Source organism: Frankia sp. Hr75.2, assembly GCF_949319125.1.
Lineage (GTDB): Bacteria > Actinomycetota > Actinomycetes > Frankiales > Frankiaceae > Parafrankia > Parafrankia soli.
Genome location: NZ_CASGGV010000222.1, coordinates 1 through 57,671, shown reverse-complemented (window position 1 = coordinate 57,671; position 57,671 = coordinate 1). Strand labels below are relative to the sequence as shown.

The window sequence follows — 57,671 nt, the reverse complement described above, 5'->3', positions numbered from 1 at the left end:
AGCGATCATCGATGCCGTCGCCACCCGATTCGAAGGCCCGACCGTTCTCGTGAGCGAGACGGGAACGGTCCGCGCGTCCGGCAGCGGCACCGGCCCCGTGACCGCCGGGGAGCAAGTCGGCGGTATGGACGACGCCGGGGTCGGCGGTGGGGCCGAGTTCGTCGGCGAGGCGGCCACAGCCGGCACCGCGGGGATAGTTCCCGACGAGGGTGGAAAAGACCGGGTGCTCCTGTCAGTGCCCGCCGGGTTCGCACGGGCGACGCGCGAGGCGGCGGTGACACTGATCGGGCCGGTCGGAGCGGGATCCGCCGCAGAAGGCAGCCACCGGAGCCGGTCACCCCATTCCCGCAGCCAGCTCAGCACCCGCTCTCCGACGAGCGGGCGGGAGACGAAGTATCCCTGGACCTCGTCGCACTGCCAGGCCGCGAGCGACGCCCACGAACGCGACGTCTCGACCCCCTCCGCGACGATCCGAAGCCGGAGGGCGTGCGCGAGCGCGACCGTGGACCGGACGATCTCCGCCGCCGAGGAGTCACGATCGATGTCACGCAGGAACCGCTGGTCGAGCTTCACCTCGTCCGCAGGAAGCTCCCGCAGGTAGGCGAGTGAGCACAGGCCTGTGCCGTAGTCGTCGAGGCTGACCCGCACTCCGTGGTCACGCAGACCGCAGAGAGTCCGCTGTGCCTGCTCCAGGACCGTGATGAGCCCGTCCTCGGTGATCTCGACCACCAGCGCCGACGCCGGCAGGCCGTGGCGCGCCAGCACACCGCGCACCAGCTTCACGAATCCGTGGTCGACGATGACCGAGGCGGGCACGTTCACCGACACGGCCAGGGCGGCCCCGGCCGCGTGCCAGCGGGCGCAGTCGGCGAGGGCGATGTCGAGGACCCGCTGGGTCAGGCGCCCCATCAGGCCGGCGCGTTCCATCTCGGGCAGGAACATGTTCGGCGGGCGGAGCCCGCCGGTGGGATGGCGCCATCGCACGAGAGCCTCGACACCGCTGATCCGGCCGCTGCGCATATCGGCCTTGGGCTGGTAGCGGAGTTCGATCTGGCCTTCGTCCAGCGCCTCCCGCAGATCGGCCCGCAACCCCAGCTGGGCACGGTTGCCGAGCTGGCAGGCGGGGTCGTAGACACGCTGGCCGGTGTGGGCCCCCTTGGCCGCGTACATCGCCTCCTCCGCCCGCCGCATGAGCTCCAGGATGCCGCGCCCGTGCTCGGGGGCGTGGGCGATGCCGACGCTGGCGTCCGCCTGGACGCGCAGGTCGTCCAGGCTGACGGGGACCCTCAGCGCATCCCGGATCCGCCGGGCCACGGCCTCGGCGCCGGCGAGGTCGACGTCCCGCAGCAGCGCCGCGAACTCGTCGCCGTCGACCCGCGCGAGCAGGTCGGTGGGGCGCAGCACGGAACGCAGCCGGGCGCTGACGGTGGCCAGCATGCGGTCACCGTGTTCGTGGCCGAGGGTTCCGTTGATGTCCCGGAGGCGGTCGAGATCGATCAGTATGAGCGCCGCCGACACCGAGCCCCGGGCTCGGTGACCGCCCCCGAGCCAGCGGGATGCGGTCTCGACGAAATGGCGACGACCGGGCAGACCGGTCAGCTCGTCCGAGCTGTGCCAGCGGCGACGGATCGGCGCGACCATCCGGTTACCCATCCCGAACAGGGGCAGGCACGCCACCGCGGCCATCGCCACCGATGCGGTGATCGCTCCGGAGGGGGCCAGCATCTTGATCGCCGCCCACCAGGACACGACCGCCACGAGAAGGACCACGGCCGCGGACGCGACGACGCCGGCCCAGGGCGCCAGTCCCAGGACCATCGGAGAGGGTCCGGCGGTCGGCGACTGCGCCATGGCGGGAACGACCGTCGGATCATCCAGCGGCTCCTCTCCGCCGCCCGCTGCAACATCGCCGCGCACACCCGGACCGTTACACGCCGCAGAACCGTTGTAGGCGGCCAAATCGGGCGATATCTGGCACCGCCGGGCCATCGGCATGGCGAGATGCCGGACGGCCCGACTCACATGCAATGACGTCACCATCGGCCCGCACCCACCGAACCGATCAAAGAACAAACTAGCCTGACCATACGATTTTGCCCCCGAAGTCGAACCTGCTCCGTCGTGGAACGGACGCCCCCGCGCTTTGCCCACCACCAGGGCGGGCCCCTTGCGCCCGGTTCGTTCGTCCCTGCGGTGTGCGAGCGTAACGCGCACGAGTTGGCAGGTTATCCGACGCCCGGGGATTTCCGGACCGGCGGGAGCCGAACCTACCCCGCATGCTTCTCCGGTGGAACGCGCTACCGAACGATTTCCCGATTAGCGGCGATCGTTGGACGGACGAACAGCGTGACAATGGCACGACGTGGTCTGCATGTGGTCCGTCGGAGGCGAAGGACTGTCGGACGAGTCGCCATGCCACAAGAGGCAACGCTCGCGCCACTCGCCACGCCTAGTCGCTGACCGTTACTCTCGTAGCGGGCAGATGTGGCTCGACCGCCGGAAACACCACCAGCAACAGGAAGGTGACGGCCAACAGCACGAGGAGCACCGCGAGCGGGATCCGCACCCGTGCCGGCCCCGGCAGGTGCCGGTAGATCCAGCTGTACATTCTCGTTTCCTTCTACTTGTCAGCAAGCGCACGAGGCGGTCCGTCGGACTTGTCTGTGGTCTCGTCGAGCTGGGTGAAGACGATGAGTCGACTCCGCGCCGAGAACCGTGGATGGCAGGTGGTGAGTGTCATCAATGCGCTGGTGGGCGCGACTCCGGCATGTTCTGGAACCGGGTAGGTCACGTCCAGCCGATGGGGATCCACGACCTCCGAGCCGGTGACCCGGTAGGTGAAATACCGGTCCGCCACCTCCACCACGAGCGGATCGCCCGCTCTCAGCTCGTCCAACCGGCTGAACGGCTTTCCGTACGTGGTGCGGTGGCCGGAGACGACGAAGTTCCCCACGTCGCCCGGCATGGCAGTACCCGGGAAATGTCCAGGTCCGCGGCGTAGCGCCGCCGCCGACACACCTTCCACGATGACGGGTGCGTAGTCGGCTCCGAAGCGGGGGATCCGCAGTACCGCGACTCCCTCACCCAGTTCGACGGGCGGCACGACCGGTCGCGGTTTCGTCTCTTCGCCGGGCGCGGGAGGATGCGGTTGTCGAGACCACGCCGTGGTCAGGTCGCTTCGGAGCCGGTCCTGCGTCCTGGCCGCGAATATGTCGGTGATCCACAGCTGGTAGGCGAGGAAGAGCACCACCACCAGACCCACTGTGATCATGACTTCGCCAAGGCCCCGGGAGACCCGACCGCCAACCGGCCGATCCGCCAGCCCCGCCACCGGGTTACGCCGGCGTCTCCGGCCGTCCGCTCGATCGGGCTGGACCCGCCGTGACCAGGGGGTGTGGCGGACCAGCCCGGGCCGCCGAGCGCCCCGGCTCCGGCCAGGCCCTCCGGGCGCCGCCCGTGCCCCCCGATGCGCCGGCTCCCCCAGGTGCGGATCCGCGGTCGGCGACGGCGGAGCCGGAGGACGTTCGGCTCCGGGCTGGACAGGCAGATCCGTCAGCGAATCAGCCAGGTGCCGGCGATCCGTCGCCGGCTCCGACACCGGAAGTTCGGTCGCCGCGTCGGCAGGCGGCAACTCCGTAGGCGCGTCGGCAGGCGGCAGGTCCGTGGGCGGGTCCGGCACCGGCAGGAGGGTCCGTGGACCGTCTTCATCTTCTGAAGCCCTCGACGCACCATCCATACCGTCACTCTAAGGCACGCTGCAACCACTTCCAGTTATGGTTCGGCGAGGCTCGAAGCCGAACGGCAACTCGAGACGATGGGCGGCCATCAGCTCCGCGTCGCAGAGCAGGGCCTGCGTCGAGCCGTCCGCGGCGATCACTCCACCGTCCAGGATGACCGAACGTGGGCAGAGCTGCAGCGCATAGGGAAGATCGTGCGTCACCATGACCAGGGTGAGGTCCAGGCCGGTGAGGACCTCGGCGAGTTCCCGCCGCCCCGCCGGATCGAGATTCGCGGACGGTTCGTCGAGGACGAGGACGTCGGGCCGCATGGCGAGCACCGTGGCCACCGCCGCCCGGCGCCGTTCGCCCAGGCTGAGATGGTGGGGTGCCCGGTCCGCGTGGTCGCGCAGACCGACCGCCGACAACGCCTCGCCGACCCGCCCGGCGAGTTCCGCCCCGCGCAGGCCGAGGTTCGCCGGGCCGAAGGCGACGTCCTGGCCGACCGTGGGCATGAAGAGCTGGTCGTCGGGATCCTGGAACACCAGGCCGACACGCCGGCGGATCTCCCGCATGTTTCCGCCGGCCACCGGCGCGCCGTCGATGCGCACCGTCCCGGACCCGGCGGTCAGGATTCCGTTGAGATGCAGCATCAGCGTCGTCTTGCCCGCGCCGTTCGGCCCCAGTACGGCGATCCGCTCGCCGCGAGCGATCATGAGGTCGACGCCGAAGAGTACCTGGCGGCCGTCCGGATACGCGAAGGCCAGCCCCTCGATCTCGACGACCGGTCCGCCCGGTGTCGCGGGGATCTCGGAAACGATCACGAATACACGCCCAAATCGACGCTCCAGCCTGCCACCGCGATCGCGGCACCCACGGCGATCACGCCGAACGCGACCGCCCACTCGACCCACCGCGGAGCCGACCCGGGGAGAGTACCGGGCAGCACGCCGGTGTAGCCGCGCGCCAGCATCGCCAGGTGGACCCGCTCCCCCCGCTCGTACGAGCGGATGAACAGGGTACCGAGGGACGCGGCCAGCGCCCGGGTCGCGAGCAGCGAGCGAGGCTCGTACCCGCGCGAACGGCGAGCCACGCCCATCCGGTGCATCTGGTCGATCACCACGCCGGCGTACCGGATCATGAAGGAGGCGACGGCAATGATCACCGGGGGCAGCCGCAGCCGCTCCAGGCCGACGAGCAGCTCCCGGACGGGTGTGGTGGCGGCGAGCACGATGACCGTCATCAGACCGAGCGTAGCCCTCGCAAGCAGGCCGAATGCCTGCTCCAGGCCTGGTCGGGAGAGCGCGACGCCCACGACGTCGATCCGCTCTCCCGGCACGACGAAGGGCAGCGCGACCGCGAACGCCACGAACGGCAGCTCGACGGCGAGCCTGCGCAGGACGAGCAGCGGTGGGAGGCGGGCGACCGCGCACAGCCCGACCACGACGAACAGGTGCGCCGCGAACGCCCAGCCGGCCGCGATCGGCGTGATCACTATGCAGACTACATAGCCGAACGCGGCCACGATCTTGCACTGAGCAGGCAGTCGGTGCGGGATCGTGTGGCCCGGCCGGTACGGGTCGAGGATGTGCGCACCGCCCATGACGCGGTTACCTCTCGGCGGCGGTCAGGCGGCCGGGGCGGTTCCGGCTCCGCCACCGGTCCCCTGCCCGTCCGCGAGCGGCGGCCGTCGCTCGGAGGCACGCGGCCGCAGCCGCACGACGCCGAGGACGAGGACGCCACCGACGACGAAGGCGATCGACACTCCGATGATCCCGGCGACACCGCCGGCGAGACGCTCGTTGTCGATCCCGGACACGGCGTAGTCCGCGAGCGGCCAGTCGGCGAACGAGTGGTGCTCCGCCTGGTCCAGGAATCCCTTCTCCTCGGCGACCTTCTCCAGCCCGTCCGGGCTGGAGCTGGCGTAGCCGGACACGAACCCGGCGAGCACGAAGGCAACGAACAGGCCCACAACCAGGAAGATCCTGCTCCGACTGCGGGTGGCAGCCGGGGGCGGCGCCGCCTGCACCTGACCGGCTTCGTCCAACGAGTTCACGCTCGCTCCCCTCGTCCCCAGCCGCCCGCGGCGGGCGCCGCCGCGGCTTCGGTCATGGCCGTTTCGGTCGTCGCGGCCGCCGGGGTGCTCCTCGGCGCCGCGAGCACCGGCCGCCGGATCTCCAGCCGCCGCGTTCCGCGCAGATCTCGCGCCCCGTACACCAGGTCGGGCCGAGTACTCATGACCAGACTCACGGTCGCCGCGGTGATCACGGCTTCGCCGATCCCGATCAGCAGGTGAACTCCGAGCACTGCGCCAGCCACGCCGCTCAGCGGCAGGTCGACCGTCCCGCCGATGGCGAACTCGATCACGAACGCTCCCGCGGCGAGGGGCACGGTGAGGAACGCGGCCACCGCGGACGCGGCCACCACCGACGGCGCGTGCGGCGGAAGGAGTCGTCGCACCAGCCAGAAGAGGACGTAGCCGCCGAGCGCGCCCACCACCGCCATGTTCGTGATGTTGAATCCGAGCGCCGTCAGGCCTCCGTCGGCGAACAGCGACTGGACGCCGAGCACCACGGCCAGGGCGATCGCGCCCAGCCACGGCCCGACCAGAACGGCCGCCAGCGCACCACCGAGCAGATGGCCGCTGGTCCCCATGGCGACGGGGAAGTTGAGCATCTGAGCCGCGAAGACGAAGGCGGAGCACAGTCCCGCGAGCGGCACCACCTGGTCCGAGCTCTCCTCGCCTGCGCGCTTCACGGCGTAACCGACGCCCGCGATCGCGACCACGCCGAACGCCACCGACGTCGGCGCGTCCATGAATCCGTCCGGGATATGCATGATCCCCCCTCCGTCAAGGCGTCCGGGCAGGCGGCGATGCCCGACCGGCCCACAGCTGCTAAGGATACGCAGCTGCGAATCACTTGCAGGAGAAACAGCTGTTCCCGGAAAATTCGACGCCCCAAAGGTGAATTCTTAAACACTTTAAGTAACGTAGCTCCATAGATTATCACTACATGCATCCATGCTATCACCATAAGTAATATCTGGTCGATCGATGCCATACGGCACACCAATCGAGCCCGACAGACCTCAATCCCAACCCCATCGCGCGCCACCGAAATACAGGTGCGATTCCACACAGACCATCACTCACCCATGACACTCGACGCCACACGACCATGACTTAGCACTTTCAGTTATTCTCTTGCTACCCTGTGCGTCCGGCCGCGAGTGGTCGGGACTCGACAACCAGGAGTTCGCGGACGCGCCCAGGCCTCCGCGACCCGCCAGCCCACCGCACGCCTGCGCCAGGTCCGCACGAGGTGAGTCCATGAAGACTGTCGCGGTGATCATCCACTGGGGCCCGCCCGACCCGACCATCGAGCTCGCGACCCGACTGGACGGCTCCGTCCACGTCGACCAGGTCACCGTCGTGGCCAATGACCGGTCCGAGCAACCAGGTGGGCTCGCTCCGGGGGTGAGCTGGCTCGTTCCCTCGCGCGACCTCGGCTTTGGCGGTGGGTTCCGCCACGCGGCCGAGGCATTTCCCTCGGCCTCCGCCTATCTGTTGGTCGACAACGACGTGTGGATCGACGACACAGCGATCGCGGCCTGTCTGGACCTGCTGGCCGGCACCAACATCGGCGTCGTCGCGCCGACCCTCGTCGGCAACACCGGGGTGCGGTCCGCGGCGGCACGGCGGACCCGATTCCTCGTCGCGCCGACGGTACTGGGCCACGCCCCCGTCGACCGACCGAGCGAGGCCCACTGGGTAGCCGGCGCCGTGATGTTCATCAAGGCCGCATGTCACCGGCGGGTCCCGATGGACGGCCGCTACTTCCTCGGCTTCGAGGATGTCGACTTCTGCCACCGCGCCCGCAACGCCGGCTGGAGCGTGGTGATCAGCCCCGCGTTGGCGTGGCATGGCGGCCGCGACACCGTCCCTCCGGCCCGGTACGGCTACTACGAGATCCGCAACCGCCTGTGGTTCACCCGAGTCCGCCACTGGCCCGTGCGCACAACCCTCGTGGCGCTGTGGACCGCCGTGATAACACTGCCACGCACCGTCGTCCTCGATCTGTTCCGGCGCAGAGGCACGGCCGTCTCCACCCTCGTCCTGCACGGGCTGGTCGACGGACTCGGTTCGCTCCCGCCGAGCGGCGACCCGCGTCCGGACGAACCGCGGGTCACCCGCTGGACGGCAGAGGGCTGGATGACAGAGGGAATGAGCGGCGCCTCACGAGTATCCGGTCTCCCCCGCAGTCGGACCGGCGAACAGGGACCCCGCCCACGCGCAGGCAAGGCCCGCCGGTTGGACTGACGCCGGGTGGGCCGGACCTCGTCTCGACCGTCTAGGAGGATGCGGCGGCGGTCTCGTCGTTCGCGGGCGTGGGTGACGGGATCGCGCCCGCTGACCTCGTCCGCGCATCCGTCACAAGGAACACCGACTGCCAGGCGAAGAGGTTCGGTCGAGTCTCCAGCGCCCAGCGGTCCGCCCGTGCGGCCAGTGAGTCCGGTAGCCACTGCCGGCTGCGCCACAGGGGCAGGCCGCCGCTGGCTCCGACCGCGAGGACAGTGAGCCCGTTGTCCTCCAGCAGTCGCCGAGCGGTCACGACAGTGAAGAAGCGGACGTGGGTGGAGTCCATGACGCCGGTCTCGGTGTAGTCGAACCGGCCTACGAGGTGCTGGGCACGCTGGCGGAAGTGCGCGACGTTCGGCAGAGCGACGGCGATCCGCCCGCCGGGTGCAAGGACGCGCCGCGCTTCGGCGAGCAGCGGTGCCGGATCGACGAGGTGTTCCAGGATGTGCGAGAGCAGGACGAGGTCGAACGACCCGTCCGCGGCGAACGGCAGGCCATTGGCCAGGTCGGCAAGCTTGATGGTCTCGCATTCCGCCGCGGCGGCAGCCAGCTCCGCCGGATCGAGGGTCACCCCGGTCACCCGCCAGCCCCGCTCGCGCAGCCGCCGCGCGTTGTCGCCCGCGCCGCAGCCACAGTCGAGGGCACGGCCAGGTGGAATGTCGACAAGATCGAGCAGGGCCGGGTTTCCGGCATTGCGGTATCTGAGATCCGTGGTCATCGGCGACTCCTTGTGGCTCCCACTCGAACACAAACTGTCCGGCTACACGAAGAGATTGTTCAAACACAAAGGGTAATGGACGTCACGCCACACCGAGGCCCGCCGGCGCGAACCGCGACACGACGCGGACAGGTCGGCCGGGTTGACGACGACTCCAGCCCGGAACCTCTCCGACTGACACGCCCACGCATCACCACAACTACGGAGAGACTAACTAGTATCACTTTCCGTGCCCATGACTCTCAGATCTCCCGCCACGACCGAACCGAGCGCGACCGATCCACGAGTGCTCCTGTTGAGCCCGGCACAGCCGCATCCGGAAGCGGCGCGTCACCTCACCGCTGTCACAGCGGGTCTGCACTCGGGCGGCGCCGAAGTCTCGCGGATCGAACCGAACGAATGGGGCGAGTGGGCCGGCCGCATGGGCACGGAGTTCACCGCCCGGTGCCGGTCGCTGTGGAGCACCGTCGCCCGGACGCGGCGGCTGGGAACGGTCGAGAGCATCGTGGTGGGGCGGGTCGATCTCGTCCCGGCGGGGATCGTCGCCGCCCGCATCACCGGCGCCCGCCGCGTCCCCGTGCTCTTCCACGGCACCGACATGTGGACGATGCGTCCGCACCTGCGGTTCCTCCTGCGCCGTGACCCGCTGCTGTATCCGGTGACGACCAGCTCGTTCGGCGCGGGCGCGCTGTCGACCGTGCGGATGGGCGCGATCCTCCCGCCCGGACTGGACCATCACTGGCGGGAGACGCTGCTCGCCGAGGCCGCCCGCCGCCGGCCGCTGCCGCCGATACCCACCGTTCTCAGCGTCTTCCCGCTCGACGAGTGGGACGTCAAGGGCCTGCCGGCCCTCCTCGAGGCCGTGAAGACCGCGAGCCGCACGCTGGGACCGGTGCGGCTGGTGATTGCCGGCCCCGGCCCGGCGCCAGGAGCCCTCCACGCCCACGTCGCCGCACGGGAACACACCGAGTTGCACGAGGATCCCGGCGACGAGGCCCTGGCCAGGCTGTACGCCACGGCGGACCTGTTCGCCCTCTGCACGCGGACGCGCACGACCGCGCCCGCCAGCGGCGAGGCCCACGGGACGGCGCTCATCGAGGCGCAGCTCGCGGGCTGTGCGGTGATCGGCCCGGCGCAGGGCGGATCCCGCGACGCCTATCAACGAGGCATGACCGGATGGACTCCAGCCGACGAATCCGCGCCGGCTCTGGCACACATCCTGCAGGACCTGCTCGCCGACCGGGCGCGCCTGGCCCGTGCCGGCCGGCAGGCCTCCGAGTGGGCGCGGGCCATCACCGACCCCGGCGACCACACCCGGGCCGTGTTCGCCGCGCTGCTGGGACGCGAGCCGGACGTCTCCCCTGTCGGCGGAGCACCCGCGCAGAGCATCACCTGACCACGCCGGAGGCGGGCCTCAGGCGGTCGCTCGGCGTTCCTCGAGGTCCACCAGGACCGCCGCCACGCCATCCGGCCCGGTCCGCGCGTCCGAACCAACCCCGACGCGCATGCCTACCTGGCTGTCCGGGCGGGCCTGAGCGAACTCGAGTGCGGTCCGGAGTGCGACCGGATCGTGCGGGCGGGTGGCGACCAGCAGATGCCGGGCCGCAAGCCCGTCGTCGAGGTCGGTCAGCGTGCCCAGGGCGTGGAGCTCGACGTCGCTGAACCCGGCCCGTTCGACCAGCCCCACGAGGTGGTCCCGGGTGCGCGGGTGGATCCGGAGGGCGTATCGACCCCACAGGCCAGGTGCCGGACCGGCGGACGGCGGCACGCCCTCGCCGGAGGTGTCGGAGTCCGCCACGGCCACGCGAAGGAGAAGGCGGCCGCCCGGTCGGAGTGTGGGCCGTACCGAGGACAGCATCGCCGACAGCTCACCGTCGCCGAGGTGCTCGGCGACCGCGAGGGACACGGCGATGTCCACCCGACGCCGGGATCCGAAGAACTCCCGGGGAGTCCGATAATCGATGTTGACTGCCGAGTTGAGGACCCGCGCGCAGGCCAGGACGCCCCGCGAGACGTCGACCGCCGTGACGGACCAGACCCGCCCGGCCACCGCCCTCGCCAGGTACCCGGGGCCGCAGCCGATGTCGAGCAGGTCCTGCTCGGGTGCCAGGAACGGTGCGAGCACATCCCGGACGAACAGCTCTCGTGACACACGGTTGCGATGGGCTTCGCCGCCCCGGTCGCGGCCCCGGAAGTAATGCGGGGCCAGCCCGAGCAGCCACAGCGCGAGACCTGGTTGCCGGGCGGGCGGGGTCAGCGCCAGCAGAGCGCGGACCCACCTCGCGCCGAGAAACGTCCGTCCCCCTGTCACTGCCACCGCCAGGGAGCGGACACGCGAGATGCGCGCGGGTGCTGAAGCCCTACCGTCAGAGAGTCCGGGAGCCGCAGATCCTTCCGGACTGCCTGACCGCTGCGTCACAAGGTCCGACCCTGACAGGCCGAACACGTTAAGTCAACGAATGACTACTACGAGTTCGACTACTCCAGGTAGTCGCGCAGCTTCTGGGATCGGGACGGGTGGCGCAGCTTCGACAGCGTCTTCGACTCGATCTGCCGGATACGCTCCCGGGTGACCCCGAACTCGCGGCCGACCTCCTCCAGCGTGCGCGGATGGCCGTCGGTGAGGCCGAAGCGCAGCTGGATCACCTTCTTCTCGCGGTCGGACAGCGTGTGCAGCACGGAGTCGAGCTGCTCCTGCAGGAGGATGAAGCTGGCGGCGTCCACCGGGACGACCGCGTCGCAGTCCTCGATGAAGTCGCCGAGGTGGGAGTCCTCCTCCTCACCGATCGGCGTCTCCAGGGAGACCGGCTCCTGCGACACCTTGAGGATCTCCCGCACCTTGTCGGGCGTGAGGTCCATCTCCTTGGCGATCTCCTCCGGGCTCGGCTCCCGGCCGAGGTCCTGCAGGAGCTGGCGCTGGATGCGGATCAGCTTGTTGATCGTCTCGACCATGTGCACCGGGATGCGGATCGTCCGGGCCTGGTCCGCGATGGCGCGGGTGATGGCCTGCCGGATCCACCAGGTGGCGTAGGTGGAGAACTTGTAGCCCTTGGTGTAGTCGAACTTCTCGACCGCGCGGATGAGGCCGAGGTTGCCCTCCTGAATGAGGTCCAGGAAGAGCATCCCGCGCCCCACGTAGCGCTTGGCGATCGAGACGACGAGCCGCAGGTTCGCCTCGACGAGCTTCCGCTTGGCGATCTGACCGTCCCGCTCGATGGCCTCGAGATCCCGCCGCATCTGCGGGGAGGTCTTCTTCGTCGCCACCGCGAGCTTCTCGGAGGCGAACAGGCCCGCCTCGATCCGCTTGGCGAGGTCGACCTCCTCCTCCGCGGTGAGCAGCGGTACCTTGCCGATCTCCTTGAGGTACATCCGCACCGGGTCGGAGGTCGGCGCCTTGAGCGCGAGCTCCTCCTCCTCGCGGCGGCGACGGGCCAGCAGATCCGCCTCGTCGGCGTTCTCCCCCCCGGCCTCGAGGACCTCGATGCCCTCGTCGTTGAGCACCTGCAGGACGGTCTCGGCCTGCTCGGGGGGCAGCTCGGCCGCCTGGATCGCGACCGTGACGTCCTCGGTGGTGAGGAAACCGATCTCCTTGCCACGGGTGATGAGGTCCTTGACCTCGTCCACCTGGGCCTCACGGGGTAGGACGGTAGGACTCATGGGCGGAATCTCGTCACTTCCTTCTCGGGATCGACCCAGGTTACGCGGCACCTACGCCCCGCTCCCGGAGTTGGCGACTGCGCTCTTCCAAGGCAATCAGCTCACCGAACGCACGGTTGTAGGCCTCCGTGTCGGATGCCGGGTTCAGCCGCTGCACCCGCGACTTGACCTCCCGGACCAGACGCGTCACGTGCAGCTCCTGCAGACGCGACATCTGTTTGTCGACGTAGCGGTCGTCCACATCGTGGTCCCATAGCACTCCCTCGACAGCGAGCGCGAGGACGAACCGCCGGAGCTCCTCGTCCGGCGTCGCGTCCACCACCGCCGCAACCCAGCCGGACGGGTCACCGGCCGCGTACAGCCCCGCGCACACCCCGCCCGCCGTGGCGATCGCCTCCCGGACGGCGCGGTACGCGGGAACAGTGAACAGCTCCGTGGACAGCGTGTCGAACATCGGTCCGGCCAGCCCCGGATGTTGCAGGGCGAGCTTGAGGGTCTCCCGTTCGACGATGGCGGTCGCATCGTCCGGCGCCGGGTCCAGCCGCCGGCGCGCGCCGACGCCCTCGGCCGCCCCGGCCTGCGGCCGGTGCTGCCCCACCCGCTCGACCACGAACCGCTCGTCGAGGAAGCCGAGCCAGCGGTCGAGGTTCACCGCGTACCGGTGCCGCATGCCGGCGTCCTTGAGCCGGTTCACCAGCGGGGCTGCCGCGTCCAGCGCGGCGATGCGGCCCTCGGTGGTGTTGAGGTCGTAGCGGTCGATCACGCCGCGGATGGCGAACTCGAACAGCGGCTGGCGACTGGCCACCAGGTCGCGCACGGCCGCGTCACCGTGCTGCGTCCACAGGTCGCAGGGGTCGAGGCCGTCCGGCTGCACCGCGACGAAGGTCTGGGTGACGAAGCGGTCCTCGTACTCGAAGGCCCGCAGGGCGGCGGCCTGGCCCGCCTTGTCTCCGTCGAAGGTGAAGATGACCTCGCCGGTGCGGGCGTCGGAGTCCATCAGCAGCCGGCGGACGATCGCGACGTGGTCGGCACCGAAGGAGGTTCCGCAGCTCGCGACCGCCGTCGGCACCCCGGCCAGGTGGCACGCCATGACGTCGGTGTAGCCCTCGACGACGACAACCTGGTAGCGGCGCGCGATCTCGCGGCGGGCCAGGTCGGCGCCGTAGAGGAGCTTCGCCTTCTTGAACAGCGGCGTCTCGGCGGTGTTGAGGTACTTGGGACCGGCATCGGGGCCCTCGGCGAGGCGCCGGCCGCCGAAACCGACGACCTCGCCGCCGAGGTCGCGGATCGGCCACAGCAGGCGGTGGTGGAACCGGTCGATGAGGCCGCCGCGGCCGCCCCGCTTCGCCAGCCCGCCCAGCTCCAGCTCCTCGGCGGTGAACCGGCGGGCGAGCAGGTGCCTGGTCAGCGCGTCCCAGGACGACGGCGCGTAGCCGAGACCGAACTGTTCCGCCGCCGCCCGGTCGAAGCCGCGCGAGGCCAGGAACTCCCAGCCGGCCCGGGCGTCCGGGGAGGAGTGGAGCTGTTCGACGTAGAACTCGGCGGCCAGCCGGTGGGCGTCCAGCAGCCGCTGACGCTGGCTCGTCACCGCGCGGCTGGTGGTGCCCCCGCCCTCGTAGGTCAGCGTGATGCCGGCCCGCCGGGCGAGCCGCTCGACGGCCTCCGGGAAGGTCAACCCGTCGATCTTGCGGATGAAGGCGTAGACGTCCCCGCCCTCGTTGCAGCCAAAGCAGTGGAAGAACCCGACCGAGGGCCGCACGTTGAACGACGGTGACTTCTCGTCGTGGAACGGGCACAGGCCGACCAGGCTGCCACCGCCGACCGGACGGAGCTGCACGTGGTCACCGATGACGTCCGCGATGGGTGAGCGCTCCCGTACGAGAGCGATGTCAGCGTCGCGGATGCGTCCGGCCACCGATACCCTCCCTGCTCACGTCCGGCGGACCCACCAGCGGCGGGCTCCGAGGTCACTGGTCCGAGTCACTGGATAGACGGCGCGCCCCGGTCGGGGGTTGCGCGTCGCGGGTTACTTGTGTCCGGTCACCTGATACGACGCTGCCGGTGGTACGGCCGACCGCCGGGGCTACTATGCCGCCGGCCGGACGGTGCCACCGATGACGCCGGTGTCAACGGTCCTTTAGCGTGATGGTACTTGTCATCCGGCCGACAGTGCCGATCTTGCCGGCAGGAACTCCGTGGGCGACCGATCGGCGACCCCACGGACCGCCACGGCGACGTCACCGCACGCGCACGCTCGACCACACCGAGCGGCGCGCTCCGGCCGAACCATGATGCGCCACGAACCACAACGGACGCGCCCGACGGACCACCCGGATCACTCCAGCATCGCGCCACGGTCACATCCCATCCCAAACGCTGTCGGCAGCGATCACAGCGTACGTCGTTTTTCGCTGGTCACAGCGCCCTCGGCAGCGGGCGGCCCGTCAGTGCCGCGTGCCGGCGCCCGGCGCTGGCGTCGGTGAGCCGGGCGACCTGGTCGATGACCACCCGCAGCCGGGCCGCGTCGTCGGCCGCGTGCCGGTAGGAGTCGGCCAGCGGCGCGTCCAGCGACGCCGGGGCGCTGGCCGCGAGCAGGTCGACCAGCTCGGCGATCAGCTCGCGCTGCCGGGCCCGCCGCTCGGCGGCGCCGGGCCGGCCCATCACGTACCACGCGGTGACGCCCTTGAGCGCCGCGCACTCGGCGAGCGTCTCCACCGGCACGACCAGGTCGGCCCGGTAGCGGCGCAGCGGCTCATCTCCGTGCCGCTCGCGGGTGGCCCGCACCGCGGCCATCGAGAACCGGGCGACGAGTTCGCTGGTCATCGCGCGCAGCGCGGCCAGGCCGGCGACGGACCCGACCTCCTCCCGGATCCACCACGGCTGGGCGCGCAGCCGGTCGAGCCCGGCCGCCGCGGCGGGCGCGTCGACGTCCGGGTACCAGGCCGCCGTCCGGGCGGCCAGCTCGGCACGCAGCTCGGGGTCACGCAGCGCGGCGAGGTCGATGTGCCCGGCGACGACGCCGTCCTCCAGGTCGTGCACGGAGTAGGCCACGTCGTCCGCCCAGTCCATGAGCTGGGCCTCGAAGCTGCGCCGCGCGCCGGGGGCGTCGCGGCGCACCCAGGAGAGGATGCCGGCGTCGTCGGCGTAGGCCCCGAACTTCGGCGTGCCGGCGCGGCGCAGCCACGGGTACTTCACGGCGGCGTCCAGGGTCGCCCGGGTCAGGTTCAGCCCCACGCCGCCGCCGGCCGCGCCACCGCCGGTCTCCCCGGCGGGCGCGACGATCTTCACCTCGAGCCGGGTCAGCTCGCGCAGGCTCTGGGCGTTGCCCTCGAACCCGCCGCAGGTGTGCGCCGCCTGGTCGAGCGCCGCCTCTCCGTTGTGACCGAACGGGGGATGCCCGATGTCGTGGGCGAGGCAGGCGGCGTCCACCAGGTCGGGATCGGCGCCCAGCGAGCGGGCCAGACCGCGCCCGATCTGCGCCGTCTCGAGCGAGTGGGTCAGCCGGGTGCGCGGGAAGTCGTCGTCGAGCGGGCCCACGACCTGGGTTTTTCCGGCAAGTCGCCGCAAGGCGCTCGAATGGAGCACCCGGGCACGATCCCGCTCGAACGGGGTGCGTTCGCCCGGTGTAGCCTTGTCCTGCTCTGTGACCCGTCGCGCCAGGTCGGCAGGGTCATACCACTCACTGACCACATAGCCGAGCGTATCGGCGCGATTCACGTACCTACGTCGATCGCAACGGCGATACTTTGGGCGCACCCCGTTCCCCCAACTCGGCCCGGAGGCCCGCCGTGGACAAGATCGTCAAGTACGGTGCGATCGCATTCCTTATCTTCTTCGTCGTCACCGCACCGGACAGCGCCGCGAGCATCATCGACCGGGTGTTCGGCTGGCTCGAGGACATCGGGAACGGAGTGTCGGAGTTCGTGACAGACACGGCCCTGTGATGCGGTCCCGGCGGGGCCTCATGTCTGCGACACTTCGTCCGTGGTGAGACTCCAGCTTCCCGACCCTGCGCTGCGGGACACCAAGTACCTGGCCTCCCAGGAACGCCTGGTGATGATGGTCCGGCTGCACTGGGCCATCATGCTGCCGGTCCTTCTGCAGACGCTGGGTGCCGTCATGCTCGCGCTCGTCGTGAACATCCTCTTCGCGGCACAGGGCATCGACACCGGGCCGATCACCACTGTGCTGTGGTACTTCGCCCTGTTCATGATCCTCCGGATGCTCTGGAAGATCGCGGACTGGCACTTCGACCACCTGATGATCACCGACAAGCGGTTGCTGAAGGTGTCCGGCATCGTCTTCCGGAAGGTTCAGACGATGCCACTGTCGAAGATCACGGATCTCACCTACAACCGGGACCCGCTCGGGCGGCTCCTCGGCTACGGCGAGTTCGTGGTCGAGTCCGCGGGGCAGGACCAGGCCCTCTCGAAGATCAATTTTTTGCCACGGCCGGACCGCCTCTACCTCACCCTGGTCGACATGACCTTCGGTGGCGGTCCGTCCCCGGCCGGCGACGACTGATCCCCCTCGACTCACCCCGAGGGGACGTCCCACCCTCACCACGCGGCTGCCCATACCCGCCGGCGTCTCCCGTCACACTGCCGCCTCGCCACATCGCGCCGTTCACCCTGCCTGCCGAACGAAGGACCCGGTTCTGGCGTTCCAGGGAAAGGTGAGCTTAAGCTAAGCGCCTTCCACCTGGGTGGATGACGTGGGCATGTATGGGGACTGGCCCTGACACGGGCCCATCTCCAGTCCGCCGTCATCCACCCGGTGTCGTCGTCTGCGTTGTGCGAGGGTCGGGGCCTGCCAGAGATGCGTGCCAGCGTTGGCGTCCCGTTCGCGCGCGGACTACGCGTCTTCGGTGACCGGCTCGCCACCGTCGGCGCCGACGGATCAACGCTCACCTACCGCCAGCTCGCGGACCGGGTGGACCAGGCCGTCACGAGGTTGGGCCCGACGCGGCGGCTGGTGATGATCCTGGGAGCCGCCGAGCTGTCTGACGACCCCGAGCCGCTCGTGGTCTACCTCGCCGCGCTCGCCGCCGGGCATCCCGTGCTGCTCGTCGGCCCCGACGACGAGCAGGCTCGGGAACTCACCGCGGTGTACCGCCCGGACGTCGTCCTGGCGCGCGCACCGGAGGGCTGGCGGATGCGCGAGCACCACACCGGGCCGACCCGGGACCTGCACCCCGACCTTGCCCTGCTGCTGTCGACCTCGGGCTCGACCGGATCCGCGAAACTCGTCCGGCTCTCGGCCGACGGCGTCCAGGCGAACGCCGAGGCGATCGCGTCGTACCTGGATATCCGGGACAGCGACCGCGCACCGGTCCAGCTGCCGATCCACTACTGCTACGGCCTTTCGGTCGTGAACAGCAACCTCGCGCGCGGCGCCGGGCTGCTGCTCCCCGAGGGCTCGGTCACCGCCGAGCGGTTCTGGACGATGTTCCGCGAGTGGGGCGCGACCAGCCTGCACGGGGTGCCGTACACGTTCGACCTGCTGCGGCGGATCGGCTTCGAGGACATGGATCTGCCGCTCCTGCGGTATGTCACCCAGGCCGGCGGTGCCCTGGCGCCACAGCGGATCCGTGAACTCGCACGGCTCGGCCGGTGCCGCGGCTGGCGGTTCTTCGCGATGTACGGCCAGACCGAGGCGACCGCGAGGATGGCGTACCTGCCGCCGGACCTCGCCATGACCCGCCCGGAGTCGATCGGACGACCGATCCCCGGCGGATCGTTCGAGATCGTCCCCGACCCCGACCAGCCCTCGCAGGGCGAGCTGGTCTACCGGGGACCGAACGTGATGATGGGATACGCCGAGAACGCGGCGGACCTCGCGGCGGGCCGCACGGTGGAGGCTCTGACGACCGGTGACATCGCGCGCCGCGCACCGGACGGGCTGTACGAGATCGTCGGACGGGCCTCGCGCTTCGTCAAGCTGTTCGGTCTGCGCATAGACCTCGACCGCACCGAGCGCATCCTCGCCGAGCGCGGCCTGAGCGCGGCGTGCGTCGGAACGGACGAACAGCTGACCGTGTTGGTGACGGCACCCGGGACCGATCAGGCGGCCGCCGTCCTGGCCACCCGGCTGCGCCTGCCACCGGCCCATGTCCGGGTACTGGCCGTCGAGGCGATCCCCCGCCGACCCAACGGCAAGATCGACTATCCGGCCGTCCGCGCATGGGCCGACGCGCACCCCTCCGGGGCCGAGACGTCCGGCGCGCACCCGTCCGGCCCGCCTGCAGCCCTGTCTCCCGCGGCGACGTCGGTCGTTCGCGCGCGGTTCGCCCGGATCCTGGGCCACGCCGACGTACCGGATGACGCCACCTTCGTCGGGCTCGGCGGCGACTCCCTGACCTATGTGCGGATGTCGTTGGAGATCGAGCGCGTGCTCGGTCATCTCCCGACCGCCTGGCCCACGATGCCCGTGGCCGAACTCGAACGCCTCGCCGCCCAGCGCGACGGGTACACGCGACGACCCGGACGGCGGCGCGCACGCGGCCGGGACGGCGGCGGCACCCTCCCGGCCCGCACGACCGGAACCGGAACCGGTCTCATCCGGACCGTCGAGGTCAACGTCGTGCTGCGGGCGGTGGCCGTGGTGCTCATCGTCGCCAACCATGTCGGGCTGTTCCATCTGCTCGGCGGGGCGCATCTCCTCCTCGTCGTCGCCGGGTGGAGTTTCGCGCGGTTCTGCCTGACGCCCGGCGGCCCCGGCGGCACCGGGCGGCGGGCGGCGACGAGCCGCCGGATCCTGCGCGCCGCCGGGCGCATCGCGGTCCCGTCCATGCTCTGGCTGGCCTGGCGGGCGGCCAGGGCCTCGGACGTGGGCCTGTCCAACGTGGCACTGATCGACAACTACCTGCGCCGCGGGGTGCCCGGGTACTGGTTCGTCGAGGTCCTCGTCCAGGTGCTGGTCCTGCTGGCCGCGCTGTTCGCGATCCCCTCGGTCCGGCGCTGGGAACAACGGAACGGATTCGTCTTCGCCCTCGTGCTGCTGGGGCTCGCGCTGCTGGTCAACATCCCGACGGACGGCGTCGGGACCTTCCCCAGCGCGTTCTACGTCACGCATGGCGCGGCGTGGTTCTTCATGCTCGGCTGGCTCGCCTGCCGGGCGACGGGCACCGCCGGGCGTCTCACGGTGCTGGGGATCGCGGCCGCGACGGTACCGGGCTATTTCGGCAATCCGACACGGGAGACGGTGGTGCTGGTGGGCCTGGCCGCGCTCATGTTCGTCCCACGGGTGCCGCTTCCCGGGGCTGTCGTCGCGCTCGCCGGGGGGATCGCGGGCGCGTCCCTGTACACCTATCTCACGCACTACGCGGTGTACGAGATCGCGCTTCCCTCGCTGGGGCCGCTGCCGGTGCTCCTGCTCTGCCTGGCGATCGGGACAGGCACGGCGGCCGCTGCCGAACGGGCGCGACTGAGCCGACCGCGCGCGGAGCACCTCGCGGCCGCGCTCTGGCGGGGCGCGGTCCGGGTGGGCGAGCGGACGGCGCGGGGCCGGCGGTGGGCTGTGGCCCCGCCGTTGCGGGCCGCCTCGGTCGGGTCGCTGGCGGGGCCCATCCTGCTCGGGCAGCCACTGACCCACGCGTTCGGCCGCCTGAACCGACCCGGCTGAGACCGCCCGGACCGTGCCGACCCACTCGTAAGGTGGGCCTATGAGCCCCGACGAGGCGATGCCGTCCGGCGAGCGGCGCGGCCCCGACGGTGCCTCGGCCGAGAACACCGAGAACACCGAGAACACCGAGAACGGCGGGCCCGCCGGCGCGGACGCCGAGCGGGTCGACTCGACGGGTCGGTCCGCGACGGGTCGCCGGGCACGGGGTTCCCTCGAAACGGAGATCGTCGACATCCTGGCCCAGTCCGGCGGCGCACTGTCGCCCGCCCAGGTACGCGCGCGGCTTCCCGGGTCGATCCCGCTCTCCTACAGCACCGTTGTCACGATCCTGACCAGGTTGCACGCCAAAGGCCTGGTCACGCGACACCGCGACGGCCGTGCGTACCGCTACGCCGCGGGCGACCCGGCCGCCGCCGCCGCCCGGCGGATGACACGGCTGCTGGACGACCAGGCCGATCACCGGGTGGCCCTGGCTCACTTCCTCGCCGCCCTCTCCCCCGGCGACGAGGCGTTGCTGCGATCCCTGATCACCGAGTCCGATGAGTGATCATCTCCTCGGGTCGGTGCTCGTCGCCCCCCTGCTGACAATGCTGGTCATCCGCGCGCTGGTGGATCTGCTGTGGCCGCGGACGGCGGTCGTCGCCTGCACCGTCGCGGCGGTGCTGGTCGCCGCGGCCAGCATGATCAGTCTCGCGGCGCTCGCGGCTCCGGCCGCGGTCGAGCTCTGGGCCCTGGTGGTCGGCACCGGGCCGGTGACCGACGCCTGGCGGACCGCCGTCACTCCCCGGTGGCTGTCCTGGGCGTCGCTCGTCGCGTTCTGCGCGCAGGTCGGCGCGGTCGGGGCGACGGTACGCCGGCAACGGCTCGGGCTTCGGTCGGCACGCGCGCAGGCCGCGGCGCTGCCCGGTGCCGCCGAGGTCGTCGTGGTGCCCGACGACCGGGTGGACGCGTTCGCCCTACCCGGATCACCGGGTCGGATCGTCGTGACCAGCGGCATGATGTCGGCGCTCACCGCCGAGCAACGAGAGATCGTCATCGCGCACGAACGCGCCCACCTGGCAGCCCGCCATCACCGTTTCAGCTTCGCCGCGCGGCTCGCCGCCGCCGCGCATCCGGGCCTGCGCGCGGTCGCGCCGACCCTCGAGTACGCCGTCGAACGCTGGGCGGACGAGGACGCCGCCCGGGTGATCCGGGACCGCCGCGTCGTGGCCCGCGCGATCAGCACAGCCGCGTTGCTGACGACCTCACCCCACGCCGTGTGCGGCACGACCACCCTGCACATCGGCAGTTTCCGCCGCGATCCCGGCCGCCGCCGCCGAGTCGTCGGCGGCCGGTACGGGGCACCGGTCAGCGCCCGACGACGACGGCTGCCGTCCGGGTCCGGCCCGGTCCCGCGCCGCGTGGCCGCGCTGCTGGTGCCGCCGCCCGGGAACCGGCTCAACCGGATTGCGCTGTCCGCGCTCCCGGCGGCGCTCGCCGCCGCGTCCTGCGGTCTGGCGATCGAGGCGCTGGTCGACCTTCCCCTCCCGTTCGCCTTCACGAACAGGGACTGCTGACCCTCACCCACCCCGGGCCGCGGCCGGTTGCCGCCCGTGAACGCGCTGGTCAGCGGGGCCCAGGCGAGCCTTTGCGTGGCATATGTGAACCGCGCCACAGTCATCAGGTTTAAGGTAAGGCTCCGCTAAGTTCTACAAACATCGTAGAAGTTGCGGCGGGCCCGGTCGCGCTGCCAGCACGTCTCACAGAGAGGGACTTCCGCCGTGCCTGATGTCCGCGCGAGCACCCCCGACGACGCGCCGCACGCCCACCGGCACCCGCGGCGGCGCGCACGCCACGCACGCCACGCACGCCACGCACGCCGCAGAGCGCAGTCCGGGTTCGCACTGGCGGCGCTCGTCACCGCCCTCACCGTCCTCACCGCCTGCGGCGACGACGGCGGCTCCGCGGCCGAGGGCTCCCTCACCCTGTACAGCGGCCGGAACGAGGATCTGATCGCGCCGCTGCTCGAGCGGTTCACCGCCGACACCGGCATCGACGTCGAGGCCCGGTACGGCAACACCGCGCAGATGGCGGCCCAGCTCCTGGAGGAGGGCGACCGGTCACCAGCCGACGTCTTCCTCGCCCAGGATGCCGGCGCGCTCGGCGCGGTGGCCAAGGAGGGCCTGTTCACGCGGCTGCCCGCGGCAAGCCTGGACTCGGTGCCGGCGGGCTTCCGATCCGCGGGCGGCGAATGGGTGGGGGTGACCGCGCGATCCCGGGTCCTCGTCTACAACGCGGACGCGGTGGCCGAGACGGAACTGCCGGCGTCGGTGTTCGAACTCACCGAGCCCCGGTGGAGCGGACGGGTCGGGGTGGTGCCGACCAACGCCTCGTTCCAGGCTTTCGTCACCGCGATGACCGTTGTGCACGGCGAGGAGCGCACCCGCGAGTTCCTCGCCGGGCTCGCGGACAACGAGCCGCAGATCCGCGACAGCAACCTCGCGGTTCTCGAGGAGGTCGACGCCGGCACGCTCGACATCGGCCTGATCAACCACTACTACGTGGGCGAGCTGGCGGCCGAGCGCGGCGTCGCGCCGGACAGGCTCGACGCCCGGCTGCACTTCTTCCCCGGCGGTGACATCGGCGCGCTGGTCAACGTCGCCGGGGTCGGGGTCCTCACCACCGCCGCCGACGACCCCGAGGCGCAGGCGTTCGTCGACTACCTGCTCGGCCCGGACGCCCAGACGTACTTCGCCGAGCAGACCTTCGAGTACCCCGTGGTCGACGGGGTGGCCGGCCCGGCCGGGCTGCCCGCGCTGGCCGAGCTGACCACGCCGGACGTCGACCTCAACGACCTCGATGGTCTCGAGGGCACGATCGCCCTCATCCAGGCGTCGGGGTTGACACCCTGAGCGCCGTGTCGCGGGCCCTCCCGCTGTCCCGGTTGTCGCCGCCCCGTCGTCCGCTGCTGTCGCTGGCGGCCCTCGGCGCCGCGGCGGTCACCGCCATACCGCTCTGCTACCTGCTGGTCCGGGCGCTCACGCCGGGCTGGGCGGGGTGGGCCGAGACGGTGCTGACCACACGCGTCGCGGAGCTGACCGCACGCAGCCTGGCACTGGCCGCGGTGGTCACCGCCGCCTGCGTGGTACTCGGGGTCGGCTCGGGCTTCGCCGTCACGCGCACGGACCTCCCCGCCAGGCGGGCGTTCGCCGTCCTGGCGGCGCTCCCGCTCGCGGTGCCGACCTACATCGCCGCCTTCACCTGGGTGTCGACGTTCCGGGGGATGGAGGGTTTCTGGCCGGCGGCGCTCGTGCTGACACTCTGCTGTTACCCGTATGTGTTCCTGCCGGTGACCGCGGCGCTGGTCGGGGCGGACCCGGCGCAGGAGGAGGTGTCGGCGTCGCTCGGACGCGGACCGCTGCGCACCGGTGTCGCGGTGACACTCGGGCAGATCCGCCCGGCGATCGGCGCCGGCGCGCTGCTGGTGGCACTGTATGTGCTCTCCGACTTCGGGGCCGTGTCCATCCTGCGGACCGACACGTTCACCCGCGCGGTGTTCGTGACGTTCGACCTCGGCTTCGACCGGACCGGCGCCGTGCTGCTCTCCACGGCCCTCGTCCTGCTGACCGTGGTCGTCCTGTCGGCGGAGAGCGTGACGCGCACGAGGCACGCCCGCTACACCCGGCTCGGGTCGGGGGCCCGGCGGCCGCACCCGCGGCTGCGCCTGGGACGGGCCCGGCTCCCGGTCGCCGCCGCGATGGCCGGGCTCTGCGCGCTCTCGCTGGGTCTGCCGGCGGTGAATCTCGCCCGGCGCCTGGCGGCCGGCGTGTCGGAGCCGGGCACGCTCGGTGAGGTCGCCCGCGCGACGGGGGCGACGCTGTGGCTGGCCGGCACGGGCGCCGCGCTGACCACCGTTCTCGCGCTGCCGGTCGGTCTCCTCGCGGTCCGCTCACCCGGGCGGCTGGCGGCCCTGCTCGAACGGCTGACCTACCTCTCGCACGCGCTGCCCGGCGTCGTGATCGGCCTCTCCCTGGTCTTCTTCGGGATCAACGTCGCCTACCCGCTGTACCAGAGCACGTGGCTGCTCGCCCTCGGCTATGCGGCCCTGTTCATGCCGCTCGCCGTCGCGGGGATCGCCGCCGCGGCCGCGCAGGCCCCGGCGGTCCTCGAGGAGGTCGCCTCCTCACTGGGCAGACGCCCGCTCGGCGTCCTACGGACGGTGACGCTGCCCCTGATGATCCCCGGGGTGGCGTCGGGCGCCGCCCTGGTGTTCATCGCCTGCGTCAAGGAGCTGCCGGCGACGCTGCTCCTGCGGCCGACCGGCATGGACACCCTGGCCACCGAGCTGTGGACGCAGACAAGCGTCGCCGCCTACGCCGCGGCGACCCCGTACGCGGCGTTGCTGCTGGTGGTCTCCGCCGGTCCGGCATGGCTGCTCGCCCGCCGCACCGGAGTGCTGGCCGAGTCCGGCGCACAGGTGTCCCGGTGAGCCGCGCGGGGACGGGCGGGGACCCGCCCGCGCTGCTGGTGCGGGGCGCGGTGCGCAGCTTCGGATCGGTCCGCGCACTCGACGGCCTCGATCTCGTCGTGCCGGCGGGCTCGCTGCTCGCGGTACTCGGCCCGTCCGGCTGCGGGAAGACGACGCTGCTGAGGGCCGTCGCCGGCTTCGAACGCCTCGACGCGGGCGAGATCAGCGTGCGGGGCCGGACCGTCGCCGGACCCGGCGTCCACGAGCCGCCACACCACCGGCGCGCCGCCGTCGTGCCCCAGGAGGGAGCCCTGTTCCCGCACCTCGACGTGGCGCGGAACGTGGGATACGGCCTGGACCACGCCACCCGCCGGTCCGGACGGGTCGCCGAGGTGCTGGCGCTGGTGGGGCTCGAGGGCTACGGCCACCGCATGCCGCACCAGCTCTCCGGCGGGCAGCAGCAGCGGGTCGCGATCGCCCGCGCCCTCGCCCCCCGGCCGGCGCTGATCCTGCTGGACGAACCGTTCACGGCGTTGGACGCGGGTCTGCGGGCGACGCTGCGCCGCGAGGTCCGGGAGGCGCTGCTCGCCGACGGCACCACCGCCATCCTGGTGACCCACGATCAGGACGAGGCGCTCAGCATGGCCGACCTGGTGGCGGTGCAGCGGGCGGGGCGGATCGTCCAGGTCGACGCGCCGCACCGGGTCTACTCGATGCCGGCCGACCCGTGGGTGGCGGGCTTCGTGGGCGAGGCCGCGCTGGTCCGGGGCTGGCTCGGCGACGGCGAGGTCCGCACACCCCTGGGCACGGTGCCCGTCACCGGGACGGACGTCGACCTCACCGACCCCGCTCCTGGGCCGGTGCCGGTGCCGGTGACAGTGCTCGTCCGGCCCGAGCAGATCGAACTCGTGCCCGCGGACGCTCACTGCCGGATGACACCGCCCGGCACGGGCGGCGGACAGGAGTCGGGCCGCCTCGCCCGCGTCGTCGCGCGGGACTACCACGGCCACGAGGTGCTGGTCACCCTCGCCGTGCGGGACGAGGACGCCGCCCTCGCGGCCAACGCGGCCAACATCCCCGGCCCGGGGGCAGGCAGCGGCACCGTCAGCGGCACCACCGTCAGCGGCACGGAGCTGCGTGCCCAGGCCCGGGTGGCCGGCGACCGGCCCGCCCTCGAGATCGGAGACCAGGTGATCGCCCGGCTCCGGAACGCCGCGAAGGTCTGGTACGACCCCTCGCGGTGACGATCCGCGGCCGCCCGGCCAGGGGGACGGGCGGCCGCGGATCCCGCGCCGGACGAGCCGGCGCGGGAGGTGGTCTCAGCGCAGCAGGCCGCGCGCCGCCTCGACGATGTGCGGCGTGGAGATGCCGGCGAAGTCCAACAGCTCGTCCGGGGTACCGGAACCGGGAAGCTCACCGACGGCAAGATGCGCCAGCCGCAGCGAGACGCTGCCGTCGCGCAGGACGCCCGCGAGGCCCTCGAGCACCGCGCCGCCGAGGCCGCCCTCGGCGTAGTGGTCCTCCGCGACGACGAGGCGGCCACCGGTCGCCCGCGCCGCCTCCGCCAGGGTCGCGGTGTCCACCGGCTTGACCGAGTACAGGTCGATCACCCGTGCCGAGACTCCCTCGGCCGCGAGCACGTCGGCCGCGGCCAGGCAGTGGTGCAGGGTGACCCCGGCGCCGATCAGCGTCACGGTGTCGGCGTCGGAGCTGCGCAGCACCTTGGAACCGCCCGGCGCGAACGTCTCGTCCGGGCCGTAGAGCACCGGGTAGGCACCGCGGGTCGTCCGCATGTAGCTGACACCGGAGATCCCGACCATCGCCTCGATCAGCTTGGCCGCGGAGGTCGCGTCGCTCGGGTAGAGCACCGTCGAGCCGCCCACGGCCCGCATCATCGCGAGATCCTCGAGCGCCATCTGGGACGGGCCGTCCGCACCGATCTCCACCCCGGCGTGCGATCCGGCCAGGCGGATGTCGACCTGCGAGATGGCCGCCATCCGGATGAAGTCGTAGGCGCGGGAGAAGAACGCGGCGAACGTGGAGGCGAACGGGACGTACCCGCGCACCGACAGGCCGACCGCGGCCGCGACGAGCTGCTGCTCGGCGATGAAGATCTCGAAGAACCGCTCGGGGTGCGCCTTGGCGAAGTCCTCGGCGTAGGTCGAGTTGCTCACCTCGGCGTCGAGGGCGACGACGTCGGTGTGCGCGCCGACCGCGGCCAGCGCCTGGCCGTAGGCCCGCCTGGTCGCGACCTTGGCGCCCAGCTCGTAGGTGGGGAGCTTGATCGCCGGCTTCTGGGCCGGGGCCGGGCGCGCCATGTCCGCCGGGGGAACCGGGCCGCGCACGCGCAGGTTCCGCTCGCCGCCCAGCTCCGCGATCGCCCGGGCGGCCATGTCCTCGGGCAGCGGCTTGCCGTGCCAGCCGTCGGCGTCGGCGACCTCGGAGAAGCCCTCGCCCTTGCGGGTGCGGGCCAGGATCACCGTGGGCCGGGAGGCGTCCTCGGCGTCGGCGAGCGCGGCGTCGATCGCGCCCAGGTCGTGGCCGTCGATCACGACCGCGCGGGCGCCGAACGCCTCGACCCGGCGGGCGTAGGCGTCCATGTCCCAGCCGAACTCGGTGGGACCGCGCTGGCCGAGACGGTTGACGTCCACGATCGCGATCAGGTTGGACAGACCGTAGTAGGCGGCCTTGTCCAGCGCCTCCCACATCGAGCCCTCGGCCATCTCGCTGTCGCCGCAGACGACCCAGACCCGGTACGGAACCTTGTCCAGGAACTTGCCGGCCAGCGCGACCCCGACGGCGTCGGGCAGGCCCTGGCCGAGCGATCCGGTCGCCACGTCCACCCAGGGCAGGACCGGGGTCGGGTGGCCCTGCAGCCGGTGCCCGAACCGGCGGTAGCCGGTCATGAGCTCGTCGTCGGTGACGACGCCGACCGCCTTGAACATCGAGTAGATCAGGGGCGACGCGTGCCCCTTGGAGAAGATCAGGTGGTCGTTCGCCGGGTCGTCCGGGGTGTCCCAGTCGTAGCGCAGGTGGCGCGTCAGCAGCACCGCCATGACGTCCGCGGCGGACATGGAGGAGGTCGGGTGACCGGATCCGGCCGAGGTGCTGCTGCGCACCGAGTCGACCCGCAGCTGCTGTGCGAGTTCCCGAACCGTCTCCAGGTCGGCGACACCGACCACTTCGGACACGGGAGTTGCCACACCAGCCTCCTTAGTCAGGATTGTGCTGCGCAGATCGGTTGCACGGATGTGTCAAGGGCCGGCCGGCCCGAGCGTTCCGTCGCCTGCCGAAGTACCCTGTCACTCCGCGATCCGAACCGTACCAGCACCTACGGCCCGCCACGCCTGGCGCAATCGCGCCTTCGTCACACCTTCCCGCTCGTCACCCGGCCCGCACGGCCCCGCCGCCACCTGGCGATCGGCCGGGACGCAGGGACTACTGGGCGTGGTCCGCGACGTCCACCCGTCCTGGGCCGACACCACACCGTGGTGATCATCACGCGGCGGGCGCGTCCCGCCGCCCCCCGGTGGGGCACCCGCCCGGGGATCCCCGGGCGGGTCAGACGGCGGGTGTGTGGGCCGCGGACGGCGAGGCCCGATGGAACAGCTGATAGAAGCGGTACCCGATCCCCTCGCGCAGGATGTACCGCATCTGGGTGCCGAACCCGCGGTTGGCCGGGCCCGCCGTCGCCGGCGACGTCACCGCGTCGACGCCGAGGTCGTCGGCGATCGCCCGGGAGCGCAGGCTGTGCCAGCGGTCGGTCACCACCACCGCGGACCGCCACTGCCGGCTGTCCATCAGCCCGGCCACCGCGGTCAGCGACGACAGTGTGTCGACGCCCTGGGGCACCACCAGCACGGCGCTGGACGGGACGCCGTGGTCACGCAGGTAGGACCCGGCGGCCTCGGCCTCGGTGAAGCGGTCCCCCGGCTGGTTGCCGCCCACCGTGATGACCCGTGGCGCGACCCCGGACCGGTAGAGCTCGAGGGCGTGGTCGAGCCGGGCGGCCAGGATGGCGGACGGCCGGCCGTCGTACTGCGAGGCGCCCAGGACGATCAGCGCGTCGGAGGCCCGCCGGTCGTCACCGCGCCCGACCCACCACACCTGCCCGAAGGTCATCACGGACCCGAGCAGCACGATCCCGACGATGATCGCGACGATTCGGGCCGCCCAGCGCCACCAGGGCACCCTGAACCAGGACGCCGAGGGCGGACGGGGCACAAGCCGCCGGAGGGACAGATCCACGCGATGTCACGTTAGCCGTCCGGGACCAGCCCAAACCTCCCGGGCGCACCTGGGTGCTCCGCAACGCGTACTCAGGTGCCGGTGGGGCCGTCGGCGCCGCCCGGCGCGGCCGGCAGCGGGCCGAGCGCGTCCCAGTCCAGCACCTCGGCGGCGACGTCGCGGATCTCCGCCAGCAGCCCGAGCCGGGCCGCGCGCAGCGCGGGATCGTCGGCCATCACCAGCACCGCGTCGAAGAAGCCGTCGACCGCGTCCGGGAGCTGCCCGGCGGCGGCCACGAAGTCGTCGAGCCCGGGCAGGCGGCCGGCGGTGCGCGCCGCCAGCTGGCGGGACAGCTCGGTGACGGCCTGAGCGAGGCGGTGGTCGGCGGGGTCGACGAGGGCGCTGATCTCGATGCCCGGCGCGACGTCGGCCGGGACGATCCGGCGGACCCGCCCCAGCGCGGCGGCCAGCCGCGCGAACGACGCGGTCTCCACCAGCGGGCGCAGTGCCTGCAGGGTCACCATCGCCTGGCCGGGCCGGCCGGTCAGCGGGCGCAGCGCGCCGACCAGCCGGTGGTCGACGCCGGTGTCGAGCAGGTACTGGGCGAACCGGCCGCGCACGAACGCGTCGGCCTGCTCCAGGGCCGCCTCCGGAACCGGCACCGGGACGAGCTTCGCGGCCTCGGCCAGCATGTCGGCCACGGTGATCCCGGCCAGCTCCGGCCGCTCGGCCAGGATCGCGGTGACGCCCAGCGCGGCGCGGCGCAGACCGAACGGGTCGGAGCTGCCGGTGGGCGCCGCGTCGAGCGCGAACAGCCCGGCAAGCAGGTCGATCCGGTCGGCCAGGGCGAGCAGCGCGCCGGGGACCGTGGCCGGCAGCGTCCCGCCGGCCCGGCGCGGCAGCTCCATCTCGTGGAGCGCGACGGCGACCGCCTCCGGCTCGCCGGCGCGGCGGGCGTACTCGCGGGCCATCGTCCCGGCCAGGCTGGACAGCTCGATCACCATCTGGGTGGCGAGGTCGAACTTGGCCAGCTCGCCGGCGCGGTCCAACGTCCGCCGCTCCGCCGGGGACAGCGCGCCCGCGTCGGAGGTGGCGAGCCGGTCCGCGAACAGGCCGGCCAGCCGCGCGATGCGCTCCGCGCGGTCGGCCACCGACCCGAGCCGCTGCTCGAAGGTCAGCTTCGCCAGCCCCGCGCGGAACGTCTCCAGCGGGACCTTGAGGTCGGCGTCGAAGAAGAACGCCGCGTCCTCGAACCGGGCCCGCACCACCGCCTCGTTGCCCGCGCGGACCAGCGGCACGTCCACCGCGCCGTCCGCGACCGTGACGAAGCAGGGCAGCAGCGCCCCGGCCGTGTCCCGCACCGCCAGGTAGCGCTGGTGCTTGTGCATGACGGTGGTGAGGATCTCGGCAGGCAGGTCGAGGTAACGCGGCTCGAAGGAGCCGAGCACCGGACGCGGGAACTCGACCAGGTTGGTCACCTCCTCGAGGACGTCGGCCTCGGTGTCGAGGTCGATCGTGCCCGCGTGCTCGGCCGCCAGCTTCGCGGCCTCGTCGACGATCAGTTCGCGGCGCGCGGCCGGGTCGAGCAGGACGGAGTTCTCGGCGAGCAGCTCCGGGTAGCCGACGGCGCCGGTCACCTCGATCGGCGGGGACCCGGCGCGCCGGTGCCCGCGGGTGGTGGAGCCCGCGGCCAGCGTCGACACCGCGACCGGGACCACCGCCCCGCCCAGCAGCGCCACCACCCAGCGCACCGGACGGCTGAAGGACAGCTCCGGGTCGTTCCAGCGCATGTTCCGCTCGGCGCGCAGCCCGCCCAGGACGGCGCCGAGGACCTCGGCGAGCACCTCCGTCGCGGGACGGCCGGTGTCGGTGCGCACCAGGGCGACGTGCTCCACCCCGCGGTGCTCGACGACCGTCAGGTCCGCCACGTCGCCGCCCTGCCCGCGCACGAAACCCGTCGCGGCCTTCGTCGGCGCGCCCTGGTCGTCGTAGGCGGCGGAGCGGCGCGGGCCGCGCACGACCCGCTCGACGTCGGGCTCACGCGGCGCGACGTCGTCGACGATCGCGACGATGCGCCGCGGGGTGCCCTGCACCCGCAGCTCGCCGTAGGTGAGCCGGGTCGCCGCGAGCCGCTCGACGAGGGCCGCGCGGACGGCGGCCGTCTGGCGGGTCACCTCGGCGGCGGGCAGTTCCTCGGTGCCGATCTCGAACAGCAGGGTGGCCGGCCCCGCCGGCACGGCGGCCGGGTCGACCGGCCGGGCGACGGCCGGGGCCAGGCGCGGCGCCTCCCCCAGCGGGTCGCCGAGCTCGTCGCGCCTGTCCCGCCAGAGCTGGGCGACCTCGCGCGACATGCCGCGCATCTGGGCGAAGGAGGTGGCCCGCTCGGTGGTGGAGACCGCGCCGCGCGAGTCCAGGATGTTGAACGCGTGCGAGCACTTCAGCACGTAAATGTGCGCGGGCACCGGCAGCCGGGCGTCGATGAGGCGGCGCGCTTCTGCGGCGCAGTCGGCGTACATGCGGCGCACCGTGTCGATGTCGGCCTCGTCGAGGTAGTACCGCGACATCTCGTACTCGGCCTGGCCGAACACCTCGCCGTAGGAGACCCCCGGCGCGTAGGCGATCTCGGTGAAGTGCCGGACCTCCTGCAGCACCATCAGGATCCGCTCGATCCCGTAGGTGATCTCGACGCTCACCGGGTCCAGGCTCTGGCCGCCGGCCTGCTGGAAGTAGGTGAACTGGGTGATCTCCTGCCCGTCCAGCCACACCTCCCAGCCCAGCCCCCAGGCGCCGAGCGCCGGCGAGGCCCAGTTGTCCTCCACGAAGCGGACGTCGTGCGCCGCGGTGTCGATGCCCAGGGCCTGCAGGCTGCCCAGGTAGAGCTCCTGCGGGTTGCCCGGGTCGGGCTTGAGGACGACCTGGAACTGGGTGTGGGTCTGCAGCCGGTTCGGGTTGAAGCCGTAGCGGGAGTCGTCCGGGCGCACCGAGGGCTCGACGTAGGCCACCCGCCACGGCTCGCCGCCGAGCACCCGCAGGATGGTCGCCGGGTTGTGCGTACCGGCGCCGACCTCGGTGTTGAACGGCTGCACGATCATGCAGCCGCGCTCGGTCCAGTAGCGGGTCAACGTCAGCAGGGCGTCCTGCATGGTCAGCATCGGGTTCAGCCTCGGCAGCTCGGTTTCGGCGACTCGGTCTCGGCCACTCACAGCCGAGGCTACCGGGTGGCGGCGCCGCTACCCGTAGCCCGCGTGGCGTGCTCCGGGCGTGGCTAGCCCTCCCGGCGCCCGCCGGGCGCAGCTAGCCCTCCCGGCGCCCGCCGGGCGCAGCTACGGCGGCGTCCGGCGCCAGCGCGGACCCGTGCGAGCGCGCCGCGCCGTCGGCCTCCCGTTCGTGCAGCACCTCGAAGGCGCCGGGCGCGTCCTGAGCCCAGGCCAGCAGCGGTGTCAGCTCGCACCGCACGGCGAAGGCGGACAGCGCCCGCCGCCAGGCCCCGGGCCCCGCCCACTCCGTCACCAGCAGCCAGGCCACCGGCTCGTCGACGGCGCGGCCGAGCCGGGCCGAGCGGAACCCGCGCTGGCCGGCGAGCGCCGCCACCACCCGCTCCCCGGCCGCGGCGAAGTCGACCTGGGCCGGCTCGGGCACCTCGAAGCGCAGGACCGCCACCACCGGAGCCCCCGTCTGGTCGCGGTCAGGCACGGTTGGTGATGATCCCGCCGTAGCGCCGGTCACGACGGGCGTACTCCTCACAGGCCAGCCACAGATCCCGGCGGTCGAAGTCAGGCCACAGAGTGGGCACGAAGGAGAACTCGGCGTACGCGGCCTGCCAGAGCAGGAAGTTACTCAGCCGCTGCTCGCCGGACGTCCGGATGAGCAGGTCGACGTCCGGCATGTCGGGCTCGTCGAGATACCGGGCGACGGTCTCCTCGTTGACGCGCTCCGGGCGCAGCAGGCCGGCCCGCACGTCCCGGGCGATCGCCGCCGCGGCGTCCGCCAGCTCGGCCCGCCCGCCGTAGTTCACGCACATCACGAGCGTGAGCCGGTCGTTGTCCCGGGTGCGCTGCTCCGCCGACTCCAGCCGCCGGATCACGTTGCCCCACAGCCGGGGACGGCGGCCCGCCCAGCGGACCCGGACTCCGAGCTCGTCCATGTCGTCGATACGGCGACCGAACACGCCGTCGGTGAACCGCATCAGGAACGCGACCTCGTCCGGCGAGCGCTTCCAGTTCTCCGTGGAGAACGCGTACACCGACAGCCAGCGCACCCCCATCTCGATGGCGCCCTCGACGCAGTCGAACAGCGCCTCCTCACCCGCCTCGTGCCCCTTGGTACGGGGCAGGCCGCGCAGCTTCGCCCAGCGCCCGTTTCCGTCCATGACGATCCCGACATGCTGCGGGACCAGGGCCGGCGGCAACGGCGGTGGCTGCGCTCCGGACGGATGAGGACGCGGATCGCGGAACCGCCGGCCCACCTCTTCACGCAGGCTCACAGCCGACATCCTCTCGTTCGGGCCGACGGCACGGCGACCGACCTCCGCCCCGGTGGGGCGCTCACCCCCATGGTCCGAACCGGCCGGCCCGCGCACACCCGGACCGCCGGTCTCGCAGCACACATCCCGTCCCCGCTCCTCACACGGTCCCTCACGCCCGCCGCGCACTGCCGTGCCCGGCCAGGGCCCCCGCCCTCGGCCACGTGTCCTCCGGCCGCCCATGCCCGTGGCCCTCACGTCCGTTCGAGATGCGGAAGGGCGCGCAGCGCCCGCTCGAGATGCCACTGCAGGTAGGCGGCCACGATGCCGCCGGCCTCCCGCCGGACGCGGGCATCGCTCGCCTCGGCGCCGTCCCAGTCACCGTGCAGGAGGTCGGCAAGCAGCCGCACCGCGGCCGGAGACGTCGACGCCGCACCCCGCGGTCGACATTCCGGGCACACTACGCCGCCGCCGGGAACGGACAGCGAGTGGTGCGGCCCCGGCTCCCCACACAGGGCGCACTCGTCGAGGGCCATGCCGTACCCCGAGACCGCCAGGGAACGCAGCAGGAAGGCGTCCAGGACCAGCGACGGCGGACGCTCACCGCCCGCCAGGGTACGCAGGCCGCCGACGAGCAGCAGGAACAGCCGTAGGGCAGGCTGGCGTTCTTCGCTGGTCAGGCGCTCGGCCGTCTCCAGCATCACCGCGGCCGCCGTGTACCGCGCGTATTCCTGCGCGATCGTCGCACCGTAGGCACCGAGAATGTCCGCCTGGGTCACCGTGTCCAGCGACCGACCCTCGTGCAGTTGGAGGTCGACGTGGGTGCCGGGCTCCAGCCGGGCACCGAACCGCGAGGACGTCCGCCGCACCCCCCGGGCCACCGCGCGGACCCGGCCGTTACGCCGGGTGAGCACCGTGACGACGCGGTCGGCCTCGGCGAAGGGCGCCGTCCTCAGGACGACGCCTTCATCGCGATACACCGGCACGTTCCCATGGTTGCACGCCCGTCCCCCCGAACAGGTAGGCCGCCGCCCGCAGGGCACGACGAGACGGACCCGGCGGCGGCAGACCGCTGGCGCGGCGTTGGGCGGGGATTCCGGCGACCACCGCTGCCGCGATCGCCATCATGTGTGGGTGCGGGTTGTTCGGCGGACGGCGCGAGGCATCATCATTGACGAGAACGGGCGGCTGGTGCTGTTCCGCAGAACCTTCCCCAAGCGCAAGCCGTACTGGTCCACCCCGGGCGGCGGCGTGGACCCCGAGGACGCCTCGGTGGAGGACGCGCTGCACCGCGAACTCGCCGAGGAGCTCGGCGCCGTGGTGGACCGGGTCCAGCAGGTCTACGTGACCGCCGCGCCCCGCGGCGAGGGGATGAACCTGCAGCACTTCTTCGTCTGCCGGCTCGTCTCGATGGACCTGGACCGGCGTACCGGCGCCGAGTTCGGCAACCCGGCCAAGGGCCGCTACGCCGTCGAGCGGATCGACCTGCGCGGCAAGAAGCTCGCCCGCTACGACCTCCAGCCGGCCGCGGTGAAGGACTACATCGTGGCCAACAGACAGGCCCTGCTGGCCACCGCGCTCAGCGGTGACGACCCGCCGCTGATGCGGGCCGACGCCCCGGCGCCGGAGCCGGAGCCGGAGCCGGAGCCCGCCCGGCCGTCGATGCCGCCCATCCTCGAGATCGTGGACGGCGAGATCGTCGGCGCCCCGGCGGGCCGGACCACCGACGAGCGGTCGCCGGCCCGGCGCTGGTGGGACCGCCTGCGGCGCCGGCTGCCGACACCGTCGTGACACCCACGGCCATGATGCTCCGCGCCGTGACGCTCAGAAGCCCAGCCGGCGCAGCTGCTTCGGGTCCCGCTGCCAGTCCTTGGCAACCTTGACGTGCAGGTCCAGGTAGATCGGGGTGCCCAGCAGCGCCTCGATCTGCGTCCGGGCCCGGGTGCCGACGTCGCGCAGCCGGGAGCCGCCGGCGCCGATGACGATCGCCTTCTGGCTCGGCCGCTCCACGTACACGTTCACGTGGACGTCGAGCAGCGGCCTGTCCTCCGGGCGGTTCTCCCGCGGGATCATCTCCTCGACCACCACGGCCAGTGAGTGCGGCAGCTCGTCACGCACCCCCTCCAGCGCCGCCTCGCGGATCAGCTCGGCGACCATGACCTGCTCGGGCTCGTCGGTCAGCTCCCCGTCGGGGTAGAGCCGCGGGCCCTCGGGCAGACGGGAGACGAGCACGTCGGCCAGCGTGCCGACCTGGAAGGACGACACCGCGCTCACCGGCACGATGTCGGCGAAGTCGCCGAGCCCGGAGACCTCGAGCAGCCGGGCGCCGACGCGGTCCGGGTCGCCGACCGCGTCGACCTTGGTCAGGATCGCCACCACCGGGGTGCGCCCCGCCATCCGGCCCAGCTCGTCGGCGATGAAGCGGTCGCCGCGGCCGAGGGGCTCGTCGGCGGGCATGCAGAAGCCGATCACGTCGACCTCGGACAGCGTCGTGCGGACGACGTCGTTGAGCCGCTGGCCGAGCAGGGTGCGCGGACGGTGCAACCCCGGGGTGTCGACCAGGATGAGCTGCGCGTCGGGGCGGTTGATGATGCCCCGGATGGCGTGGCGGGTCGTCTGCGGCCGCCCGGAGGTGATCGCCACCTTCGTCCCCACCAGGGCGTTCGTCAGCGTCGACTTGCCCGCGTTGGGCCGCCCCACCAGGCAGGCGAACCCCGACCGGAAGTCCGTCGCCGGGTCGGCGAGCTCGATGTCCACTAGCTCGTCACCCGGCTGTGCGCGACGCCGTCGGGACCGGCGAGGTAGACGGGCACCCCGGCGCCGAACTCGGCGAGCATCGCCAGGTCGTCGCCGGCGGCCTCGCCCGCCTCGGTCACCACGGCCGCGGCCTCGAAGCGGCGGGCGCCGCTGGAGGCCGCCGCCACGACCGCGGCACGCAGCGCCGACGTGGCCAGCTCGGGCCGGGTGTGGGAGACAGTCGCGGCGGCGTACGTCCGGCCGTCGGTGTCGCGCACCGCCGCGCCCTCGGCCGGCTGGCCCGCGGACGTGTACGCGCGCAGCCGGGCGGACCGAGCCAGCACCACCAGCTTCGCGTCCTCGGCCTCAAGGACGAGGCCGGCCGGCGGGGTGGGAGACGTCACGATGTCACCTTTCTGCTCGCTGGGCCCGGCGGGTGGCCCTCCGACTCGCCGTCGGTCTTCTTGCCGTCGGTTTTCCTGTTGGTGCCCTTGCCGTTGCTGCCCTTGCTGTCACTCCCGGTGGCACCCTTGCCGGTGGTGCCCCTGCCATCGCCGCTCTTGCCGGCTCCGTTCCCGCCGTTGCCCGGTGCCGGGGACAGCCGGTGGACGACGACGGTGCCGATCTGGTTGCGCCGCCCGGCCGCGCGCTCCGCCGACAGCCGCAGGCCGGCGACGTCCGCCGTCGCGCCGGGGATGGGCACCCGGCCCAGCGCGTTCGCGAGCAGCCCGCCGACGGTCTCGACGTCCTGCGCTCCGGGCAGCTCCTCGACGCCGAACAGGTCCGCGAGGTCGTCGACGTCGAGCCGCGCCGTCACCCGGGCGGTGTCGTCGTCGAGCCACTCGACCGGCGGCGCGGCGCTGTCGTACTCGTCCGTGATCTCACCGACGATCTCCTCGAGGACGTCCTCGATGGTCACCAGGCCGGCCGTGCCGCCGTACTCGTCGATGACGACGGCCATGTGGGTGCGCGACGCCTGCATCTCGCGCAGCAGGTCGTCGGCGGGCTTGCTCTCCGGGACGAGCACGGGTGGGCGCATGACCTCCGCGACCCGGCTGCTCTCCCGGCCCTCCCGCTCCCAGCCGACCATGTCCTTGAGGAAGCCGATGCCGACGACGTCGTCGATGCTCTCGCCGATCACCGGGATGCGGGAGAAGCCGCTGCGCAGCGCCAGCGAGATCGCCTGCCGGACGGTCTTGTCGGACTCGATGAAGACCATGTCGGGCCGCGGCACCATCACCTCGCGGACGAGCGTGTCACCCAGCTCGAACACCGAGGCGATCATGTCGCGCTCCTCGGGCTCGATGACCTCGTTCTCCTCGGCGAGGTCGACGAGGTCGCGCAGCTCCGCCTCCGAGGCGAACGGGCCGTCCCGGTAGCCGGGGCCGGGCGTCACCGCGTTGCCGAAGGCGATCAGCAGGCGGGGCAGCGGGCCGAAGACCTTCGCGAGCCGGATGGTCAGCCCGGCGGTGGCCAGCGACACCGCCGGGGCGTGCTGGCGGCCGAGCGTCCGGAACATCACGCCGACGAGGATGTAGGCGACGAGCGTCGACACCAGGGCCCCCAGCCCGACGGCGGCGAACCCGGAGCCGTAGGCGTGCACGGCCAGGACGGTGATGCAGGCCGCCGCGGCCATCTCGCCGACGATCCGCAGCAGCAGCAACAACGCCAGGTAGCGCCCGGGGTCGGCGACGACCCGCGCGAGGTTCGCCGCCCCCGCCTTGCCCTGCCGGGCGAACTCGTCGACGCTGACCCGGGAGACCCTGGTCAGCGCCGCGTCCACCGCGCCCAGGCCCGCTGCGGCGAGCGCGGTCACCGCGGCGATGAAGACGAGGAGAAGATCACCGGAGTCCATGGCGGCCCGGCCCCGTCAGGAGGCGCCGGTGCCGGCCGCGGTGTCCCAGGAGGCCAGCAGGCTGTTCTGGAGCTTCCACATCTCCCGTTCCTCCTCCGGCTCCGCGTGGTCGTAGCCGAGCAGGTGCAGGATGCCGTGGGTGCAGAGGATGTGCAGCTCGCGCTCCATCCCGTGGCCGGCCTGCGCGGCCTGCCGCCGGGCCACCTCGGGGCACAGGACGACGTCGCCGAGCAGGGTCGTCGGGTCCTCCTCGGGCGACTCCGACCACGACGGCTCGAACGCCTCGTCCTGCGGGAAGGCGAGCACGTCGGTCGGGCCCTCCTCGGCCATGTAGCGCACGTGCAGGTCGGTCATCGCGTCGATCTCGACGAGCATGACCGAGAGCTCCGCCAACGGGTTGACCTTCATCGTGTCGAGCACGAAACGGGCGAGCGCGGCCAGCGTGACCTCGTCGAAGTCCGTCACGCCCGACTCGTTGGCGACGAAGACGGCCATCAGAGAACCCTTCCCGCCGCCGGGGCGGGAGCCACGGCGCCAGCGCCGGCACCGGCGCTCATCGGCGGTCCCGGCGGGCCGCCCGCGTGGGGCGCGCGTCCGTGCTCGGTGCCGGGCTCGCCGCGTCCCAGCGCGCGTAGGCGTCGACGATGTCGCTGACCAGCCGGTGCCGGACGACGTCCGTGCTGGTCAGGGTCGCGAAGTGGACGTCGGCGACGCCGTCCAGGATCTCGCGGACCACTCGCAGGCCACTCTGCGTGCCACTGGGCAGGTCGACCTGGGTGACGTCACCGGTCACCACGATCTTGGACCCGAAGCCGAGGCGGGTCAGGAACATCTTCATCTGCTCGGCCGAGGTGTTCTGCGCCTCGTCCAGGATGATGAAGGCGTCGTTGAGCGTACGGCCACGCATGTACGCCAGCGGCGCGACCTCGATGGTGCCGCTCTGCATGAGCCGCGGGATCGAGTCGGGGTCGATCATGTCGTGCAGCGCGTCGTAGAGCGGACGCAGGTACGGGTCGATCTTCTCGTAGAGCGTCCCGGGCAGGAAGCCGAGCCGCTCACCCGCCTCGACCGCCGGCCGGGTGAGGATGATCCGGTTGGCCTTCTTCGCCTGCAGCGCCTGCACGGCCTTGGCCATCGCCAGGTAGGTCTTGCCGGTGCCCGCCGGGCCGATCCCGAACACGATCGTGTGCTGGTCGATCGCGTCCACGTACCGCTTCTGGTTCAACGTCTTGGGACGGATCGTCCGACCACGGTTGGACAGGATGTTGAGGGTGAGCACCTCGGCAGGCCGCTCCCCCGCGCCGCTGCGCAGCATCGCCACCGAGTGGTCGACGTGCTGCGGGCTGATCTCGGTGCCGGCGTCGAGCAGCGCGACGAGCTCGGAGAACAACCTGGCGGCCAGCTCGTTCTCCGCCGGGTCACCCGTGATCGTGATCTCGTTGCCGCGGACGTGGATGTCAGAGGAGAAGGCCTTCTCGATCACACGCAGGAGCTGGTCCTGGTGCCCGAGCAGGCTCACCATGCTGTGCCCGTCGGGGACGACGATGCGTGTGGTGACCCGGGAGCCGGGTGGGGTGTCGGATTCGGGCATGTAGTACGGCCGCCTGGGCCGGAGCACCTCTCGCTTCAACCTGGGACGAAGGTCGCCCTCAGAAGGCGGTAACGCCGCGGGACCGTCGGATCCATGCCTCGGCCACCGAGGACCAGGTCGAAACTGCGAACAAGCCACGCTGTGCCACGCCAGCCATGCTGTGCCACACCAACCACGCCACCGGCCAGCTGTGCCACCCGGGGCGGGGCCGACACGTTACCGGCCGATCTCGAGTCTATCCGCCCAGCCGACCGATGTCGGCGAGTACCACGGCCGCCGCGACCACGCCTGCCGTGGACGTCCGCAGCACCGTCGGGCCGAGCCTGCCAGCCACCGCGCCGGCGGCCGTGAGCGCCTCGAGCTCACCGTCGGCCACACCGCCCTCCGGACCCACGACCAGCAGAATCTCGCCGATCTCCGGCTCGACCGCGGGCACCGACTCGACCGCGAACGCCGGCTGCAGGGCACGCGCGAGCCCGGCCAGCGGCGTCGTCGCCGTCTCGTGCAGCACGACGGCGAGCGCCGCCCGGCGCGCGCGCTCGGCGAGCGCCGCGGTGCCCGCCAACGGGCCGACCAGCGGCCAGGCGTGCCGGCGCGACTGCTTGGCCGCCTCCTGGGCGGTGCGGGTCCACCTGGCGCGCGACCGCTCGCCGCGTTCCCCGTCCCAGCGGACGACGCAGCGCGAGGCCGCCCAGGGCACGATCTCGTCGACCCCGATCTCGGTGAGCATCTCGACCGCCAACTCCCCACGGTCGCCCTTGGCCAGGGCCTGCGCCACCACCAGCCGGGGCCCGGCCGCGGCCGGCGACCGCCGGCGCAGGACGACGCATTCGAGCTCGTCGCGGCCAACCGACCGGACCTCGCACTCCAGCGCGGCACCGGCGCCGTCGGTGACGTCCAGGCGCTCACCCACCCGCAGCCGGCGCACCGTCGCGGCGTGCCGGCCCTCGGGGCCGCCCAGCACGAAGACGTCGGCCGACGGCAGCGGATCCAGGTGGAAGACGGGCGCGGTCAGCGGTTGCGCCGACCGCCACGGCGCCGGGAGAACAGGCCGGACCCGCTGGAGGACCCGCCGACCACCGCCGGCGTCTCCTCCTCACGCAGCTTCGCCAGCTCCCGCAGGAGGCGTTCCTGCTCGGCGTCGAGCTTCGTCGGCGTCTCGACGACGATGTGGATGTGCAGGTGCCCGCGCCCCACCGCGCGCAGGTGCGGAACACCGCGCCCGGCGAGCCTGAGCACCTCGCCGGGCTGGGTGCCCGGCTTCACCGTGATCGTCTCGGAGCCGTCGAGGGTCTCCAGCGTCGCCATCGTGCCCAGGGCCGCGGCGGTCATCGGCAGGCGAAGGTCGCAGTGGAGGTCGTCGCCCTCCCGGCTGAAGACCGCGTGCTGACGCTCGGAGACCTCGACGTACAGGTCGCCGGGCGGCCCGCCGCCGGGGCCGACCTCGCCCTCGCCGGACAGCCGGATGCGCATGCCGTCCTCGACGCCCGAGGGGATCTTCACCGTCAGGGTCCGGCGCTTGCGGACGCGGCCGTCACCGGAGCAGTCCCGGCAGGGGTGCTCGATGACCGTTCCGGTGCCGGAGCAGCGCGGGCAGGGCCTCGAGGTCACCATCTGGCCGAGGAACGAGCGGGTCACCTGCTGGACCTCGCCGCGGCCGTGGCAGGTCGAGCAGGTCGACGGCTGCGTGCCGGGCGCGGCGCCCGCGCCGGTACAGGTCGCGCACACCACGGCCGTGTCGACGGTGATGTCCCGGGTGGCACCGAACGCGGTCTCGGCCAGGTCGAGCTCGAGCCGCAGCAGCGCGTCGTTCCCACGGCGCACCCTCGAGCGCGGGCCGCGGCTGGCGCCACCACCGAAGAAGGCGTCCATGATGTCGCCGAGGCCGCCGAAACCGGCGCCGAACGGCGAACCGGCGCCGGCCGCGCCACCACCGGGCGCGAGCGGGTCACCACCGAGGTCGACGATCTGCCGCTTCTCGGGGTCCGAGAGGACCTCGTAGGCGTTCGTCACGTTCCTGAACCGCTGCTGCGCCTCCGGGTCCGGATTGACGTCCGGATGCAGCTCCCGGGCCAGCTTGCGGTAGGCCCGCTTGATCTCGTCACCGGTGGCGTCACGCCGCACACCGAGCGTCGCGTAATAATCCACTGCCATCAGTCGGCACCCAAGAGTTCACCCACGTACTTGGCGACGGCTCGTACGGCCGCCATCGTTCCCGGATAGTCCATCCGCATCGGGCCGACGACTCCCATTCCGCCCAGCACCGCTGGGCCGAGACCGTACCCGGTGGCGATTACCGACGTTGAGCGGAGGGCGTCCACATCCGTCTCACGCCCGATGCGCACCGTCACAGTACCGGTCTCCCGGGCTGAACCGATCAGTTTGAGGAGCACGACCTGCTCCTCGAGTGCCTCCAGAATGAACCGCAGCGAGTCGGCGAAGTCGACCGAGGAGCGTGTGAGGTTGGCGGTACCGGCCAGCGCGACCCGCTCCTCCTGCCGCTCCAGGAGGGCCTCGAGCACCACGGTGGTGAGCGTCGTCAGGTGCGGACGCAGATCCGGCCGGACGGTCTCGGGCAGGTCCGCCGCGACCTCTGTGGCGTCGACCACACGGCGGCCCCGCAGCGAGCCGTTCAGCAGGCCGCGCAGCTCGCCGACCACGCCGTCGTCGACCGGGGTGGGAATGTCCACCACCCGCTGCTCAACCCGGCCTGTGTCCGTGATCAGTACCAGGAGCAGGCGGTTCGGGTTGAGCGTGACGATCTCGATGTGTCGGACGCTGCTGGACGAGAGTGAGGGGTACTGGACCACAGCCACCTGACGTGTGAGTTGCGCGAGCAGGCGCACCGACCGCCGCACCACGTCGTCGAGGTCGACCGCGCCCTCCAGGAAGCTCTGGATGGCCCGGCGCTCGGCGCGTGACAGCGGCTTGACGCCGGAGAGCCGGTCGACGAAGAGGCGATAGCCTTTGTCTGTCGGGATGCGGCCCGCGCTGGTGTGCGGCTGCGTGATGTAGCCCTCTTCCTCGAGGGCCGACATGTCGTTGCGCACCGTGGCGGGCGACACGCCCAGAGCGTGCCGCTCGGCCAACGTCTTGGATCCCACCGGCTCGTTGCTGAGCACGAAATCCTCGACGATCGCCCGCAGCACCTCCAGCCGCCGTTCCTCCAACACGTGGCCACACCCCCTTCGCCGGTTTCGGTAAGCCAGGCGGGGCTGGCGGCGCGCGCCGGACCGGTCACCCTGTGCTACTGGTCACCCTGTCCCACTGGTAACCCGGCCCTACTGGTAACCCGGTCCTGGCACTCGGCCGCCGTGAGTGCCAAGTGTAGCTTCCCACCCAGGTCGGGGCAGCCATCGTGAGCAGACCCGCGTCCGAGGACACACGGAGATCCTCCGACCGCGGGTCACCGCCCGGGCGGGCGGCGGGACGCTCAGTCGGGCAACAGGGCACGGACGACCGTGTCGGTCAGCAGCCGACCACGGCGGGTGAGCGCCACCCGACCCTGCGCGAGGACGTCCGCGACGATGAGGCCGTCCGCCGCAAGCTCGGCGGCGACGTCCAGCGCCTGCTCGCCCAGCGCGTCGAGGCCCAGCCCCTCGACGAGGCGGACCCCCAGCATGACCCGCTCGACCCGGCGGGCCTGGGCGTCCAGCACCTCGCGGCCGGCGGCCGGGCTGTGGCCGGCACCGACCCGGGTGGCGTACTCGGTCGGGTGGCGGACGTTCCACCAGCGGACGCCGCCCACGTGGCTGTGGGCGCCCGGCCCCAGCCCCCACCAGTCGTCGCCCCGCCAGTAGCCCATGTTGTGGCGGCACCAGGAGGACTGGTCGCGCGCCCAGTTGCTGACCTCGTAGTTGGTCAGGCCGGCGGCGGCGAGCGCCTCGTCGGCCTGCAGGTAGCGATCGGCGAGCAGGTCGTCGTCCGGCTCCAGCAGCTCGCCGCGGCGCACCCGGCGGGAGAGCTTGGTGCCCTCCTCCACGGTCAGGGCGTAGGCGCTGACGTGGTCGGGCGCGAGCTCGATCACCGTGTCCAGGCTCGCCGCCCAGTCGCTCTCGGACTCCCCCGGCGCGCCGTAGATGAGGTCGAGGCTGAGCTGGCGGAACCCGGCGGACCGCGCCCATCCGACCACCTCGGGCACCCGGCCGGGGGTGTGCCGCCGGTCCAGCGCCGCGAGCACGTGCGGGCGGGCGCTCTGCATGCCGAACGAGATCCGCGTGTACCCACTCGCCCGGAGCTGTTCGAGAGTCTCCCGGTCGACGGACTCCGGGTTGGCCTCGGTGGTGACCTCCGCGTCGCCGGCCAGGCCGAAGGTGTCGTCCAGGACCCGCAGGACCTTGGCCAGGTCGGCGGCCGGCAGCAGCGTCGGAGTGCCGCCGCCGACGAAGACTGTCGAGACCGTCAGGTCCCGCTCGCCCAGGACCGAGCGGGCCAGCCGGGCCTCGGTGGCCACCGAGTCGACGAACGAGGCGGCCCCACCCTGGCCGCCCGCGCCGAGCTCGGCCGGGGTATAGGTGTTGAAGTCGCAGTACCCGCAGCGTGCCGCGCAGTACGGCACGTGCACGTAGACACCGAACGGCCGGGTCCCGACCTCGGTGAGCGCGGCGTCGGGGAGTGCGCCGTCGACGGGTGCCGGCGCCCCCTCGAGAGGCTTGGATGGCATGTCCCCAGTGTGCCCCCAACGCGTGCCGAGACCGCAACGCTCTGTTTGTCAACGTGCCCGGAGACCGTCATTTTTGCCGGTCTCGGACGACATCGGGACCAGGAACGGACAAGACGCCCCGGCGCGCCGCCCTTACGGGCCATCACCGGGCCGACACCGGCGGCACGACGCCACCGACCGCCCAGAATCACCCAGTTTGTGGTCTGTTGACAATCGCAGGGTCAAATCGTGGGCGATTGGTCATGGATCAGTCGAGGTCGGTACGAAATGATTCGACCATGCAAGAGGAGCCCATCAGTGCCCTCGTGACCATCGAGGAACTTCTACCCCCACATACCACCGAGTACCGGTCGGGATCCGTCCTCGCCCTGGGCTTCGCCCAAGCCGAACCGGCCACCGAACCGATCCGGCTTCCCCGGATCGCCGCGGCTCCCAAGAACGTCTGACGGCCGCCCGCCCGCGCCCGGCCCGCGAAGGGCCGGCACGGGCCGCCGTGCCGCTCGCACGGTGCGGACCGCCGCGCCGCTACCGCCCGGTCTTGGGCGCCGGCGCCTTCGGGCTCTCGGTCGTGGACAGTGCCGCGATGAACGCCTCCTGCGGGACCTCCACCCGGCCGATGGTCTTCATCCGTTTCTTGCCCTCCTTCTGCTTCTCCAGCAGCTTCCGCTTACGGCTGATGTCACCGCCGTAGCACTTGGCGAGGACGTCCTTGCGGATGGCGCGGATGTTCTCCCGGGCGATGATCCGGCTACCGATGGCCGCCTGGATCGGCACCTCGAACTGCTGGCGGGGAATCAGCTCCCGCAGCTTCGAGGTCATCGCCACTCCGTAGGAGTAGGCCTTCTCCCGGTGCACGATCGCCGAGAACGCGTCCACCGCCTCGCCCTGCAGGAGGATGTCCACCTTGACCAGGTCCGAGGCCTGCTCGCCGGCGGGCTCGTAGTCGAGGCTGGCGTAGCCGCGGGTGCGCGACTTCAGCGCGTCGAAGAAGTCGAAGATGATCTCACCGAGCGGCAGCGTGTACTTCAGCTCCACCCGGTCGGTGGAGATGTAGTCCATCCCCTTGAGCACGCCGCGCCGGCCCTGACACAGCTCCATCACGGCGCCGACGAAGTCGGTGGGCAGCAGCAGCATCGCATCCACGACCGGCTCGTACACCTCGGCGATCTTGCCGCCGGGCCAGTCGCTGGGGTTGGTCACCGTGACCTCGGACGTGTCCTCCATGACGACCCGGTAGACCACGTTGGGGGCCGTCGAGATGAGCGTGAGGTCGAACTCCCGCTCCAGCCGCTCCCGGACGATCTCCAGATGGAGCAGCCCGAGGAAGCCACACCGGAAGCCGAACCCCAGCGCCGCCGACGTCTCCGGCTCGAAGGTGAGCGCCGCGTCGTTGAGCTGCAGCTTGTCCAGCGCCTCGCGCAGCGCCGGGTACTCGCTGCCGTCCAGGGGATACAGCCCCGAGTAGACCATCGGACGCGGGTCCCGGTAGCCGCCGAGCATCTCCGTGGCCGGGCGGCGCGCCGAGGTGATCGTGTCTCCGACACGGGCCTGGCGGACGTCCTTCACACCGGGGATGACATAGCCGACCTCACCTGCCGACAGCGACCCGGTCGGTTGGGGCTCCGGCGAGATGACACCGACCTCGAGGGTCTCGTGGCTGGTCCCGGTGGACATCATCAGGCAACGGTCACGGGTGCTGAGCGACCCGTCGACCACCCGGACATAGGTGATCACACCGCGGTAGATGTCGTACACGCTGTCGAAGATCATTGCCCGGAGCGGGCCGTCCGGGTCGCCACTCGGCGCCGGGATACGGCGGACGATCTCGTTGAGCAGCTCCGGGACGCCCTGGCCGGTCTTGCCGGAGACCTTGAGGACGTCGCCCGGGTCGCAGCCGATGATCGAGGAGATCTCCGCGGCGTACTTCTCCGGCTGCGCGGCCGGCAGGTCGATCTTGTTCAGCACCGGGATGATCGTCAGGTCGTTCTCGATCGCCAGGTAGAGGTTGGCGAGCGTCTGCGCCTCGATGCCCTGGGCCGCGTCGACCAGCAGCACCGCGCCCTCACAGGCCGCGAGCGACCGGCTCACCTCGTAGGTGAAGTCCACGTGGCCGGGCGTGTCGATGAGGTGCAGGACGTAGTCCTGACCGTCGTCGGCCCGCCAGGGCAGCCGGACGTTCTGCGCCTTGATCGTGATGCCGCGCTCGCGCTCGATGTCCATCCGGTCGAGGTACTGCGCGCGCATGTTGCGCGCCTCGACCACACCGGTCACGCCCAGCATGCGGTCGGCAAGCGTGGACTTGCCGTGGTCGATGTGGGCGATGATGCAGAAGTTGCGGATCGACGCGGGGTCGACGCCGGAGGCCTCGTGCGGGGCTTCGGACACGCGGGCTGGTCTCGTTTCGCTGCTCGTCGGTCTGTCGGGCACTCGGTCCGGCTGGCGCCGTGTGCACGGACTGTCATGTGCACGGGCTCGAGTCCTTCATCGTGCCAGGCCCCCATCGTGCCAGGCGCGCCGCGCCCGTCCGCGTGGCCGCGCCCGCACCACCGCCCCGGCACGCTGGTTTGATAACGTCGGTGCCTCCCGGCACTCTCGTACCATCCCGACTCGAAACTCAGAGGTTCTCCCGCGTGGCCAACATCAAGTCGCAGATCAAGCGCAACCTCACCAACGAGAAGCGACGGCTGCGCAACAAGGCCGTGAAGTCCGAGCTGAAGACGCACGTCCGTCGCTTCCGCGACGCCGTCGAGGCCGGGGACGTCGAGCGCGCCGAGAGCGCCCTCCGCATCGCCTCCAAGAAGCTCGACAAGGCCGCCAGCAAGGGTGTCATCCACCCCAACCAGGCCGCCAACCGCAAGTCGGCGCTCGCCAAGGCCAACGCGGAGATCGGCGCCTCCTGACCCGACCGCGGGCATCCGCGCCCGCGTCAGGTTCATCACAGACTTCGTTCGAAGACCGGGCAACCCGCCAGACGGGCCCCGGTCTTCGGCGCGTCCCGGACACGTCCGGGACGCCCCTACTCAACCAGTCCCCGAGTCGTCAGTCCTCGGGGTCAGCAGCCGGGCCCAGCACCCGTTCGAGGTTCTCGGCATACGCCACCAGCGCCGCGACGGTGGCCGGCAGCACCAGCAGCACCCAGGCGCTGGACAGGTCCCCCATGGCGATCACCAGCGTCACCAGGGCGGTCACCGTGCCGAGCACGCCGCGCATCCAGCCCGCCGGGAGCACCCGCAGGCCGAGCATCCCCCCGGGCTGCACCTCGTAGTCGTCGTGGCCGTCGTGGCCGGGCTCGTCCCGCTCGCCGTGCCCTGGGCCGCCGTGCCGGCCCGCCGAGTCGTTCACCGCGCCCGCCCGGCGTACTCGCCCCGGCCTCGCGCCTGGGTGACCTCGTGGAGGAGCCGCTCCAGGGCGTACCCGGCGTCCACGGCGGCGCCCTTGACCCCGGCGTCGGCGACCGCGACCGCCCGGATCGCCCGGGCCAGCCCCGCGTCCGACCAGCTCCGGGCCGCGCGCTGGGCGCGCTCGACCTTCCAGTCCGGCATGCCGAGGGCCTTGGCGACGTCCCACTTGGACCCGCCGCCCACGGCGGACACCCGGGCGAGGTCACGCAGCCCGCCGGCGATGGCGCTGGTGACCAGGACGGGTGCCGTCCCGCCCTCGAGCGCCTGCCGCAGCAGGGTCAGCGCGCCGGCCAGATCGCCGGCGACGGCGGCGTCCGCGACCGCGAACCCGCTCGCCTCGGCCCGGCCCCGGTGGTAGCGGGCGACCGCCGACTCGTCGATCACCCCGGCGGTGTCGGCGACGAGCTGGTCGCACACCGCCGCAATCTCGCGCAGGTCACCGCCGACCGCGTCGAGCAGGGCACGGACCGCCTCGTCGGTCATCCGCCCGCCAAGCCGGCGGATCTCCGCGATCACGAAGTCGTGCCGGTCGCGCGGACGGGTGATCTTCGCCGCGGGCATGACCCGGGCGCCGGCCTTCTTCATCGCGTCAACGAGCTTGCGGTTCTTCACCACGCCGCTGTGGACCACAACGAGGACCACATCGTCGAGCGGGTGGGCCACGTAGGCCAACAGCGCGTCGCGCAGATCCTCCGCCAGGTCGGCAGCACCCCGAACCACCAGCACCCGGCCACCCCCGAACATCGAGGTGGCGCCGAGATCGATCATGTCGGCCTCGGTCAGCTCGCCGGGTGACCGGTCGACCACCTCGACCTCCGGATCACGGGCCCTTGCGGCGTCGAGCACCTCCCGGACGGCCCGTGCGACGAGGAGGTCCTCGTCGCCGCTCACGACGACCAGCGGTGGCGGGGCGGAGGGCGGCGGCACGTGGATCAGCATGTCACGAGCCGGCCCCGCCTCCTCGCGGGCCGGGCCGGCGAGCCACCGCCCGGACGCCACCGCCGGCCGTCTCGACGACGGCCACCGTGCCGTGCAGGTCGGTGCGGGCCACCGCCATCCCGGCCGCGTGCAGGCCGGCCAGCGTGCTCGGCGCGGGATGCCCGTAGGTGTTGTCGACGCCGACGCTGATCAGCGCCACCTCGGCGCCGGTCCGGGTGAGGAACTCCGGCAGCTGGTCCTCGGAGCCGTGGTGAGCCACCTTGAGCACGTCGACGGGCCCGAGACCGCGCCGCGCCACCTGCCGCTGCTCCGGCGGCTCGGCATCCCCGGTGAGCAGTATCGTCACGCCGCCGACCGCCGCCAGGACCACAAGGCTGGCGTTGTTCGGATCGCTGGCCGTGCCCCGCAGGACCCGTTCCGGGCCGATCACCCGCCAGCGGACCGCTCCGGTCTCCCCCGCGGCGCCGGCGGTGACGGCCCGCACCGGCACGCCCGCCGCCCGCGCCGCGCGCTCGACCGCGTCCCACTGGTCGGCCGGCTCGGGCAGCGGGCTCACCACCAGTTCCCCCACCGGCAGCCGGCCCACCACCCCGCTGAGGCCGGCGGCGTGATCCGTGTGCAGATGGGTGAGCATGAGCAGCGGCACCTCGCGTACTCCGAGGTCATCCAGGCAGGCGGCGATCAGCGCCGGGTCAGGACCCACGTCGACCACGACCGCCGAGGCCGGCCCGGCGCGCAGGACCAGGCCGTCGCCCTGGCCCACATCGCAGGCAACGAGCCGCCAGCCCGGCGGCGGCCAGCCCGCCAGCCTCGGCAGCAGGAGCACCCGGGCCGCCAGCAGGCCCACCACCGCCGACACCAGCAGCCAGCGGGTCGGGCGCCGGCGCGCCAGGGCCACCACCAGTACTACGCAGCCGAGCGCGGTGGCCGCCCCCGCGAGCCCCGCCGGCCAGCCGATCGTGGCCGCGGGGACGCCGGCGGCCACGTCCGCGACCAGCACGAGCCAGCGGCAGGCCAGCCCCGCGAGCCGCGCGAGCAGCGCGGCGACCGGGTCGTTGACGGCGGCGACGGCCATCGCCGACACGCCGAGCACGGTGGCGGGCGCGACCGCCGGCGCCGCCACCACGTTGGCCGGGATCGCGACGATGCTGATGCCCCCGCCGAGCCAGGCCAGCACCGGCGTACAGGCAAGCTGGGCGGCGGCGGCCACCGCCACGACCTCGCCGAGCCGGCCGACCGCGCGGCCGCGCTCCAGCGCGTCACTCCAGCCGGGCCCCCACACGATCATCCCGGTCGTCGCGAGCACCGACAGGGCGAACCCGGCCGACAGCGCGAACGCCGGATCCGCCATCACGACGGCGATGACCGCGGTGGCCAGCGCCGCCAGCACCGCGCGGGGCCGACCCGCGGCGAGCGCGACCAGGCCGACCAGGCCCATGGCTCCGGCCCGGACCACGCTGGCGGACGGCCGGGCCAGGATCACGAACCCGACGAGGACCAGGGCCGCGGCGACCGCCCTGGAGCGGGCCCCGAGCCGGAGCCGCCCGAGCAGGAACAGCACCGTCCCCGCGGTAATCGCCAGATTGGCGCCGGACACCGCGGTCAGATGGCTCATCCCGGCGGTGCGAAAGTCGTCCTTCAGCCCGGGATCAAGGCCCGAGGTGTCACCGACGACCAGTGCCGGCAGCAGCCCGCCGGCGGGCTGGGGCACCACGTCGGCGGCGTCCCGTAGGCCGGCCCGCAGCCACCCGGCGGCCCGTTGCACGGCGTCCGGGCGCCCCCGTGCCCGTGGCGGTGCCCGGACGAACAGAACCGTCGCGATCGTGTCGCCCGGACCCGCCGGCGCCAGCCCGGCGCGGACGCTGAGCCGCTGCCCCGGCAGGTAGTTCGCGAGATCCGAGCCGCGCCCCACCAGGAGCACGGGCACGGAGGCCCGCAGCCGGCGGCCGGGCCCGGTCACGGCCTCGAGTCGAGCCCGGGCGGTGACCGTCGCCCCCTCCCGCGGGCCCGAAGTGGCAGCCGGCGCCGCCGCCGCCGAGATCTTCGGATCGTCGCTCAGGACGACCTCGGCGTTGACGGTCCGGTGGGCCCGCGCCATCTCGGCGAGCGGGCCGGTGAACCGGGGCCGCGCGGCCGCCCCGCCCACGAGAACCCCGGCCGCGAGGAACGCCAGGGTGACGAACGCCACCAGCGCTCCCGGCCGGCCGAGCCGGCCGCCGGGACCCTGATGCAGCGCGATCAGCACCCCCACCGGGCACGCACACAGCACCATGCCGGCGGCGCCGAGAAGCACCGGCCCGAAGCCCCAGTACCCCGCCGCGGCCGCCCCGCCCCAGACCGCGACGGCAGGACCGACCAGGCGGAGGTCCAGCCGACCGCCGCCCGCCGCATCAGAGCCGCTCGGCAGGCCGAGCCCGGTCTCCATCGCGACGGCGACCATCAGGCCGTCACCAGGGGCAGCAGGTCCGCCAGCCGCCGGTCACCGACACCGGAGACCTCACCGAGCTGGTCGGGCGAGGTGAAGGGCCCGTTCGCCGCCCGCCAGTCGATGATCCGCTGGGCCAGCACGGGACCCACCCCGGGCAGGGCGTCGAGCTGTTCCACCGTGGCGGTGTTCAGATTCAGCGGCCGGCCCGCCGAACCAACCGCGGAACCGCCGGCCGAACCGGCTGACGACCCGGAGGGCGAGCCGCCACCGGCCGCCTCCGGAGGCGGCGGGGCGGGACCCGGCCGCCCGTCGACGAGGACCTGCTCACCGTCCGTGAGGACCCTGGCCAGTGCCAGCCCCGTCGTGTCGGTGCCGGGCAGCACACCGCCGGCCCGCTCCACGGCGTCCACGACCCGGGATCCGGCCGGCAGGCGCACGACCCCGGGGCGCGCCACACGGCCGGCGACGTCCACGACGACCTCCGGCGCCGTGGTCGGCGTCGCCTCGCCCGCCGCCGGCTCCGCCGGGTTCCGGGCGAGCTCCGCGGCCGCGGTCGCGGACCCGCCTGGCCCGTGCGCGGCCTCACCGGGCCCCGAATCACCGACCGCCGCCGCGCTCGGCTGGAGGGCCACCGGCCGGTCGCGCCAGGTCAGCCAGCCGGCCACGGCCGCCGCCGCGACGGCGACCAACACCAGCACCAGCGCCGCCCGGGCCGTCGGGGCGAGCACCGCGTCGCGCAGCGTCGGCGGGAGGCGAGCGGCGACGGCCCGCCGCACCCGCGAGCCGCGAGTGTCCGCCCGACCCGCGTCCCGTTCCCCGTCGTCGCCCCAGGCCCCGCCGTCCCAGGCCCCGCCGTCCTGGTCCCAGCTGTCCTGGTCCCAGCCATCCGGGTCGCCGCCGTCCAGGCCGGCCAGCGGCCAGTCGTCACCCCGGTCATCACCCCGGGACAGATGCGAGGAGCTTCGAGTCATGCACGCAAGGTAGGAGCTGGGAGGGTTCGTCCGAGCCGATGCGGAGCGGATGTGGACGACCGGTTCTCATCCACAGGCACGCGGGGCGCAGGGAGATGGAATGACCCGCCGTCCACGTTGGTTGCGCACGCAAGTAACGTGCACGACGGCACCACCCAGCAGCCCCGGTCTCAGCTCACACACTCCGAGGAGAACACGATGACCGCTCCCGCTCCCGTTCTGGCCGACCTCACCGGCACCTGGACCCTCGACCCCGCGCACACCCGGATCGGCTTCGCCGCACGCCACGCGATGGTCACGACGGTCCGCGGGCAGTTCACCTCCGTGCAGGGCACCCTGGAGCTCGACGGCGCGAACCCGACGGCGTCCACCGCGTCGGTGACCATCGACACCGCCAGCTTCGACACCGGCGTCGCCGACCGCGACGGGCACGTGAAGTCGCCCGACCTGCTCGACGTCGCGCAGTTCCCGACCATCACCTTCGTCAGCACCGGCGCGAAGCTCGGCAAGGACGAGGACAGTTACGTCCTCGCCGGCGACCTCACGATCCGCGGGGTGACCCGGCCGGTCGAGCTCGCGATCACCTTCGAGGGCAGCTCCAAGGACCCGTTCGGCAACGTCCGGGCGGGCTTCACCGGCACCACGAGCATCAGCCGCAAGGACTTCGGCCTCACGTACAACGCCGTTCTCGAGACGGGCGGCGTGCTCATCAGCGACAAGGTCAAGATCGAGCTGGACGTCTCGGCCATCAAGTCCTCCTGACCGCCCAGGTCCTCCCGACCGCCCGGCTCGCCAGGGGCGCTCAGCCCAGGCGGGTCACCGAGACGGTCACGCCCAGGGACGTCGAGGCACCACCGGAGTACACGCCGAACATCGGTGGGACGTCGTTGTAGTCCCGCCCGCGGGCGACCACTACGTGCTGCTCGCCCGCGGGCACGCCGTTGGTCGGGTCGAAGCCCCACCACTCACCCAGCCAGCCCTCGACCCAGGCATGGCTCTGCCCGCTGACGGTCTCGCCCACCGCGGCGTCCGCCGACGGGTGCTGGTAGCCCGACACGTAGCGGGCCGGCATGCCGGCGGCCCGCATCAGGACGAGCGCCAGGTGGGCGAAATCCTGGCACACGCCCACCCCCTGCTGCCACGCCTCGACGGCCGAGGTGCGCACCTCGGTCGTGCCAGGCTGGTAGCGCAGCTTCTCCCGCACCCAGTCACCGACCGCGGGCAGGAAGTCCGCGGGGGTGTTGGCGGCGGCGAGCTCGCGGGCGGCGGCCAGCAGCTCCGGGTGCTCCGGCGTCGAGACGGTGGGCCGGACGAACTCGACGAACCGGTCCGAGACGTGGTCATCGGTGAGGCCGTCCCAGCCGGGGACGTCCGTGGGCCGCGCCGGCGCGGGCGCTGTCTGCACGACCGAGCGCCCGGTGACGATCAGCTCGGTGTGCGGGGTGTGCAGGTCGAACGCGGTGACCTGGGTCCCCCAGTAGTCCCAGTAGCGGTAGGTGGACGAGGACGGCTCGGTGCGGACGGTGGCCTCGAGTGTGAGTTGCCGGTCCCCGGTCTGGGGGATGATCCGGGCCTCGTTGTACGAGGAGATCACCGGGCTGGCGTACCGGTAGCCCGTCGAGTGCTCGATCCGGATCTGCCAGCTCATCGTCGCCTGTCTCCCTCGTGTGCGGCGCCGCGCGCAGCCGTCGCCCGTTGTTGTTCCCCGCCCGCCGTCAGGCGGGCACCTCGCTCGCCCAGGTGCGCGGGCTGTCCCGGGCGAAGTACCGGGTGGTGACGGCCGCGCTGACCGCCGAGCAGGTCCGTTGCAGGGCGGCCAGCAGGTCGGGCATCTCGGCGACGAGCTCGTCGATGCTGCGGAACTCCAGCTCGGTGCGGGCCCGACCGACGGTGCGCCGGGCGGCGTCGTCCACGGTCGCCCGGACCAGGCCGCGGCTGGTGTCCAGCTCGGCGAGGATCTGCTCCGCGAGCGCCAGCGACCAGTAGATCGACCGCGGGAAGAGCCGGTCCAGCAGCAGGAACTCCGCGACCCGGGCCGCGTCCACCGCCCGCCGGTAGGTGCGCAGGTAGGCCTCGTGCGCGCCGCACGAACGCAGCAGGCTGACCCAGCTCTGCGAGCTCGGGTCGTCGCTGATGCTCGACGACAGCAGCCGGGCGGTCATGTCGACCCGCTCCAGGCTGCGCCCGAGCACCAGGAAGCGCCAGCCGTCGTCGCGCGCGAGGGTGGCGTCGACCAGTCCGGCCAGCATCGCCGTGCGTTCCCGCACGTAACGGAAGTACACGTGCGGGCCCATCCGGCGGGCGAGCTCCTCGGTGTGCGGCAGGTCGTTCCAGGTCGCGTTCAGGCACTCCCACACGTCACTGGAGACCACGACACGGGCACCGCGGGCGTTCTCCCGCGCCGCGGAGAGCGACCCGCGGATGCTGGAGGCGTTCGCGGCCTCGTAGGCGAGCACCTCGGTGACGTGCCGGGAGTCGGCGGGGCCGGACCGGTCGGCGACGCCCATCACGGCGAGCAGCTCGGCCCCGGCCGACGTCTCGTCCAGCCACGGGTCCTCGAGCACCCGATGGACGTGGACGTCCAGGATGCGCGCGGTGCACTCGGCCCGCTCCGCGTAGCGGCCGATCCAGAACAGCGACTCCGCGATGCGGCTCAGCACAGCCCGTCCCCCTGCTGGTTCTGCTGCTCGGACTGCTGTTGCTGCTGCTCGTCGGACGAGTGCGGGCCGAGGTCGGGCCCGGCGGCGACCGCCGGCGTCAGGCCGGACCGCCGGCGCAGGAGCGCGGCCTCCTCCGGCGCGACCCGCTCGGGGGCGAGTACCCAGGTGTCCTTCGACCCGCCGCCCTGGCTGGAGTTCACGACCAGGCTGCCGCGGGGCAGCGCGACCCGGGTCAGCCCGCCGGGCAGCACCCAGATCCGGTTCCCGTCGTTCACCGCGAACGGCCGCAGGTCGACGTGGCGCGGCCCGAGGCGGTCATCGGCCAGGGTCGGGGAGGTCGACAGCTTCACCACCCGCTGTGCGATCCACCCGCGCGGGTCGGCGAGCACCCGCGCGCGCAGCGCGACCAGCTCGGCCTCGGTCGCCTGCGGGCCGATCACGATCCCCTTGCCGCCGGAGCCGTCCACCGGCTTGACCACCAGGGACTCGAGGTTGTCCAGCACATGGGCGCGCTGGTCCGGGTCCTCCAGCCGGAAGGTGTCGACGTTGCCGAGCGCCGGCTCCTCGCCGAGGTAGTAACGGATGAGGTCCGGGACGTAGGTGTACATCAGCTTGTCGTCGGCGACCCCGTTGCCGACCGCGTTCGCGATCGTCACGTTCCCGGCCCGGGCCGCGTTGAGCAGCCCCGCGCAGCCGACCATCGACTCGGGACGGAAGTGCAGCGGGTCGAGCCAGTCGTCGTCGACCCGGCGGTAGACAACGTGCACCGGCTGGTCACCCTCGGTGGTGCGCATCGTGACCCGGTTGTTCCGGACGGAGAGATCCCGGCCCTCGACCAGCTCCACACCCATCTGGCGGGCCAGCAGGGCATGCTCGAAGTAGGCGGAGTTGTACACGCCCGGGGTGAGCACCACGACGGTCGGGTCTGCGACCTCCGGTGGCGCCGCCGCGCGCAGCGCGTGCAGCAGGTGGGTGGCGTAGTCGGCGACCGGGCGCACCCGGTGGGTGGAGAACAGCTCCGGGAACACCCGGGTCATCGCGCGCCGGTTCTCGATGACGTAGCTGACCCCGGACGGGACGCGGACGTTGTCCTCGAGCACCCGGAAGTCGCCGCGCTCGTCCCGCACCAGGTCGATGCCGCTGACATGCGCGCGGACGCCGTTCGGCGGGTCGATGCCGTGCGCCGCACGGTGGAAGTGCGAGCTGGACAGCACCAGCCGGCGGGGCACGATGCCGTCCGCGAGGACGTCGGCGCGCCCGTAGACGTCGTCGAGAAACGCCTCGAGCGCGCGCACCCGCTGGGTCACGCCCCGCTCGATGACGTCCCACTCGTCGCAGGAGAGCAGCCTGGGCACCAGGTCCAGCGGAAACGGCCGCTCCTCGCCGAACAGGTTGAAGGTGATGCCGGCGTCCCGGAAGGCACGGTCGAGCGCGATCTTGCGGGCCGCGAGGTCGGAGCTGCTCAGCGGCTGCAGCGCGTCGTGCAGGGCGGTGTACACCTCCCGGGGGCGATGCGCCGCGTCGAAGACCTCGTCCCAGGCGGCCGCTGCCGCGACCTCCACCGGATACCCCTCGAAAAGGTCCGCCACGCGGAGGAGCGTAGGTGCTCCGTGTTACCTGCGAATGTCGTCGTGACCGCGCCCCTGCCCCCGGTCCGCGCAGGCATGGGGAAGTATGTAGGCGCGACCGATGCGACGACGCACCGAACGACGCACCGAAAGGCGAACGATGACCACTCTGCTGGTGACCGGGGCCGCCGGTTTCATCGGGTCCAACTTCGTCAGGTACTGGCTGGGGACGCACCCCGGCGACCGCATGGTCGCGCTCGACGCGCTGACCTACGCGGGCTGCCGGGAGAACCTCGCCGACCTCGAGGACGGGATCACGTTCGTCCACGGCGACATCCGTGACCGTGAGCTCATCGAGTCCACGCTGCGCGAGCACCGTGTGGACGTCGTGGTCAACTTCGCCGCCGAGTCCCACAACAGCCTGGCGATCATCCGTCCCGGCGAGTTCTTCTCCACCAACGTCATGGGCACGCAGACCCTGCTGGAGGCGGCGCGGACCGTCGGGGTCGCGCGCTTCCACCAGATCTCCACCTGCGAGGTCTACGGCGACATGGACCTCGACGACCCCGGCGCCTTCACCGAGGACTCCCCCTACCTGCCCCGGACCCCGTACAACGCCGCCAAGGCCGGCTCGGACCACGCCGTCCGCTCCTACGGGTACACCTACGGCCTGCCGGTGACCATCACCAACTGCTCGAACAACTACGGTCCGTTCCAGTTCCCGGAGAAGGTCATCCCGCTGTTCGTGACGCGGGCGCTGCAGGGCCAGTCGCTGCCGCTCTACGCCTCCACGAAGAACCGGAGGGAATGGCTGCACGTGGTGGACCACTGCCGGGCCATCGAGGCGGTGCTCGAGCGCGGCGCTGTCGGTGAGACCTATCACGTCGGCTCCGGCATCGAGGCCGACATCGAGACCATCGCCGACCTCATCCTCGGCGAGCTGGGCCTGCCCGCCTCTCTGAAGACGATCGTGCCGGACCGTCCCTCCCACGACCGCCGCTACCTGCTGGACTCCGGCAAGCTGCGCACGACGCTCGGCTGGGAGCCGCGGATCAGCTTCGCGGACGGGATGAAGGCCACCATCGGGTGGTACCGGGACAACGAGGCGTGGTGGCGTCCCCTGCTCGGCCGCTCCCCCGTCTCGGAGACCGCCTGGCAGAGCTGACCCTCCCGAGCCGATCCGCACCACGGCGGTCTACCTCAGATCAATGGAGCGGGCCGGGAAGGCACTGCCGGCCGCGATCGGCGAGCTCACCCCGGACACGGTCGTCGACCTCTGGGTGCGTTACGTCACGGACTGGCGGTCCGGCTGTCGTGATCGCCTGGCACAGAGAACAGCGCGCGCCGCGGGTGCTGGCCGGCACCGGCTCGGTGTCCGACGATGTGGCGTGAACTGGCCTGGGCCGGGTCGAGCTGGGCCTGTCCGCCTCGCTGAAGACGGCCCGGGTGCCACAGTGCTCCGCGGCTCCTCCGCGGCTCCGTGGCTCCGCGGTGCGCTCCGTGGTGCTCGGTGGTTCCGCGGAACACCATGATCGACGGCGGCGTCATGATCGGCGATGTCGGGGGCGTCGCCGGTGTCCCGGGCCGGCCCGCAGCCCCGGGCCCCGCGGCCCCCTGGCCACCCGCGGCCCGCTGGCCACCCGCGTGGC

General features: G+C 72.4%; 50 protein-coding genes (1 of these 50 running past the window's edge). 15 read left to right on the top strand and 35 right to left on the bottom strand.

Annotation, left to right across the window (positions count from 1 at the left end):
* The 7 genes from AC559T_RS15990 to AC559T_RS15960 all read right to left on the bottom strand — a co-directional run.
* Window positions 1-1,818: the 5' portion of a putative bifunctional diguanylate cyclase/phosphodiesterase gene (locus AC559T_RS15990; protein WP_498869246.1), read on the bottom strand. It extends 192 nt beyond the left edge of the window; 1,818 of the gene's 2,010 nt are visible here — the first part of the coding sequence; its start codon is at window positions 1,816-1,818; its stop codon lies off the left edge, out of view.
* A 631-nt stretch (window positions 1,819-2,449) separates the two neighbouring features.
* The gene (locus AC559T_RS15985) at window positions 2,450-2,608 is read right to left on the bottom strand and encodes a hypothetical protein (protein ID WP_200835324.1); all 159 of its coding nucleotides are present in this window, start codon (window positions 2,606-2,608) and stop codon (window positions 2,450-2,452) included.
* Between the two features lie 12 nt (window positions 2,609-2,620).
* A complete protein-coding gene (locus tag AC559T_RS15980; RefSeq protein WP_235014115.1) occupies window positions 2,621-3,271 on the bottom strand; it encodes a class E sortase in 651 nt (216 codons plus the stop codon).
* Window positions 3,272-3,745: 474 nt separating this feature from the next.
* A complete protein-coding gene (locus AC559T_RS15975; protein ID WP_498869245.1) occupies window positions 3,746-4,540 on the bottom strand; it encodes an energy-coupling factor ABC transporter ATP-binding protein in 795 nt (264 codons plus the stop codon).
* On the bottom strand, window positions 4,537-5,319 hold the full coding sequence (gene cbiQ / locus AC559T_RS15970; protein ID WP_112106851.1) for a cobalt ECF transporter T component CbiQ: 783 nt from the start codon (window positions 5,317-5,319) through the stop codon (window positions 4,537-4,539). Before cbiQ ends, AC559T_RS15975 begins: the two co-directional genes overlap by 4 nt.
* Before the next feature lie 24 nt (window positions 5,320-5,343).
* Window positions 5,344-5,772, bottom strand: coding sequence for a PDGLE domain-containing protein (locus AC559T_RS15965; protein WP_112106850.1), 429 nt, complete (start codon window positions 5,770-5,772; stop codon window positions 5,344-5,346).
* Window positions 5,769-6,554: an energy-coupling factor ABC transporter permease gene (locus AC559T_RS15960; protein ID WP_498869244.1), complete on the bottom strand. Its 786-nt coding sequence runs from the start codon at window positions 6,552-6,554 to the stop codon at window positions 5,769-5,771. Before AC559T_RS15960 ends, AC559T_RS15965 begins: the two co-directional genes overlap by 4 nt.
* 493 nt (window positions 6,555-7,047) lie before the next feature.
* Here AC559T_RS15960 and AC559T_RS15955 point away from each other — a divergent pair, with 493 nt between their 5' ends.
* Window positions 7,048-8,037, top strand: coding sequence for a glycosyltransferase family 2 protein (locus AC559T_RS15955; protein ID WP_498869243.1), 990 nt, complete (start codon window positions 7,048-7,050; stop codon window positions 8,035-8,037).
* A 31-nt stretch (window positions 8,038-8,068) separates the two neighbouring features.
* On the opposite strand, the gene AC559T_RS15950 is transcribed toward AC559T_RS15955, so the two are convergent.
* The gene (locus tag AC559T_RS15950) at window positions 8,069-8,794 is read right to left on the bottom strand and encodes a class I SAM-dependent methyltransferase (RefSeq protein WP_112106847.1); all 726 of its coding nucleotides are present in this window, start codon (window positions 8,792-8,794) and stop codon (window positions 8,069-8,071) included.
* Window positions 8,795-9,029: 235 nt separating this feature from the next.
* Between AC559T_RS15950 and AC559T_RS15945 the strand changes: the two genes are divergently transcribed.
* Window positions 9,030-10,190, top strand: a complete 1,161-nt coding sequence (locus AC559T_RS15945; protein WP_112106846.1) for a glycosyltransferase family 4 protein — start codon at window positions 9,030-9,032, stop codon at window positions 10,188-10,190.
* Window positions 10,191-10,208: 18 nt separating this feature from the next.
* Here the strand turns inward: AC559T_RS15945 and AC559T_RS15940 are convergent, their stop codons facing one another.
* From AC559T_RS15940 to AC559T_RS15925, 4 genes are all read right to left on the bottom strand, one after another.
* Complete coding sequence (locus AC559T_RS15940) at window positions 10,209-11,111, bottom strand: class I SAM-dependent methyltransferase (RefSeq protein WP_498869242.1); 903 nt, start codon at window positions 11,109-11,111, stop codon at window positions 10,209-10,211.
* Window positions 11,112-11,272: 161 nt separating this feature from the next.
* Window positions 11,273-12,451, bottom strand: a complete 1,179-nt coding sequence (locus AC559T_RS15935; RefSeq protein WP_006538863.1) for an RNA polymerase sigma factor — start codon at window positions 12,449-12,451, stop codon at window positions 11,273-11,275.
* A gap of 40 nt (window positions 12,452-12,491) precedes the next feature.
* Window positions 12,492-14,366, bottom strand: a complete 1,875-nt coding sequence (gene dnaG, locus AC559T_RS15930) for a DNA primase (protein WP_131622419.1) — start codon at window positions 14,364-14,366, stop codon at window positions 12,492-12,494.
* Window positions 14,367-14,866: 500 nt separating this feature from the next.
* Window positions 14,867-16,141: a deoxyguanosinetriphosphate triphosphohydrolase gene (locus tag AC559T_RS15925; RefSeq protein ID WP_498869241.1), complete on the bottom strand. Its 1,275-nt coding sequence runs from the start codon at window positions 16,139-16,141 to the stop codon at window positions 14,867-14,869.
* A 98-nt stretch (window positions 16,142-16,239) separates the two neighbouring features.
* Between AC559T_RS15925 and AC559T_RS15920 the strand changes: the two genes are divergently transcribed.
* From AC559T_RS15920 to AC559T_RS15885, 8 genes are all read left to right on the top strand, one after another.
* A complete protein-coding gene (locus tag AC559T_RS15920) occupies window positions 16,240-16,395 on the top strand; it encodes a hypothetical protein (protein ID WP_020459728.1) in 156 nt (51 codons plus the stop codon).
* A gap of 40 nt (window positions 16,396-16,435) precedes the next feature.
* Window positions 16,436-16,975, top strand: coding sequence for a PH domain-containing protein (locus AC559T_RS15915; RefSeq protein ID WP_020459727.1), 540 nt, complete (start codon window positions 16,436-16,438; stop codon window positions 16,973-16,975).
* A gap of 294 nt (window positions 16,976-17,269) precedes the next feature.
* Window positions 17,270-20,074 carry a non-ribosomal peptide synthetase gene (locus AC559T_RS15910; protein WP_498869240.1) on the top strand — a complete coding sequence of 935 codons (2,805 nt, stop codon included), beginning with the start codon at window positions 17,270-17,272 and terminating at the stop codon, window positions 20,072-20,074.
* Window positions 20,075-20,114: 40 nt separating this feature from the next.
* Window positions 20,115-20,621: a BlaI/MecI/CopY family transcriptional regulator gene (locus AC559T_RS15905; protein WP_498869239.1), complete on the top strand. Its 507-nt coding sequence runs from the start codon at window positions 20,115-20,117 to the stop codon at window positions 20,619-20,621.
* A complete protein-coding gene (locus AC559T_RS15900; protein ID WP_112106840.1) occupies window positions 20,614-21,630 on the top strand; it encodes a M56 family metallopeptidase in 1,017 nt (338 codons plus the stop codon). Before AC559T_RS15905 ends, AC559T_RS15900 begins: the two co-directional genes overlap by 8 nt.
* Before the next feature lie 204 nt (window positions 21,631-21,834).
* Entirely contained in the window at window positions 21,835-22,965 is a 1,131-nt protein-coding gene (locus AC559T_RS15895) for an iron ABC transporter substrate-binding protein (RefSeq protein ID WP_498869238.1), read from the top strand.
* A 5-nt stretch (window positions 22,966-22,970) separates the two neighbouring features.
* Window positions 22,971-24,542: an ABC transporter permease gene (locus AC559T_RS15890; protein WP_235014107.1), complete on the top strand. Its 1,572-nt coding sequence runs from the start codon at window positions 22,971-22,973 to the stop codon at window positions 24,540-24,542.
* The gene (locus tag AC559T_RS15885) at window positions 24,539-25,765 is read left to right on the top strand and encodes an ABC transporter ATP-binding protein (protein ID WP_498869237.1); all 1,227 of its coding nucleotides are present in this window, start codon (window positions 24,539-24,541) and stop codon (window positions 25,763-25,765) included. The genes AC559T_RS15890 and AC559T_RS15885 overlap by 4 nt, the downstream gene beginning before the upstream one ends.
* A gap of 75 nt (window positions 25,766-25,840) precedes the next feature.
* Here the strand turns inward: AC559T_RS15885 and AC559T_RS15880 are convergent, their stop codons facing one another.
* The 6 genes from AC559T_RS15880 to recO all read right to left on the bottom strand — a co-directional run bounded on the left by AC559T_RS15880 (window position 25,841) and on the right by recO (window position 34,190).
* Window positions 25,841-27,724 (bottom strand): transketolase, encoded by a 1,884-nt coding sequence (locus AC559T_RS15880; RefSeq protein ID WP_071065342.1) that lies wholly within the window; start codon window positions 27,722-27,724, stop codon window positions 25,841-25,843.
* 358 nt (window positions 27,725-28,082) lie between these two features.
* Window positions 28,083-28,769 carry a YdcF family protein gene (locus tag AC559T_RS15875; RefSeq protein ID WP_071065341.1) on the bottom strand — a complete coding sequence of 229 codons (687 nt, stop codon included), beginning with the start codon at window positions 28,767-28,769 and terminating at the stop codon, window positions 28,083-28,085.
* Window positions 28,770-28,840: 71 nt separating this feature from the next.
* The gene (locus AC559T_RS15870; RefSeq protein ID WP_498869236.1) at window positions 28,841-31,900 is read right to left on the bottom strand and encodes a glycine--tRNA ligase; all 3,060 of its coding nucleotides are present in this window, start codon (window positions 31,898-31,900) and stop codon (window positions 28,841-28,843) included.
* Between the two features lie 142 nt (window positions 31,901-32,042).
* Window positions 32,043-32,441: an antibiotic biosynthesis monooxygenase family protein gene (locus AC559T_RS15865; RefSeq protein ID WP_071065340.1), complete on the bottom strand. Its 399-nt coding sequence runs from the start codon at window positions 32,439-32,441 to the stop codon at window positions 32,043-32,045.
* Window positions 32,434-33,231: an isoprenyl transferase gene (locus tag AC559T_RS15860; protein ID WP_112106878.1), complete on the bottom strand. Its 798-nt coding sequence runs from the start codon at window positions 33,229-33,231 to the stop codon at window positions 32,434-32,436. The genes AC559T_RS15865 and AC559T_RS15860 overlap by 8 nt, the downstream gene beginning before the upstream one ends.
* Window positions 33,232-33,464: 233 nt before the next feature.
* Entirely contained in the window at window positions 33,465-34,190 is a 726-nt protein-coding gene (gene recO / locus AC559T_RS15855; protein ID WP_041253970.1) for a DNA repair protein RecO, read from the bottom strand.
* A gap of 154 nt (window positions 34,191-34,344) precedes the next feature.
* Between recO and AC559T_RS15850 the strand changes: the two genes are divergently transcribed.
* A complete protein-coding gene (locus AC559T_RS15850; protein WP_498869235.1) occupies window positions 34,345-35,001 on the top strand; it encodes an NUDIX domain-containing protein in 657 nt (218 codons plus the stop codon).
* A gap of 33 nt (window positions 35,002-35,034) precedes the next feature.
* On the opposite strand, the gene era is transcribed toward AC559T_RS15850, so the two are convergent.
* From era to hemW, 9 genes are all read right to left on the bottom strand, one after another.
* The gene (gene era / locus AC559T_RS15845; RefSeq protein ID WP_020459718.1) at window positions 35,035-35,967 is read right to left on the bottom strand and encodes a GTPase Era; all 933 of its coding nucleotides are present in this window, start codon (window positions 35,965-35,967) and stop codon (window positions 35,035-35,037) included.
* A complete protein-coding gene (locus AC559T_RS15840; protein ID WP_071065336.1) occupies window positions 35,967-36,350 on the bottom strand; it encodes a cytidine deaminase-like protein in 384 nt (127 codons plus the stop codon). Before AC559T_RS15840 ends, era begins: the two co-directional genes overlap by 1 nt.
* Window positions 36,347-37,801 (bottom strand): hemolysin family protein, encoded by a 1,455-nt coding sequence (locus AC559T_RS15835; protein ID WP_498869234.1) that lies wholly within the window; start codon window positions 37,799-37,801, stop codon window positions 36,347-36,349. Before AC559T_RS15835 ends, AC559T_RS15840 begins: the two co-directional genes overlap by 4 nt.
* Window positions 37,802-37,816: 15 nt before the next feature.
* Window positions 37,817-38,296 carry an rRNA maturation RNase YbeY gene (ybeY, locus tag AC559T_RS15830; RefSeq protein ID WP_020459715.1) on the bottom strand — a complete coding sequence of 160 codons (480 nt, stop codon included), beginning with the start codon at window positions 38,294-38,296 and terminating at the stop codon, window positions 37,817-37,819.
* 58 nt (window positions 38,297-38,354) lie between these two features.
* Window positions 38,355-39,392: a PhoH family protein gene (locus tag AC559T_RS15825; RefSeq protein WP_112106876.1), complete on the bottom strand. Its 1,038-nt coding sequence runs from the start codon at window positions 39,390-39,392 to the stop codon at window positions 38,355-38,357.
* 235 nt (window positions 39,393-39,627) lie between these two features.
* The gene (locus AC559T_RS15820) at window positions 39,628-40,407 is read right to left on the bottom strand and encodes a 16S rRNA (uracil(1498)-N(3))-methyltransferase (RefSeq protein WP_498869325.1); all 780 of its coding nucleotides are present in this window, start codon (window positions 40,405-40,407) and stop codon (window positions 39,628-39,630) included.
* The gene (gene dnaJ, locus AC559T_RS15815) at window positions 40,404-41,546 is read right to left on the bottom strand and encodes a molecular chaperone DnaJ (protein WP_020459712.1); all 1,143 of its coding nucleotides are present in this window, start codon (window positions 41,544-41,546) and stop codon (window positions 40,404-40,406) included. The genes AC559T_RS15820 and dnaJ overlap by 4 nt, the downstream gene beginning before the upstream one ends.
* Window positions 41,546-42,565, bottom strand: coding sequence for a heat-inducible transcriptional repressor HrcA (gene hrcA / locus AC559T_RS15810; RefSeq protein WP_020459711.1), 1,020 nt, complete (start codon window positions 42,563-42,565; stop codon window positions 41,546-41,548). Before hrcA ends, dnaJ begins: the two co-directional genes overlap by 1 nt.
* 260 nt (window positions 42,566-42,825) lie before the next feature.
* Window positions 42,826-44,055 (bottom strand): radical SAM family heme chaperone HemW, encoded by a 1,230-nt coding sequence (gene hemW, locus AC559T_RS15805; RefSeq protein WP_112106835.1) that lies wholly within the window; start codon window positions 44,053-44,055, stop codon window positions 42,826-42,828.
* A 278-nt stretch (window positions 44,056-44,333) separates the two neighbouring features.
* On the opposite strand from hemW, the gene AC559T_RS15800 reads away from it, so the two are divergent.
* A complete protein-coding gene (locus AC559T_RS15800) occupies window positions 44,334-44,501 on the top strand; it encodes a hypothetical protein (protein ID WP_498869233.1) in 168 nt (55 codons plus the stop codon).
* A gap of 79 nt (window positions 44,502-44,580) precedes the next feature.
* Here AC559T_RS15800 and lepA read toward each other — a convergent pair whose 3' ends face one another.
* A complete protein-coding gene (gene lepA, locus AC559T_RS15795) occupies window positions 44,581-46,440 on the bottom strand; it encodes a translation elongation factor 4 (RefSeq protein WP_071065331.1) in 1,860 nt (619 codons plus the stop codon).
* Between the two features lie 245 nt (window positions 46,441-46,685).
* Here lepA and rpsT point away from each other — a divergent pair, with 245 nt between their 5' ends.
* Window positions 46,686-46,955: a 30S ribosomal protein S20 gene (rpsT, locus tag AC559T_RS15790; RefSeq protein WP_071065330.1), complete on the top strand. Its 270-nt coding sequence runs from the start codon at window positions 46,686-46,688 to the stop codon at window positions 46,953-46,955.
* Window positions 46,956-47,094: 139 nt separating this feature from the next.
* On the opposite strand, the gene AC559T_RS15785 is transcribed toward rpsT, so the two are convergent.
* Genes AC559T_RS15785 through AC559T_RS15770 form a run of 4 tightly spaced genes read right to left on the bottom strand, consistent with a single transcriptional unit; the run spans window position 47,095 to window position 51,794 of the window.
* The gene (locus AC559T_RS15785; protein WP_498869232.1) at window positions 47,095-47,397 is read right to left on the bottom strand and encodes a hypothetical protein; all 303 of its coding nucleotides are present in this window, start codon (window positions 47,395-47,397) and stop codon (window positions 47,095-47,097) included.
* Window positions 47,394-48,395 (bottom strand): DNA polymerase III subunit delta, encoded by a 1,002-nt coding sequence (holA, locus tag AC559T_RS15780; protein ID WP_112106875.1) that lies wholly within the window; start codon window positions 48,393-48,395, stop codon window positions 47,394-47,396. The genes AC559T_RS15785 and holA overlap by 4 nt, the downstream gene beginning before the upstream one ends.
* A 1-nt stretch (window position 48,396) precedes the next feature.
* Window positions 48,397-50,835, bottom strand: coding sequence for a ComEC/Rec2 family competence protein (locus tag AC559T_RS15775; RefSeq protein ID WP_498869231.1), 2,439 nt, complete (start codon window positions 50,833-50,835; stop codon window positions 48,397-48,399).
* A complete protein-coding gene (locus AC559T_RS15770) occupies window positions 50,835-51,794 on the bottom strand; it encodes a ComEA family DNA-binding protein (RefSeq protein ID WP_131622429.1) in 960 nt (319 codons plus the stop codon). Before AC559T_RS15770 ends, AC559T_RS15775 begins: the two co-directional genes overlap by 1 nt.
* Window positions 51,795-51,992: 198 nt before the next feature.
* Between AC559T_RS15770 and AC559T_RS15765 the strand changes: the two genes are divergently transcribed.
* Complete coding sequence (locus tag AC559T_RS15765) at window positions 51,993-52,556, top strand: YceI family protein (protein ID WP_041253962.1); 564 nt, start codon at window positions 51,993-51,995, stop codon at window positions 52,554-52,556.
* A gap of 40 nt (window positions 52,557-52,596) precedes the next feature.
* Here the strand turns inward: AC559T_RS15765 and AC559T_RS15760 are convergent, their stop codons facing one another.
* The 3 genes from AC559T_RS15760 to AC559T_RS15750 all read right to left on the bottom strand — a co-directional run bounded on the left by AC559T_RS15760 (window position 52,597) and on the right by AC559T_RS15750 (window position 56,043).
* Window positions 52,597-53,442 carry a transglutaminase family protein gene (locus AC559T_RS15760; RefSeq protein ID WP_071065326.1) on the bottom strand — a complete coding sequence of 282 codons (846 nt, stop codon included), beginning with the start codon at window positions 53,440-53,442 and terminating at the stop codon, window positions 52,597-52,599.
* 67 nt (window positions 53,443-53,509) lie between these two features.
* The gene (locus AC559T_RS15755) at window positions 53,510-54,454 is read right to left on the bottom strand and encodes an alpha-E domain-containing protein (RefSeq protein WP_368952417.1); all 945 of its coding nucleotides are present in this window, start codon (window positions 54,452-54,454) and stop codon (window positions 53,510-53,512) included.
* Entirely contained in the window at window positions 54,448-56,043 is a 1,596-nt protein-coding gene (locus tag AC559T_RS15750) for a circularly permuted type 2 ATP-grasp protein (protein WP_112108985.1), read from the bottom strand. The genes AC559T_RS15755 and AC559T_RS15750 overlap by 7 nt, the downstream gene beginning before the upstream one ends.
* A gap of 139 nt (window positions 56,044-56,182) precedes the next feature.
* Between AC559T_RS15750 and rfbB the strand changes: the two genes are divergently transcribed.
* On the top strand, window positions 56,183-57,187 hold the full coding sequence (gene rfbB, locus AC559T_RS15745) for a dTDP-glucose 4,6-dehydratase (protein WP_071065323.1): 1,005 nt from the start codon (window positions 56,183-56,185) through the stop codon (window positions 57,185-57,187).
* Window positions 57,188-57,671: the final 484 nt, after the last annotated feature.

What these genes read in the sequence shown, in the direction of transcription:
- AC559T_RS15985 (WP_200835324.1), bottom strand. Translation starts at nt 2,608, where the DNA reads ATGTACAGCTGGATCTACCGGCACCTGCCGGGGCCGGCACGGGTGCGG.
- AC559T_RS15980 (WP_235014115.1), bottom strand. Translation starts at nt 3,271, where the DNA reads ATGATCACAGTGGGTCTGGTGGTGGTGCTCTTCCTCGCCTACCAGCTG.
- cbiQ (WP_112106851.1), bottom strand. Translation starts at nt 5,319, where the DNA reads ATGGGCGGTGCGCACATCCTCGACCCGTACCGGCCGGGCCACACGATC.
- AC559T_RS15960 (WP_498869244.1), bottom strand. Translation starts at nt 6,554, where the DNA reads ATGCATATCCCGGACGGATTCATGGACGCGCCGACGTCGGTGGCGTTC.
- AC559T_RS15955 (WP_498869243.1), top strand. Translation starts at nt 7,048, where the DNA reads ATGAAGACTGTCGCGGTGATCATCCACTGGGGCCCGCCCGACCCGACC.
- AC559T_RS15950 (WP_112106847.1), bottom strand. Translation starts at nt 8,794, where the DNA reads ATGACCACGGATCTCAGATACCGCAATGCCGGAAACCCGGCCCTGCTC.
- AC559T_RS15945 (WP_112106846.1), top strand. Translation starts at nt 9,030, where the DNA reads ATGACTCTCAGATCTCCCGCCACGACCGAACCGAGCGCGACCGATCCA.
- AC559T_RS15935 (WP_006538863.1), bottom strand. Translation starts at nt 12,451, where the DNA reads ATGAGTCCTACCGTCCTACCCCGTGAGGCCCAGGTGGACGAGGTCAAG.
- AC559T_RS15910 (WP_498869240.1), top strand. Translation starts at nt 17,270, where the DNA reads ATGCGTGCCAGCGTTGGCGTCCCGTTCGCGCGCGGACTACGCGTCTTC.
- AC559T_RS15905 (WP_498869239.1), top strand. Translation starts at nt 20,115, where the DNA reads ATGAGCCCCGACGAGGCGATGCCGTCCGGCGAGCGGCGCGGCCCCGAC.
- AC559T_RS15900 (WP_112106840.1), top strand. Translation starts at nt 20,614, where the DNA reads ATGAGTGATCATCTCCTCGGGTCGGTGCTCGTCGCCCCCCTGCTGACA.
- AC559T_RS15870 (WP_498869236.1), bottom strand. Translation starts at nt 31,900, where the DNA reads ATGCTGACCATGCAGGACGCCCTGCTGACGTTGACCCGCTACTGGACC.
- AC559T_RS15835 (WP_498869234.1), bottom strand. Translation starts at nt 37,801, where the DNA reads ATGGACTCCGGTGATCTTCTCCTCGTCTTCATCGCCGCGGTGACCGCG.
- ybeY (WP_020459715.1), bottom strand. Translation starts at nt 38,296, where the DNA reads ATGGCCGTCTTCGTCGCCAACGAGTCGGGCGTGACGGACTTCGACGAG.
- AC559T_RS15825 (WP_112106876.1), bottom strand. Translation starts at nt 39,392, where the DNA reads ATGCCCGAATCCGACACCCCACCCGGCTCCCGGGTCACCACACGCATC.
- dnaJ (WP_020459712.1), bottom strand. Translation starts at nt 41,546, where the DNA reads ATGGCAGTGGATTATTACGCGACGCTCGGTGTGCGGCGTGACGCCACC.
- hemW (WP_112106835.1), bottom strand. Translation starts at nt 44,055, where the DNA reads ATGCCATCCAAGCCTCTCGAGGGGGCGCCGGCACCCGTCGACGGCGCA.
- AC559T_RS15800 (WP_498869233.1), top strand. Translation starts at nt 44,334, where the DNA reads ATGCAAGAGGAGCCCATCAGTGCCCTCGTGACCATCGAGGAACTTCTA.
- holA (WP_112106875.1), bottom strand. Translation starts at nt 48,395, where the DNA reads ATGCTGATCCACGTGCCGCCGCCCTCCGCCCCGCCACCGCTGGTCGTC.
- AC559T_RS15775 (WP_498869231.1), bottom strand. Translation starts at nt 50,835, where the DNA reads ATGGTCGCCGTCGCGATGGAGACCGGGCTCGGCCTGCCGAGCGGCTCT.
- AC559T_RS15770 (WP_131622429.1), bottom strand. Translation starts at nt 51,794, where the DNA reads ATGACTCGAAGCTCCTCGCATCTGTCCCGGGGTGATGACCGGGGTGAC.
- AC559T_RS15765 (WP_041253962.1), top strand. Translation starts at nt 51,993, where the DNA reads ATGACCGCTCCCGCTCCCGTTCTGGCCGACCTCACCGGCACCTGGACC.
- AC559T_RS15760 (WP_071065326.1), bottom strand. Translation starts at nt 53,442, where the DNA reads ATGAGCTGGCAGATCCGGATCGAGCACTCGACGGGCTACCGGTACGCC.
- rfbB (WP_071065323.1), top strand. Translation starts at nt 56,183, where the DNA reads ATGACCACTCTGCTGGTGACCGGGGCCGCCGGTTTCATCGGGTCCAAC.